Source organism: Blastococcus sp. TF02-09 (assembly GCF_003319105.1).
Lineage (GTDB): Bacteria > Actinomycetota > Actinomycetes > Mycobacteriales > Geodermatophilaceae > Blastococcus.
In genome coordinates, this window is record NZ_QOHH01000009.1 from 111,976 (window position 1) to 167,911 (window position 55,936).

Here is a 55,936-nt window from a genome sequence, read left to right on the forward strand (position 1 = left end):
GCCGGTCGACCAGCCGGACGACGTCGTCGCGCGGGCCGGGGCGGTGGTCATGACGTGACCGTCACGGGAACCTCCATGCCCATCTGGCGGTGGTTGCCGACCGAGCAGTAGAAGACGTAGTCACCTGCCTCCAGGGTGACCTCGAAGGTCGAGCTCTCGCCAGGGCCGATCTGCTCCGATTCCGCGACGTCCTCCCCGTCGCGCTCCACGACCAGGTCGTGGGTGGCGTTGCCGGTGTTGGTCAGCGTGATCTCGTAGGTGCCCGCGGCCAGGTCGCCGTCCGGCAGCTCGAACCCGAAGTCGACCGAGTCGACGGCGAGGGTCTGCGTCTGCCCGGCCGGCGACGACTCGCTCGCCGACGACGAGGGGGAGGACGACGTCGCGGAGCTCTCGCTCGTGGTCGACGTCGCGGTGGACTCGGCGTCGGCGTCGTCGTCCCCGCACGCGGTCAGCGATCCCAGCGCGACGGCCAGGAGCGCGGCAGCGGCCCTGGTGCGTCGACGGCGGGCGAGGGGACGGACGGACGTGGAGCCGGGGTGCACGGGCACGGAAACCTCCAGAAGGTCCGGCGGCCCGCTCACCGGGCGGGTGCGGTGCGCGCCTGCCCGGATGTTCCAACCTTCCAGTACCCCGGGGGAAGGGGTGGCGCCTTCTCCCAGGGAGTTGACAGGTAGGGCCGCCGGCCCGCCGGGGTCAGGCGCGGGCGGCGGCCTTCGCCTCGCGGCGGGCCTGCTTCGCGGCCCGCTTCGCCTGCTTGGCGGCCTTCTTGACGGTCACGCGGGGGCGGCGCTCGACGAGCCCCCGGGTCATCAGCCCGATGCCGATGCCGACCAGCCAGCTGTCCTTGGCGACGGCGAGCCCCTGCTCGGTGGGGGCCAGGCTGCCCGGCTTCCGCATGCCCGGCGTCTTCAGGTACAGCCCGAGCAGGCCGCCGGAGAAGGCGGTCAGCACGGCGCCCGCGGTGAACGTGGGCACGATCGGGGCCAGCAGCGCGGCACCGACGGCGATCTCGGCGGTCGACAGGCCCTGCACGAACTGCTGCGGCGGCACCTTCTGGAGGAACGGGTAGGTGCCCGACGCGAAGCCGTGCAGGCCCGCCGCCGTCTGCTCGTCGGCAGCGCGCTTGCTGAGCCCGCTGTTGAGGATGAACGCCCCGGCACTGATGCGGGGGGCGATCTCGGGCAGGGTGATGGGCAGCTTGAGCATGACGTCCTCGGCTTTCGAGCAGGTCGCGCGGCGAGTTCTGACCGCGCAGGTTCGGCGGGACCTGTGCCCACCTCCGCCCCGGTCAACCCTGGAGCGCCGCCCCGCCGCCCGGCCTGCCCGCTGGGATCAGGTCACCTGATCCCAGAGCGTCCTCCCTCGCGGTGGGCGGTGAGGGAGGACGCGCGGCGGTGAGGGAGGACGTCGACCGCCCGGGTCAGCGGCCCCGACGCGAGCGGGCGCTGAACGAGGCGGCCGACGTCGTGCCGGCCCGGGCCGCGAGTTCGGCGCGGGTGCGCGCCGGTCCGGTCGGGCGGCCACCACCCGAGCCACCCGAACGACCCCCGGACGACGCCGGCTTGGCCGCCGATCCGCCCGAGCCCGAACCGCCGCCGCGCCGACGACGTCCGCCGCCGGTGCCCTGGGGCTGCGGCTCCGGCGCGGGCGCCGGCTCGACGTGGGGCGCCGGCGGGCCCGCGAGCTCGGCGATTAGCTCGGCGCCCGGCCGGATCTGGCTGACGACCGGGCTGATGCCGGCCTGACGGGTGAGCGTGCGCACCTCGCCGACCATGTCCGGCGTCGTGACGGTGACGACGGTGCCGCCGGCGCCCGCACGCGCGGTGCGGCCCGAGCGGTGCAGGTAGGCCTTGTGCTCGGTCGGCGGGTCGACGTGCACGACCAGCGCGACGTCGTCGACGTGGATGCCGCGGGCGGCGATGTCGGTCGCGCACATGACCCGGCTGGTGCCGTTGCTGAACGCCTCGAGGTTGCGCTCGCGGGCGTTCTGGCTGAGGTTGCCGTGCAGGTCGACGGCCGGGATGCCCGACGCGGTGAGCTGCTTGGCGAGCTTCTTGGCCTGGTGCTTGGTGCGGGTGAACAGCACGCTGCGGCCCAGGCCCGAGGCGAGCTGGCGCACGACCTCGGCCTTGTCGGCGGTCTGCACGTGGAAGACGTGGTGGGTCATCGTGCTGACCGGGGCGACGGCCGGGTCCACCGAGTGGGTGACCGGGTCGCTCAGGTAGCGCTTGACCAGCACGTCGACGCCGTTGTCCAGGGTCGCGGAGAACAGCAGCCGCTGGCCGGTCTTCGGGGTGCGGTCCATCAGCCGCTTGACGCCGGGCAGGAAGCCCAGGTCGGCCATGTGGTCGGCCTCGTCGAGGATGGTGATCTCGACGGCGCCGAGGTCGCAGTGGCCCTGGCCGATGAGGTCCTCGAGCCGGCCGGGGCAGGCGATGACGACGTCGAGACCACCGGCGAGCGCCTGCACCTGCGGGTTCTGGCCGACGCCGCCGAAGATCGTCGCCATCTTCATGCCGAGGGCGCGGGCCATCGGGTCGACGACGGCGGCGACCTGGTTGGCCAGCTCGCGGGTGGGGACGAGGATCAGCGAGCGCGGGCGCTTGGGCAGCCGCTTGCTGTCCGACGCGGCCAGGCGCGCGACCAGCGGGATGGAGAAAGCGAGGGTTTTGCCCGAGCCGGTGCGGCCGCGGCCGAGCACGTCGCGCCCGCCGAGGCTGTCGGGCAGCGTCGCCACCTGGATCGGGAACGGCGCGGTGATGCCGCTGCCGGACAGCACCTCGACGATCGGCGCGGGAACGCCGAGGGCGGCGAAGGTCGTGTCGGTCGGCAGCACGGTGGCGTCGGCGCCCACGGGGACGACGGCCGGCGCGGGAACGGCGGCGGTGGGGGTGGTCTGCGGCTGGCCGGGTCGGCCGCCGCGGCCGCGTCCGCCCCGGCGGCGGCGGGCGCCGCCGTCCGGGGAGGAGGACGCGGGGGAGTTGCTGATGGGGGTCACGGGAGCCCTTCGGCGATTCGGTGGCCGCACGAGCACCTCGGCGCGCGCGAGCGCCGGCGCCACTGCACGGGGCAGGGCGGGCTCGCATCGTCGGCGAGACGTCGGTCAGCCGGGCGCGCCTCGGTGGCGCAGCCTCAGCCCGACGTCGATTCCTGCCGCTCCGGATGAGCGAGGGCGGCGCCGGTACGGACCACATAACCAGAGAGGACGGCCGTGTGGTCCCACCGCGGGCGAGTCGCCGGTCACATCGGGTGAGCCACCGGCCCGCGGTAGGTGCGCCGGTAGGCCAGCGGGGCGACGCCGATCGCGGCGTGCAGGTGCTGCCGCAGCGACGCCGTGGTGCCGAAGCCGGCCTGCTCGGCGACCCGCTCCACCGGGACGTCGGTCGACTCCAGCAGCCGGCGCGCCAGGGCCACCCGCTGCTGCACCAGCCAGCGCGCGGCCGACAGCCCCGTCTCCTCGCGGAAGCGGCGGGTGAAGGTGCGGACGCTCATCCGGGCGTGCGCGGCGAGGTCGGCGAGGGTGAGCGGGTCGCCCAGGTGCTCCAGCGCCCAGGCGCGGGTGGCCGCCGTCCCGGCGTCGCCCGGGTCGGGCACCGGCCGTTCGACGAACTGCGACTGGCCGCCGTCCCGCCACGGGGCGACGACGTTCCGCCGGGCGACCCGGTTGGCCACCTCGCTGCCGTGGTCCCGCCGCACCAGGTGCAGCAGCAGGTCGATGCCGGCCGCCACGCCGGCGGAGGTCAGCACGTCGCCGTCGTCGACGAACAGGACGTCGGGGTCCAGCCGCACGGACGGGAAGTTCGCACGGAACGCGTCCACGTCCCGCCAGTGGGTGGCCGCGGGGCGCCCGTCCAGCAGGCCGGCCGCGGCGAGGACGGAGGACCCGGTGCAGATGGAGACCAGGCGGGCGTGCCGGGCCGCGTCGCGCAGCGCGTCGCCGAGCTCCGGCGGGATGCGGCCCTCGCGCACCACCGGGCCACCCATGATCCCGGGGACGACGACCGTGCCGGCGGTCTCGAGCACCGAACCGTCGTGCTCGGGCTGCACGGAGAAGCCGTCCGCCGTCCGGACCGGCCGCCCGTCCAGCGTCGCGACGCGCACCCGGTAGAGCGGCCGGCCGTCCGCGTCCTCGGCCAGGCCCAGCAGCCGGTACGGCAGGCCGAGCTCGAAACCGACGACGCGGTCGACGGCGAGGACCACCACCTCGTGCGGCTGGCTCATGGCCGGATCTTTGCACAGGGTGGCTCCCGGGCCACTGGTTCGACGGCGGGTGGTCCGCCATGCTCTCTGCCGTGACCGTCCCCGCCCCACCGCGCGCGCATCGGATCCACCCCGCCTGGTGGGTGGCCGCGGTGACCTTCCTGGCGCTGGTCGGGGCGGCCGCCTTCCGCGCGGTGCCCGGCGTGCTCATCGACCCGCTGCGCGAGGAGTTCGGCTGGTCGGTCTCCACGATCTCGGCCGCGGTCGCGGTGAACATGGCGCTCTACGGCCTCACCGCACCCTTCGCGGCGGCGCTGATGGAACGGTTCGGCATCCGCCGCGTCGTCATGTGCGCGCTGCTCGTGGTCGCCGTCGGCAGCGGGCTCACGGTGTTCATGACCGCGAGCTGGCAGCTGGTGATGCTGTGGGGCGTCCTGGTGGGGCTGGGCACCGGCTCGATGGCGCTATCCCTGGTCGCGACGGTCACCAACCGGTGGTTCGTGGCCCGGCGCGGCCTGGTCTCGGGCATCCTCACCGCCGGCGGCGCGGCCGGTCAGCTCGTGTTCCTGCCGCTGGTGGCCTGGATCGACTCCGAGCACGGCTGGCGCGCCGCCTCGCTGGGGACGACGGCCGCCGCGCTCGCCGTCGTCCCGCTGGTGTGGTGGTTCCTGCGCGACCGGCCGCGCGACCTCGGCGTCGTCCCCTACGGCGGCAGCGCGGCCGACGACGTCGACCCGGTGCGGGTGGGCGCGGGGCGCGCCGCGCTGCAGGGCCTGACCCTCGCCGCCCGCGCCCGGCCGTTCTGGCTGCTGGCCGCAGGGTTCTTCATCTGCGGCTTGTCGACCAACGGGCTGGTGCAGCCGCACTTCATCCCGGCCGCACACGACCACGGCATGCCGGTGACCACGGCGGCCTCGCTGCTCGCCGTCGTCGGCGTCTTCGACATCGTCGGCACGATCTTCTCCGGCTGGCTCACCGACCGGGTCGACCCGCGGCTGCTGCTGCTCGGCTATTACGGCCTGCGCGGGTTCTCGCTGTTCCTGCTGCCGCCGCTGTTCGGGCCCGAGCCGCAGCTCTCCATGGTCGTGTTCATCGTCTTCTACGGCCTGGACTGGGTGGCCACGGTGCCGCCCACGCTGGCGCTGTGCCGGGAGCACTTCGGCGCCCGCGCGCCGGTGGTGTTCGGCTGGGTGTTCGCCTCGCACCAGCTGGGGTCGGCGTTCGCCGCGTTCGGGGGCGGCGTCATCCGCGACGTCACCGGCTCCTACGACCTGGCCTGGTTCCTCGCCGGCGCGCTGTGCATGGCCGCGGCGGTCATGTCGGTCTCGATCCGCCGGAACCTGCCGCCGGCCGCGCCGCCTCCCGACCCGCAGCAGGCCGCCGCCGCCCAGGCCCACGGCTGACGCCCCCTGCTTTTCCGCGGAAAAGCAGACCGCTTTTCCGCGGAAAAGCAGGGGGGTCAGCGGGCGTGGTGGGTGGCGAATGCGCGCGGTGTCATGCCGGTGACGGCGGAGAAGTCGCGGCTGAAGTGCGGCTGGTCGGCGTACCCGAGCGCAGCGGCGACGTCGGCCAGGGAGGTGTCGGAGGTGCGCAGCCGCTCGGCGGCCTCCTGCAGACGACGGCGCTGGATCAGCCACTTCGGGGTCAGCCCGATGCGCCGGTGCACCAGCCGCTGCAGCGCCCGCTCGGAGAGCCCGAACTCCGCGCACACCTGGGCGACACGGGTGACGTCGCTGCGGGACTCGACGAACGCGACCAGCCGGTTGACCAGTTCGCCCTCGGCGTCGACCGGGAGGTAGGGGAGGAGCGCGTCGGTGAACGCCGCCGTCGCCCGGGCGTGCGCCTCCGGTGCGTACGGGTCGCCGGACATCGCCGTCCGCACCCGGTCGGTGAGCACGCACCCCGCGTCGCCCAACACCTCCGCCACGTCGACGGCGCGGTCGGTGAACGCGGCCATGGGTGAGCCGGTGAGCAGGTATCCAGCCGCGGGGGTGCACGCGACGCCCACCGCCCAGCCCTCGCCGGTCAGCGTCGTCGTCGACAGCCCGGCGGTGACGCCGTAGAAGCGGGCGTAGTCGTGCGCGACGACGAGCAGCGAGTTCGGGTACTGCAGCACCTTCTGCGGGGCCTCCTGCCCCGGCGGCACCGACCACACCGGGAACCAGAACCACCGCACCAGCCCGTCGAACTCCGCGGGCGCCTCGTACCGGTGCATCCGATGGGAGGCGTCGCCCGGGTCCTTGAGATGACCACGCGCGATGGCGTCCAGGCGGGGGCTGTCGGATTTCATCAAGACCCAGGGTGCCGCACCGGGCCAGGGTCACGGGCATGAACGCCACCGCGTCGTCCTTCGAGACCGCCGACCTCGCCCTCACCGCCGTCCTGGACTCGCTGTCCGCCGCGGCCTGGGGCGAGCCGTCACCGTGCGAGGGCTGGACCGCCGCCGACGTCGTCGCGCACATGGTCGACACCCAGCGGGACTTCCTCGGCCAGCGCGGCGTGGAGCTCGGTGCCGCGCCCGACGTCGCCGCGGACCCCGCCGCCGCCTGACGGGATCACGCGAAGCGCGTCCGCGAGGCGCTCACCGACGACGTCGTCGCGGCGCCCTACGAGGGCTTCTTCGGTCCCAGCACCGTCGGCGCGACGTTCGAGCAGTTCTACGTCTGGGACATGGTCGTGCACCGCTGGGACGTCGCCCGCACCGCCGGCCTGGACGGCTCGCTGGACGACGCGGAGCTCGACCGCATCGAGCGGGGCATCGAGAGCTTCGGTCCGGTGCTGTACATGGAGGGCATCTGCCGGGACGGGGTCGAGCCGCCGGCTGGGTCCGACCGCGCGGCCCGCCTGCTCGCCCGCCTCGGCCGCCGCAGCTGACCCACCCCGGACTTTCAGTACCGAAAGTCCCTGCTTTTCCGCGGAAAGGCGGGCTGCTTTTCCGCGGAAAAGCAGAGGGGGGACGGCGTCAGCGGGCGGTGGCGAGGGCGGGGTCGACGGTGCGGCCGCGGATCAGGTCGGCCGCCCGCTCGGCGATCATGATCGTCGGTGCGTTCGTGTTGCCGCGGACCAGCGTCGGCATCACCGAGGCGTCGGCCACCCGCAGCCCCGCGATGCCGTGCACCCGCAGCGCGCTGTCGACCACCGCGAGCTCGTCGGTGCCCATCCGGCAGGAGGACACCGGGTGGTAGAGCGACTCGAGGGTCTCCCGCACGGTGGCGCGCAGCGCGTCGCGGCCCGTGACCGCCGCCCCCGGTGACCACTCGTCGGCCAGGTAGGACGCCAGCGGACCGACCGCGGCGATCTCGCGGGCCTGCTCCACCCCGCTCACCAGCGCGTCGAGGTCGCGCTCGTCGGTGAGGTAGCCCGCGTCGATGGACGGCGCCCACGTCGGGTCGGCCGAGCGCAGCCGCACCGCACCGCGCGAGTGCACGTCCACCAGCACGATCGCCGATGTGAACGCGTCGACGTCGGGGTCGACCTCGGCCTGCTTCCAGAACTTCACCGGCAGGAAGTGGAACTGCAGGTCGGGCTCGGCCAGGTCCGGCCGCGAGCGGGTGAACAGCCCCGCCTCGGCCAGGTTCGAGGTCAGCGGCCCGCGCCGGGCGCCGAACCACCGCGCGTAGCCCGACGGGGTCTCCGCGCGGGACAGCGACCGACCCGACCGGGTGTTCCACACGACCGGCACCAGCGGGTGGTCCTGCAGGCCGGCACCCACGCCGGGCAGGTCGTGGACGACGTCGACGCCGACCTCGCGCAGGTGGTCGGCCGGGCCGATGCCCGACAGCATGAGCAGCTGCGGGGTGTTGACCGCGCCGCCGGAGAGCACCACCTCGGCGGCGGCCCGGGCGGTGTGCAGCGCGCCGTTCCACCGGTACTCGACCCCGGTCGCCCGGCCGCCCTCGACCAGCACCCGCGTGGTGAGGGCGCCGGTGCGGACGGTCAGGTTGGGCCGGTCCGCCGCGGGGTGCAGGTAGGCGTCGGCGGACGACCAGCGACGTCCGCGCTTCTGCGTCACCTGGTACTGCCCGACGCCCTCCTGCGTGGCGCCGTTGAAGTCCTCGTTGCGCGGATGGCCGGCCGCCACCGCGGACTCGACGACCGCCTTCGTCCACTCGTGCGGGGAGCGCAGGTCCTCGACCCGCAGCGGGCCGCCCACCCCGTGCCACTCGTCCGCGCCGCGGGCGTTGTCCTCCATGCGCAGGAACAGCGGCAGCACGTGCTCGTAGGACCAGGACCGGTCGCCGGTGAGGTCGGCCCACGCGTCGTAGTCCGCGGCTGCGCCGCGGATGTAGATCATCGCGTTGATCGAGGACGACCCGCCGAGCACCTTGCCGCGCGGCCAGAACAGCTTCCGACCGCCGAGGCCGGGCTGCTCCTCGGTCGTGTAGTTCCAGTCCCGCCGCGTGCGCCACACCTTGTAGAGGGCGGCCGGGATCTGGACCTCGAGCACCTTGTCCGAGCCGCCGGCCTCGAGCAGCAGCACCCGCAGCGCCGGGTCCTCGCTCAGCCGGCCGGCCAGCGCGCACCCGGCCGACCCCGCACCCACGACGACGACGTCGAACTCCTCCGCGGTGCGCATCAGCGGTGCCGCCCGTGCAGCATGCCGACGACCCGGGCGAGTTGGTCGGCCGCGTCGGCCGGCCGGCGGAAGCTCATCAGGTTGGTCGGCAGGGCGAACCGCTGGCGGGTGATCGCCTTGGCGCGGGTGAACTCCTTGAGCCCGTCCTCGCCGTGGATGCGGCCGAAGCCGGAGTCGCCGACGCCGCCGAAGGGCAGCGCGGGCACCGAGGCGAAGGTGAGCACCGAGTTGATCGAGGTCATGCCGCTGCGCATCCGGCGGGCCAGGTCCAGGGCCTTCGCCTTTGAGCCGGAGAAGATCGAGCCGGCCAGGCCGTAGCTGGTGTCGTTGGTCAGCCGTAGCGCCTCCTCCGCGTCGCGCACCCGGGTGATGGTGAGCGTCGGGCCGAAGGTCTCCTCGCGGATCGCCGCGGCGTCCTCGGGGACGTCGAGCAGCACCGTGGGCGCGACGTAGCCCTCGCCGGGGAAGGCGTCGTCGTCCGTGCCGCCGGTGATCACGCGGGCGCCCTTGCCGGTGGCATCCTCGACGTGCCGGTTCACCACCTCGATCTGCGAAGGCATGGTCATCGGGCCGTAGGTCGCCTCGTCGTCCGAACCCGGGCGCAGCGAGCGCACCTGGGCGGTGACCTCGGCGACGAACCGGTCGTAGACCGCCTCGGTGGCGTACACCCGCTCCACCCCGATGCAGGTCTGCCCGCCGTTGCTCATCGCGCCCCAGACGGCGGCGTCGGCGGCGGCCACCACGTCGGCGTCGTCGTCGACGATCATCGCGTCCTTGCCGCCGAGCTCCATGAGCACCGGGGTCAGCGGCTCGGCGCAGGTGGCCATGACCTTCCGGCCGGTCGCGGCCGAGCCGGTGAAGGCGATCTTGCCGACGCCGGCGCGGCAGAGGGCGGCGCCGGTGTCGCCGAACCCCGTGACGACCTGGAAGGCGTCGGCGGCGTCGGGGACGGCGGCCCGCCAGGCCGCGGCCAGCCACGCGCCGATGGCCGGCGTGTACTCCGAGGGCTTGAAGACGACGGCGTTGCCCGCGGCCAGGGCGTAGGCGATCGACCCCATCGGCGTGAACACCGGGTAGTTCCAGGGGCCGATGACGCCGACCACGCCCAACGGCTGGTACTCGAGGTAGGCGGCGTGGTTGGCCGCGAGCATGCCCGCCCGCACCCGGCGCGGGCCGAGTGCCTTGCGCGCGTGCCCGGCCGCCCAGGCCAGGTGGTCGACGGCGAGGCTGATCTCGAGGATCGCGTCGGCGTGCGGCTTGCCGTTCTCGCGGTGCACGAGGTCGGCGAGCTCGTGCAGCCGACGGGCGAGGTAGCCGCGGTAGGCGTCCAGGCGCTGCCGGCGGCCGTCGAAGCCCAGGGCTGCCCAGGCGGTCGCGGCGTCGCGGGCCTGCCCGACGGTCGCGTCGACGGCCTCGGCGTCGTGCACCGGGAAGACCCCGACGACCGCCCCGGTGGCCGGGTCGGTGGAGTCGAACGTGCGGGAGGTGGCGTGCCGGTCGACGCTGCCGGCCGACTCCCTAGTGACCGTGTCTATCTCTTCGGCGAGCGACATGAGACGAAGGTTACGGCGCGTCACCAGGCGCGGCGCAGGGGTCAGGGAGAAGCTTCTGATCGGGTTCCCGAGACCCACCCGGTGCCTGCCTGCGATGCTGCAGCCGTGCCGGGCAGGCGGGTGGTCGTGATCGGGCTGGCGGCGCTCCTCTGCGGCTGCGCGGAGTCGATCGACGACGAATTGGCCCGGACGCTGCAGGACCGCCTCGACTCACGGCACGGCCACTACCTTCAGGATCGCTCCCACGACCCATACAGCACCGGGCGGGAGGCGCTGGAGTCACTCGACCCGTACGGCTACGCGCTGAAGGCGCGGGTCGAGGGCGACAGCGTCGTCTTGGTGGAGGCGATCGGCGTGAGGGTGCAGCGCGGGGGTGGCCTTTCCTACGAGCAGCGCTCTCTGGCGGCCTGCCTGGAGGTCACAGTGGAGCCGGGGGAGGGCGGTCGGGACCGCGGGCACGTGCGCACCGAACCGGTGGACTGCCCGGACGGCGTCGAGGTTCGGGACACCATGTGGGTCGAGGGCTCGGCGCAGGAGCTGACGACCGACCTGGACGGGCGGTCCGACGGTGTACCGGAGCCCGAGCCGGACCGAGCGGTCTGCCACTCCGGCGACGACTGCACGGAGGGTGGTGGCTGACCGACCGAGGCGGTCAGGCCGCGACGATGACGGCCCAGGCGGTCTTGCGCACCCGCCCCACGCTGGTCCACCCGTGCGCGACCGACAGGTCGGCGACCAGGTAGAGGCCGAAGCCCCCCTTGCCCGGATCGCGCCCCTGGGCCGGGGCGGGCGCGACGTCGGCGGCGGAGTCGCTGACCGCGATCAGCCACCGGTCCCCGAGCCGGCTCAGCGCGGCCGCGACCGGGGCGCCGCCGTGGCGCAGCGCGTTGGAGGCCAGCTCGTCGGCGATGAGCACCAGCCGTTCGGACCAGTGGTCCTGCTCGGGATGCGCCACGGTGGCGCTGCCGGTCGTCGTGAACCGCAGCCGCGAGCGCAGCCGGGCCAGCTCGGCGAGCGTGTGCAGGTCCTCGCACCACAGCTCGGCGAAGCCGCGCGGCGGGCGCAGGTACTCCCAGAGCACCACCGACACCGCCTTCCCGAGCTCCCGCGACCGTGCACCGGCCGCCGGTGCACGTCCTGCCCGATCGGTGCCGAGCCGAACCACAGGTCACCCGGAGGGGGCGGGGAGGCGGCCTAGGGTCGCGGGCCATGGGGAGCCCGCTCGTCGCCGATCCCTTCGACACGGCCGGGCTGCGACGCCGCGTCCTGGCCGCCTGGACCGACTCCCCGGCGCGCTTCCGCGAGGACGCGAACGCCGAGGAGGACCTGGTCCGTGGCGGGTACCGCGACCGGCTGCTGGTCGAGCTCGCACAGAACGCCGCCGACGCCGCCGTACGGGCCGGGGCGTCGGGCCGGCTGCGGCTGGAGCTGACCGGTGGGCGCGCGCCGCTGCTGCGGGCCGCGAACACCGGCGCACCGCTGGACGCGGCGGGCGTCCAGGGGCTGGCGACGCTGCGCGCCTCCGCCAAGCGCGAGGACCCGGACGCGGTCGGCCGCTTCGGCGTCGGGTTCGCCGCGGTGCTCGCGGTCACCGACGAGCCGGCGGTCCTGTCGACCACCGGCGGGGTCCGGTTCAGCGCCGCGCGGACCCGGGCAGCGGTCGCGGCGGTGCCGGACCTGGCCGCCGAGCTGGCCGCACGGGACGGCGCCGTTCCCGTGCTGCGGCTCCCGGAGCCCGCCGACGGCGCACCGCCGTACGGCTACGACACCGAGGTCGTCCTCCCGCTGCGGCCGGGCACGCGGGACGACGTCGCCACGGCGCTGACCGGCCTGGGTGCCGACCTGCTGCTGGCGCTCCCCGGGCTGACCCGGATCGAGGTGGTCGCCGACGGCACCCGCCGCGTGCTGGCCCGCGAGGGCACCCCGCCGCTGGTCCGGCTCGCCGACGGCGACGTCGTGACCTCGTGGGCGGTCGCGACCGGGACCGGGGAGCTGTCGGCCGAGCTGCTCGCGGGCCGGCCGGTCGAGGAGCGGGGACGGCGGGCCTGGGCGGTGACCTGGGCGGTGCCGGTCGACGACGACGGCGTGCCCGTACCGCTGCCCGGACGGCAGGTCGTGCACGCGCCCACTCCGAGCGACGAGCCGCTCGGCATCCCGGCGCGGCTGATCGCACCCTTCCCGCTGGGGCCCGACCGGAGGCACGTGCTGCCCGGCCCGGTGACCGACGTGCTCGTGACCGCGGCCGCCGACGTCCTCGCCGCGCTCCTGGCCGACCTGCCGCCCGATCCCGCCCTGCTGGCGCTCGTCCCGCGGCTCCGCCTGGCCGGCGCGGACCTGGACGCCGCCGTGTGCGCCGCGGTGCTGCATCGGCTGCGCGCCACCGCGTGGCTGCCGCAGGCGGGGGAGGGGACCCGGATCGCGCCGCCGCGGGCCACGGTGCTCGACGACGCCACCCCGGAGCGCATCACGGCCCTCACCGGGGTGCTGACAGGGCTGGTGCCGCACGGGTGGTCCGCGCGCGCCGGGGAGGCCGCGCGTTCCGCGCTGGGCGTGCGGCGCACCGGCCTGGCCGCAGCCGTGGAGGCGGTGGGCGGTGTCGACCGGCCGCCGGGCTGGTGGGCGCGCCTCTACGCGGCACTGGACGGCGCCGACCGCGAGGAGCTGGGCGCGCTGCCCGTGCCGCTGGCCGACGGGCGGACCGCGCACGGGCCGGCCGACGTGCTGCTGCCCGCGGAGGGGCTGCCCACGGACCGGCTGTCCGCGCTCGGGCTGCGGCTGGCCGATCCCGGGGCGGTTGCGCTCCCGGCCGCACGGCGATTGCTGGAACGGCTCGGGGCCCGCCCGGCGACCCCGGCGGCCGTGCTCGCCGACCCCGCGGTCCGGGCCGCCGTGGAGCGGTCGCTGGACGCGGTCGAGGACGTCGTCCCCGGCGCGCCCGACCCGGCCGAGCTGGCCGACGCGGTGCTCGCGCTCGTCGCGGCTGCCGGGCCCTCGGCCGACGCCGTCCCCTGGCTGGCCGAGCTCGCCCTGCCCGATGCCGACGGGGGATGGGCCCCCGCCGGCGAGCTGCTGCTCCCGGGGTCGCCGCTGGCCGGCGTCCTCGAGCCCGGCTCCCTCGGCGTCCTGGACCCCGCGTTCGCCGCGACCGTGGACAGCGGGACCCTGCGCCGCGCCGGCGTCCTCGGGACCTTCGCGGTCGTATCGGCCGAGGACCCGGAGGACCTCGACGTCGACGGCGCCGACGACTGGATCGACGCCGTCCTGGACCGGCTGCCCGCCGACGCGCCGCCGCCCGCGTGGCCGGTCGTCACCGCCGTCCGCGACCTGGAGCTGGTCGCCGACTGGCCGGCCGCGCTCCCGCTGCTGACCGACCTGCCGGCCGCCGCCTGGGACGACGTCGTGCTGGGCGGGGTGCCGGCGCCGGGCTACCTGCGCTGGTGGCTGGCCACCCACCCCGTCCTCCACGGAGATCTCCCCGACCGACTGCGCCGCCCCGGACCAGGCCCATTACAGGGACTGTACGAACCGGCCGACGGCGCTCCGGAGCTGCTCGACCGGCTCCGCCCGCCCGCCACCGTGGCCGATGTGATCGCTGACGTGGACGGCGCCCGGGACCTGCTGGAGCGGCTGGGCGACGACCGCCGCACGGTGCGGTGGGCGGTGCTGCGCACGGTCTACGCGGAGCTGGCCGGCGCGCTGGACGGGGTGGACGTCGAGCCCCCGGCCCGTGTGCGGGTGGCCCCCGACCGGGTGTCCAGTGACGCCGTCGTCCTGGACGCGCCGTGGTTGCAGTCACTGGTGCGAACCGACGTCGTCCCCTCTGGCGGCCGGCCCGGCGCGGTCGCCGACCTGCTGGACCTGCCGCTGGCCTCCGAGGTGGTGGCCGGGCGCGGTCCGCGGGTCTCCGGGCCCGCGCGGCGCTGGTCGGAGCTGCCCGGTGCGGAGCTGGCGGCGGCCCGGCTGGACCTGGACGAGCTGACCGGCGAGGTGGCCGTGGACGAGCGGCTCGCCGTCGACGGGACACCGGTGCCCTGGTGGCCGGGTGAGCCGGACCTGGTGGACGGCAGCCCGGCGGCGCTCGGCCGGGCGCTGGCCTGGCGCGCCGGCCGGTGGGAGCTCCGGCAGGCGCTGGCCGAGGCCTTCGCGCACCCCGACCGAGCCCCCGACCTCGCGGCCGAGGACTCGCTCCACTCCTCTCACTGACCCCAGCGGGGGATGGCGGCGGCTCCGGGAGCGTGACCGTGCGTCGACGGGCGGCTCCCGCGCCCGTTCGCCGGCGCCCCGGGTCGCGGCGCCCGAGACGTCCGGGCCCAGCAGTCGAACAGCGAGCGCCACTGCGCACTGGTGAGCGCCGTCGGCCGGGCTGTCGGCGCCAGCCCCTCGTGCCGCAGCCACCGGACCCCGGTGGTGCCGGGCAGCTGGGCGCGCAGCAGCGGCCCCAGCGGCGCCGACGGGGAGGAGAGGACGGCGGAGGCGAGCCGGTCGAAGGCGGCGGTGTCGGACTCGGGCAGGCCGGCGCGGGCGTCGGCGGCCGGGCCGTCGGGGAGGGAGTTCGGGCGTGACAAGGGGAACCTCCGGACGAGGCGGTGCGGGGGTCCGCGGGCAGCAGAGAGCCCGACGGACGGAGAGGGGAGGAGGCGGCGTCGGTCGCCGCGGCCGGACCGGCGGAACCGGGATCCGGCGGAGCGCGAGGGCTCGGAGGGGGCCGTGCGAGGAGCTCGGGGCCCGGATCTCAGGAGGTGCGCAGGCGCACGGAGTACCGCATGCCGGGGAGCCTAGGGAGGGGTGGCGGAGCCGTCGAGCGGTTTACGCGCCGCTGTCCGGGCCGCCCGCCTGCCGGGCCTGGTGCGCCTCCCACTTGCGGCGGTCCCGGGCGCGCGCGGCCGCGTTGCGGTCCCACTTCTCCTGGCGCCGCCGGGCGCGGGCGAGCTCGCGCTCCTCGTACGTGGAGTGCTGGTCCCAGCCGCTGGCCGCCAGGGTGACGCCCAGCGCGGTGACCAGGGCGATCGCGACGGCGGCGGCGATCACGACGTCGAGGGCGGCGAAGGCCCAGGCGACGAGGACGACGGTCACCGCCGTCGCGAGGACCGCGCCGATGACCCGTGCCGCGCTCCTCCGCTTCGTCGTCACGAGGCCAGTATCCGCCGGGTGGGCCGCGGGGCCGGAGGGGTGTCCCCGCCGGCCCCTTGCCAGCAGGGGGCCGTGCTCCTACCGTGGGGCCAGCGGTTCAACAGTCAGCCGTCATCTGCCCTCCGGCTCCTGGCGTGCCGCTCATCGGGCACGTCTGATCGCCGTTCCGGGTTTTCGGTACGAACCGCCCGAGAGGCTCACCATGGCCGCATCATTCGTAGAACCCCCCGTGACCGATCTGGTCCGCATCGACGTCGACACGTTCGACCGCACGGTCCACGTCACCGCCCGGGGCGAGATCGACTCCTCCTCCTCGCCGGTCTTCGAGCGCTCCCTGGACGACGTGCTCGAGGGCCGGGTCGGCGAGCTCGTCATCGACCTGTGCGGCGTCACCTTCCTGGATTCCGCGGGGCTGTGCGTGCTGGCCTCGGCGCACCGCCGGGCCCGCGAGCGGCAGATCCCCGTGCGCCTGCTCGCCTCGACGCGCGCCGTCGTGCGCCCCCTGGAGATCACCGGTCTCTGGCGGCTCCTGGGCGCCGAGCAGGTCCAGGAGGCGCGCGGCGACCAGAGCGTCGCCTGATCCACCCCCGGAAGGGCCGGGGGTGGACCCGGCACCTGCTAGGCCCATGGTGCGCCTGCGCGCACGGTGCGTGGGAGGGTGCCTGCAGGCCCTGATGTGCCGCCGGGCACACTTCGAGCGACGTGCGCCGGCCGCTCGGAGGGCCGCGGACCTACCAGGAGGAATCCCGTGCGAGATGCGGTCATCTGCGAGCCCCTGCGGACCCCGGTCGGCGGCTTCGGCGGCTCGCTGCGCGACGTCCCGGTCCAGGAGCTCGCGGCCACGGTCATCCGTGCGCTGATCGAGCGCACCGGCCTGCCGCCGGAGTCGGTCGAGGACGTCCTGCTCGGTCACTGCTACCCGACCATGGACGCCCCCGCGATCGGCCGCGTCGCCGCGCTCGACGCCGGGCTGCCGGTCACCGCGTCCGGTGCGCAGATCGACCGGCGCTGCGGCTCGGGCCTGCAGGCGGTCGTCAACGCCGCCATGCAGGTGCAGTCGGGGGCGTCGGACCTGGTGCTGGCCGGTGGCGCGGAGTCGATGAGCAACGCGCCGTTCTACTCGACCGCCATGCGCTGGGGCGTGCGGGCCGGCACCGGTGTGCTGCTCGAGGACGGCCTCGTCCGCGGCCGCGTCACCGCCGGCGGCATCAACCACCCGGTGCCCGGGGGCATGCTGGAGACCGCCGAGAACCTGCGCCGCGAGTACAAGATCGGGCGCGAGGAGCAGGACGAGTACGCCGTCCGCAGCCACCAGCGCGCGGCCGCCGCCACCGAGGCCGGCCGGTTCGCCGACGAGATCGTCCCGGTCACCGTGAAGGGCCGGAAGAGCGAGACGGTCGTCGACCGCGACGAGCACATCCGCCCCGACTCGAACGTCGAGACCCTCGCCCGGCTGCGCCCGATCATGGGCCGGGACGACGACGAGGCGACGGTGACCGCCGGCAACGCCAGCGGCCAGAACGACGGTGCCGCCGTCTGCATCGTGACCACGCCCGAGAAGGCCGCCGAGCTGGGGCTGCGTCCCCTGGCGAAGCTGGTCTCGTGGAGCGTGGCCGGGGTGCCGCCGCGGACCATGGGCATCGGCCCGGTGCCGGCCACGGCGAAGGCGCTGGCCATCGCGGGGCTGAGCCTCGCCGACATCGACCTCATCGAGCTCAACGAGGCCTTCGCCAGCCAGGTGCTCGCCGTGTCCCGCGAGTGGGAGTTCACCGAGAAGGACTGGGAGCGGACGAACGTCAACGGCTCCGGCATCTCCCTCGGTCACCCCGTCGGCGCGACCGGTGGCCGGATCCTCGCCACGCTGCTGCGCGAGATGGACCGGCGCGAGGCGCGCTACGGACTGGAGACGATGTGCATCGGCGGCGGGCAGGGCCTGGCCGCGGTGTTCGAGCGCGTCGCCTGACGCAGGAACCCCGAGAAGAGGAGAGCAGCATGAGCAGGGTCGCGATCGTCACCGGCGCCGCACGAGGCATCGGGGCAGCCACCGCCCAGCGGCTGGCGCAGGACGGCTTCGCCGTCGCCGTGCTGGACCTCAAGGCCGAGGACTGCGCCGACACGGTCGCCGCGATCGAGTCCGCGGGCGGCACGGCGCTGGCCGTGGGCGCCGACGTCAGCGACGCGGAGCAGGTGCAGGCCGCCGTCGACCGCGTCGCCGCGGAGCTCGGCCCGCCGGTCGTGCTGGTCAACAACGCCGGCGTCACCCGCGACAACCTGCTGTTCAAGATGAGCGACGCCGACTGGGACGTCGTCATGAACGTGCACCTGCGCGGCTCGTTCCTCATGACCCGCGCCGCCCAGAAGCACATGATCGAGGCGAAGTGGGGCCGGATCGTGAACCTGTCCAGCACCTCGGCGCTGGGCAACCGCGGCCAGGCCAACTACTCGACGGCCAAGGCGGGGCTACAGGGCTTCACCAAGACGCTGGCCATCGAGCTGGGCAAGTTCGGCGTCACCGCCAACGCCATCGCCCCGGGCTTCATCCAGACGGAGATGACCAAGGCGACCGCCGAGCGGATCGGCGAGGAGTGGGAGGCATACGTGGCCAAGCGCGCCGCGGCCATCCCGGTCGCCCGCGCCGGCGTCCCCGAGGACATCGCGCACACCGTCTCGTTCTTCGTCAGCGAGGGCGCGGGCTTCGTCTCCGGCCAGGTCGTCTACGTCGCCGGCGGCCCGCGCAACTGACGGCACCGCACGCTCGGACCCTGCCCACCCCAGTGGGCAGGGTCCGAGCTCGTCGGGGTGCCTCGTCCGGCTGATCGTGCTCGATCATGAGGTGGCCGGCGACGCGCCCCCGGAGCAGACAGGGTGCGCTGATGCGTCGTTCTGCCGCCCGGAATGACGCGTCGGCGCACCGGGTCGGGCGCTCAGGTGCGCTCGGGGTAGCGGGCGCGAACGAGCAGGTAGGCCCCGAAGGCGGCGATCCCCAGGGCCACGAGCGTCAGCAGGAACTGGCCGAACGGCGCGTCGAGGATCGTCCGCAGCGCCCCGTCGAGGCCGCTCGCCTTCTCCGGGTCGAAGGTGACCGCCGCCCAGACGAACAGGCCGCCCACCACGCCCAAGGCGATGCCCTTGCCGGGGTAGCCGACCTGGCCGAGCCGGGTCACCAGCCGGGTGGCCGAGGGCGGTGCCTGCGCCAGGTCGATCTCCTTGAGGAAGTGCTTCGTGACGCCCTTGTAGACGTGGTAGATCCCGACGCCGACCAGGACCAGCCCCGCGACCCCGACCAGCCACCGCCCGGCGGGCCACCCGAACACACCCGCGGTGGTGCTCTGCTGCTGCTGGGAGCTGGACCCGCCGGCCGCCGGTGGCGAAGCGGACGGCCAGCACCGCGAGCGCGGCGTAGACGACGGCCTTCGCCACCGCCTTCACGGACTTCTTCACCGCCGTGGTGCGGGCGTCCCCGGACGCCGACCAGCCGGACCGCCAGCGCAGCACCTCCAGCGCCTGCCAGACGGCGAGCGCGACCATCCCCACCGCGATGATCCACAGCAGCGGCTTCCCGACCGGGGACTCCGCCACCGTGGCCAGCGCGCCCGACTGGTCGGCCGACTCGCTGGTGGAGCCCCATGCCAGCTGGAGCGCCAGCCACGCCACCAGGAGGTGCACGACCCCGTAGGACACGAGACCCACCCGGGCCAGGTTCTCCAGGCCGTCGCCGTCCGCGGCCCTCAGCGCTCCACCGGTCGAACGCTGCTCGCTCATGGCCCACCTCGATCGGAGAAGGAGATCAACGCCTCAGCGTGGCACGCGCAGCGCTCCGGTGCCTGCCGCCGTGCCCCGGCGGGTGAGGGACACTGGTGGCGTGTCGAGCGCCGGAACCGTCCTGACCGCCCAGCCGACCCGCGAGGTCGCCCGACGCGCGTGGCCGCAGTGGCTCGCGCTGGGCGTGGGGATGCTCGCCGTCGCCGGGGTGTCGATCGCCTGGTCCGCCGGCGGCGCAGGGCTGCTGCTCGGCGCGCTGGGGCTCTTCCTCGCCGTCCGCGGTGCGGTGCTGCTGCGCACGGCGCCGGGTCTGGACGGCGAGCTGGCCGGCCGCGCCCGTACCCTCGGGTGGGTGGCCGCCCTCGCCGGCGCGGCGGCGCTCGTCGTCGCCCTGGTCTCCGCGTCGGCCGCCGCCCGCGTGCTGCTGGTCGGGGTGCCGGTGCTGCTCCTGGGCGGTGCGCTGGCGCTGCTCACCCGCACCGGGACCGCCCGCCGGGGTGGCCAGGCGCTGCTCGTGTGGGGCGTGCTGGTCACCGGCCTCCTGGTGGTCGTCGGTGTGGCCGACGACTGGGCTCGCGCGGCCGACGCCGCCACGGTGGTGGCCGCCGTCGCCGTCGCCGTCCTGGCCGTGCCCGTGCTGGTCAGCGCCCTCAACCTGCGCGCCGTCGCCGCCCGGCCGGCACCGGCGCCGACCGGTGGCGGGTGCGGCGGCTGCGCCTGCGGGGCCGGCGGCTGCGGCGCCTGAGCGCGATTGCCCTGCCGGCCGGCGGGGCACCGGCCCTGGCATGGCGCGACTGGAGAACGGCCTGCAGCTGCTGACCCGGGGCTACGGCTGGCTGCCGGACAAGCGGCGGCAGCTGGGCCGGCGTACGGTCCCGACCCGGCTGGGCGGCCTCAAGGTGCTCGCCATCGAGGGCCCGGAGGCGGCGCGCTTCCTCTACGACGAGGAGCACGTCCGCCGGGCGCGGGCGATCCCTGAGCCGGTGCAGGCCACGCTCTTCGGCAAGGGCGCGGTGCACACGCTGGACGGCGAGATGCACCGCGTCCGCAAGGCGATGTTCGTCGCGCTGCTCATGCGGGAGGACGGCATCGCCGCGCTGGTGGAGCACGCCACCGGAGCCTGGGACGACGCCGCCGCGGGCTGGCGCGGCCACCGCATCGTGCTGCTCGACGAGTCCGCGCAGGTCATCGCGGGCAGCGTCTGCCGCTGGGCCGGCGTCCCGGTCGACGACGACGAGCTGCCGGCGCTGGCCCGCGACCTGGTCTCGATGGTCGACGGCTTCGCCACCGGCGGCCCCCGGCACTGGCGGGCGCGCAAGGCCCGGGCGCGACGGGAGGCCTGGCTGTCGCAGCTGGTCACCGACGTCCGCAGCGGTGCGGTCACCGTGCCCGCGGGATCCGCCGTCGACGTCGTCGCCCGGCACACCGACGCCGGGGGTGAGCAGCTGGACCCCCGCGTGGCCGCCGTCGAGCTGCTCAACATCATCCGGCCGACCACCGCCGTCGCCTGGTTCCTGGCCTTCTCGGGCCACGCGCTGATCCGCTGGCCGGAGTACCGCGACCGGCTGGCCTCCGGCGACCCGACGTTCGCCGAGGCGTGGGCGCACGAGGTGCGCCGCTACTACCCGTTCGCCCCGTTCATCGGCGGCCGGGCGCCCGAGGAGACGTCCTACGACGGCGAGCGCATCCCGAAGAACTCCATGGTGCTGCTGGACCTCTACGGCCAGAACCACGACGCCGAACTGTGGCCCGATCCCTACGAGTTCCGCCCCGAGCGCTTCCTCGACCGGGAGATCGGCGAGTTCGAGCTCGTGCCGCAGGGCGGAGGAGATCCGCGCACCAACCACCGCTGCCCGGGGGAGCAGCTGACGGTGTCGCTGCTGTCCGCGCTCGCCGTCCGGCTGGCCCGCGTGGAGTTCGACGCACCGGAGCAGGACCTCGGCATCGCGCTGCACCGCATCCCGGCCCGGCCGGACAGCGGCGTCCTGCTCGACGTCCGCTAGGAGCGCTGCTCCAGCCCGGACAGCTCGGCCGGCAGGCCGCCGGGGTGCAGGACGCCGAGCCGCTGCGTGGCGCGGGTGAGCACGACGTAGAGGTCGTTCCAGCCGCGCACGCCCTCGGCCACGATCGCCGCGGGGTCGACCACGAGCACCGAGTCGAACTCCAGGCCCTTGGCGCCCTCGGGCGGCAGCACGACCGGGGCGTCGGCGCGGTCGGGGTCGCCCGGGAGTCGGGCGGTGACCGCGGCGCTCACCGCGTCCAGCCGGCTGTGCGGCACCAGCACGCCGAGCGTGCCCTCCTCCTTGTCCAGTTCGAGGGCGGCCTCGGCGGCGGCGCCGGCGAGGGCGTCCTCGCCGACCCGCTGCGCCCAGGGCTGCACCCCGGTCGAGCGGACCGACGTCGCCGCGGAGGCGGGCGCCCCGGTCGCGGCGAGCACCTCGGCGGCCACCGCCATGATCTCGGCCGGGGTGCGGTAGTTGACGGTGAGCTCCTCCAGCTGCCAGGCGCGGCCCAGGTGCGGCTCGAGCACCTCCGCCCAGCTGGTCGCCCCGGCCAGCGTGCTGGTCTGCGCGACGTCGCCGACGACGGTCATCGAGCGGGTGGGGCAGCGGCGCAGGAGCAGCCGCCACGCCATCGCGGAGAGCTCCTGCGCCTCGTCGACGATGATGTGCCCGTAGGTCCAGGTGCGGTCGGCGGCCGCGCGCTCGGCGGTGCTGCGGTGGTCGGCCTCCTCCTGCCGCTGCGCCAGACCTTCGGCGTCGAGCAGGTCGCCGGCCAGCAGCTCCTCGGACTCGTCCTCGGTCTCGGCGTCCATCGACCGGGACCCGTGCAGCATGTCGAGGGTCTCCTGCGCGTCGCGGAGCCGGCGCTGCCGCTGGCGCTCCTCGGCCCGGCGCGCCGCGGACTCGTCGATGCCGAGCAGCTCGTCGACCTCCTCGAGCAACGGCACGTCGGCCGGCGTCCACGGGGCGGACGGCGGGCGGTGCAGCAGCTCCCGCTCGGCCTCGGTCAGCCCGGTGGCGACGGCGTCGAGCTGCGCGCGGGAGGCGAACAGGTCGCGCAGCACCCGCTCGGCGGTCAGCCGCGGCCACAGCCGGTCGACCAGCGCGTGCACCGCGGGCTCGGCGGCGACCTCGCGGCGGAGCGCGGCGACGTCCTCCCGGTCGAGCAGGTTGGCCCCGCCCAGGACGTTCTCACCGAGCTTGTCGGCGTACTTGCGGGCGACCAGCTCGATCACCGTCCGCGCGGCGGCGGGCCGGGCCTCGTTGTGCACCCGCGAGGCCGCCCGGGCGCGGCTGCGCACACGGGCGGCGTCGGCCTTGGTGAACCGCACCGGGATGCCGTCGATGGTGAGCTCGGCCGGGCGGTCGAGCACCGCCTGGCGCCGCTTCACCACCGCGGCGACGACGTCGGCCATCGCCAGCCGGCCCTTGACCTCGGCCACCTCCGGCGCCTCCCACGCGTGCGCCTGCAGGCCCGGGCGCAGTCCGCCCAGGTGGGCCAGCACCACCCCGGTCTCGCCGAGGGAGGGCAGCACGTCGGCGATGTAGGTGAGGAACGTGGGGGAGGGGCCGACGACGAGCAGCCCGCTGCGGGCCAGCCGCTCGCGGTGGGTGTAGAGCAGGTAGGCCGCGCGGTGCAGCGCGACGGCGGTCTTCCCGGTGCCGGGCCCGCCCTGCACGACCAGCACGCCGCGGACGTCGGCGCGGATGATCCGGTCCTGCTCGGCCTGGATGGTGCGGACGATGTCGGTCATCCGGCCGGTGCGCGAGGCGTTGAGCGCAGCCAGGAGCACCGACTCCCCGGCCAGCCCGCCGCGCTCGGTGCCGCCCTCGGCCGCCGCCGCGCTGATGTCCAGCGTCTCGTCGGCGACGCTCACCACGGTGCGGCCGCGGGTGCGGATGTGCCGGCGCCGCCGCACGCCCTGGTCGTGCAGCGCGGTCGCCGTGTAGAAGGGCTGAGCGGCCGGAGCGCGCCAGTCGACCAGCAGCGGCTCGTCGGCGCCGTCGGCGAACAGCCCGATCCGGCCGATGTACCGCGGCGTCCCGGCGTCGTGCCGGTCCAGCCGCCCGAAGACCAGGCCGCTCTCGGCGGCGTCCAGGGCGACGATCCGCCGGCTGTGCAGCTCGACGGCGGCCTCCCGCTCGCCCACCGCCTGCGGGTTGTGCGGCACCAGGGCGAGGGCGTCGGCCAGCCGGCCCACGCTGCGGGCGCGGACCTCGTCCAGCCGGTGGAACAGCGCGGTCACGTAGGGCTGCTCCGCGGCGATCCCGGAGTCAGGGGCGCCCGCGGGCGGAGCTGTCGACAAGTCGTGCCGCTTTCGGTCGGACGTGCACTACCTCCCGGGTGGGAGCGGCCGACCATTATGCGCGCGCGAGGTCACCCGGGGAGGTAGGCGATCAGCCGCTCGGCGAGCTCGACCGGCCGGCTCAGCGCGACCAGGTGCCCGCCCGGCACCTCGTCGACGGGGAGCCCCAGCCGGTCGGCGGCCACCCGGCGCTGGAACTCCACCGGGAAGAACCGGTCGTCGCGGCCGGCCAGCACCCGGGTGGGCACGTCGGGCCAGCGGTCCAGGGGCCACGGGTCCTCGAACGGGCGGCCGGTCTGCTCGAACGGCTCGGCCTGCACCGCGGCCGCGACGTCGGCGGGCACGTCGTGGAAGAAGGCCTCGGTCGGGTCGCCCGGATCGGCGTGCCCGGTGGCCGCCCACCACGCGCCGCCCGTCTCGCCCGGGCACGGCACCATCGCGTTGAGCAGCACCAGCAGGCGCACGGGCAGCCGATCGGACACCAGCGGCGCGGTGAGGCCGCCCATCGACTGGGCGACCAGCACGAGGGGCTCCGGATCCTCGCCCAGAGCCGTCGTCACGGTGCCGACGACGGTGTCGGCGTAGGCGGCCAGCCCGGCCGAGGGGTCCGCGGCCGGGAGGTCGACCGCGAGGGCCCGGTGCCCGCGGCGCTCGAGCTCGGGCACCAGCCGCTGCCAGTAGGAGGCGCTGCCGCCGGCCCCGGGAACCAGCACGAAAGTCGTCACGGTGCAGGAGACCACGCCGGGTGAGCCAACTCATCGGCCCACAGGAAAGTCGCAACTCCGGGGACACCTTCCCGACACAGCGGCTGCCTAGCGTCGGAGGCGTCCGCTAGGGGGAGGAGAACCACCCATGACCACCAGCACGCTCGAGCGACCCGCCGTCCGCACCGCTCCTGACGGGTCCGCGCCCGCCGACACCTGGACCTGCGAGAACTGCCGGACCGAGACCAACGCCGTCCGCAAGCGCTGCACCGACTGCGGCACGTCCCGGTACTGACCGCTCCGGTCTACACAGCTGGGGGCTCACCCCGCAGCCGCACGACGGCCCGCCGGTAGCGGCGGACCCCGGTCAGCCGCCACGCCCACCGCTGCTGCCGGCGCAGGCCGTCCAGCAGGCGGGCCCGGTCGCCGGCGCAGGAGTCCTCGAGCACCAGCCCGAGGACCAGCCGCCGCTCCCGGCCGGTCAGCCGGCAGGAGCCCGCGGCGGCGACCCGTGCCCAGCGGCGGCTGTCCAGGTACGCGTCCAGCAGGGGCACGAGGTCGCGCTCCTCGGCCGCGGTGTGCGCGTCGACCGCGTCGGCCAGCGCCCGGCAGGCGCGCGCCACGACGTCCCGGGCAGCGGGGGTGCCCGCCACCGCCCACTGCCGCGCCGCGGTGCCCAGGTCGCGCACCTGCGCGTCGATGCGGGCCGACCGCGCCGACCAGTCGGCCACGGCCGCCCGCGCCGGGGCGGCCTGCCCGTCCGGCACGGCGGCCACCAGCGCCGGCCACAGCTCCTCGCGCTCCAGCCGGTGGTGCGCCAGCAGCAGCCGGCCGACGAGGTCGGCGTGGACGGTCAGCGCGCGGGTGCGGGCGGGCTCGTCGGCCGGCGCCCAGCACAGCAGGTCGGCGAGCACGCGCAGCTCGCGGCGGACCCTGCCGTGCAGCACCCGCTGGTAGGAGCCGGCGCGGCTGCCCGGCGGGCGCGGTGCGGGCAGGACGTCGTCGACGGCCCGTCTCGGCACCGGCAGCACGCGGGTGGCCGTACCGGCCTGGGCAGTGGTCATGGTGCACCTCGCTCGGCGTCCCAGGGGTCCGGGCGGCTCCGGAGCGGGACGACGCGGCGAGGGTAGGACGGGGCGGCCTCCGCGGGACAGCGCGTTCCGGAAGAAGCCCTCGGCCCGGGTCCCGCGCGCCGACGGCGACGCCCTTGCGTGCCCGGGAGCTGACACGCCGTGACCGGGTTGCGGGTCGCGGGGCGCAGACAGGCCCCCGGACCCTGCCCTAGGGTGCCCGACGTGGAGCGCGTCCTGCAGCGGAACTGCGTGCGCCTCGCCGGCTCGCCGGAGAGCAGGCCGCTGATGTTCGCGCACGGGTTCGGCTGCGATCAGCAGATGTGGCGCTTCGTCGTCCCGGAGTTCGAGGCCGACCACCGGATCGTGCTCTTCGACCACGTGGGGGCCGGCCGGTCGGACCTGAGCGCCTACGACCGGGAGAGGTACAACTCGCTGCGCGGGTACGCCGCCGACGTCGTCGAGATCTGCCGCGCGTTGGAGCTGACCGACGTGGTCTTCGTCGGCCACTCGGTGAGCGCGATGATCGGCGTGCTGGCCCTCCAGGCCGCCCCCGACGTGTTCGGCGCGCTGGTCATGATCGGTCCCAGCCCCCGGTACGTCGACGACGCCGACTACGTGGGCGGGTTCAGCCGCACCGACATCGCCGGGCTGCTCGACGTCCTGGACGCCAACCACCTCGGCTGGTCCGCGCAGATGGCGCCGGTAATCATGGGCACCCCCGACCGGCCGGAGCAGGCCGCGGAGCTCACGAACAGCTTCTGCCGCACCGACCCGGACATCATCCGGCACTTCGCCCGCGTGACGTTCCTGTCGGACAACCGCGCCGACCTCGCGACGGTGCAGGTCCCCACGCTGGTGCTCCAGTGCAGCGACGACGTCATCGCGCCGGAGGTGGTCGGGCGGTACGTGCACGAGCACATCCCCGGCAGCGTGTTCACCCAGCTGGCGGCCACCGGCCACTGCCCGCACCTGAGCGCCCCGGAGGAGACGGCGGCGGCCCTGCGAGCCTTCCTGACGGGGTGACCGTGACCAGGCTGCAGGACTCCGGCGGCCCGGACCGCCGGCTCGAGCACCTGCTCGAGGACGATCCCGCCGACCTCTACGAGAACGCGCCCATGGGCTACTTCTCGACGCTGCCCGACGGCCGGATCGTCAAGGTCAACCGCACGTTCTGCGAGTGGATCGGCCGGCCCGCCGACCAGGTCCTGGGGTCGCGGTTCCAGGACCTGCTGAGCATGGGCGGGCGGGTCTACTACGAGACCCACCTGATCCCGCTGCTGCGCATGCAGGGCGCCGTGCGGGAGATCGCGCTGGACCTGGTGCGGGCCGACGGCACCGACCTGGCGTGCCTGGCCAACGCGGTGGAGATCCGCGACGACGACGGCGCCCCGCTGCTCATGCGGGCCACGGTCTTCGAGGCCACGGCGCGGCGGCGCTACGAGCGGGGCATGCTGGCCGCCCAGCGCCGGGCCGAGGAGTCCGAGCGCCGGTCACGGACGCTGCAGATGGTGGTCTCGGACCTGGCCGCCGCCCTCTCCGTGGAGGACGTCGCCTCGGTCATCGTGGAGCGCAGCCGCGAGCCGCTGCACGCCCGGGGGGCGGCGCTGGTCCTGGTCGAGACCGACCCCCACGACCCCGATGCCGCACCCGCCCTGCAGCCGGTGCGTGCCGACGGCCTCCCCGACCAGCTGCTCCGGGAGCTGCGCCACGCGGCCGGCAGCCAGCTCGCCTCGGAACTGGCCCGCGGCGTGCGGTCGATCGTCCTGGACGACCGGCTGCGCGGCCTGCAGCCGGGGCTGTCCGCCGCCATGGCCGACGGCTCCCTCACCGAGCTGGTGGTCGTGCCGGTGACCGCCGACGGCCGGCGGCTCGGGGTGCTGGTGCTCGCGCTGGGGCGCGGCCCCGACGACCTCATCGACCTCGACCGGCCGGGCGGCACGGCCTCGCTCACCACCGCCGACGTCGACCTGCTGTGGACCATCGGCCGCCAGGCCGGTCAGGCGCTCGAGCGGGCCCGGCTGCACGAGCAGACGGCGCGCCAGGCGGAGCGGGCGTCGTTCCTGCTCGAGGCGGCCCGGCTGCTGGCGGGGGCGGCCGACGTCGAGGAGACGGTGGACCGGCTGGCCGGCCTGGTCGTGCACCGGCTGGCCGACGTCTGCATGGTCGACCTGGAGAGCGACGAGGGCCTGATCCGGCAGGCGGTGCGCCACCGCGACCCGGCGCGCGCCGCCCTGGCCGAGCAGCTGCGGACCCGCCATCTCTCGCGCCGGACGATCTCGCACCCCGGCGTACGGGCCCTGCAGAGCGGCGGCACCCAGTGGGTGCGCACGGTCGACGACGCGGTCCTGCGGGCGGTCGCGATGGACGAGGAGCACCTGGCGGTCATGCGGGCGCTGGACCTCACCGCGGTGGTCGCCGTGCCGCTCACGGGGGAGGGCCGGCAGCTGGGCGTGCTGACGATCGCGGCCGATGCCCGGCGCGGCCCGTTCACCGTCGCCGACGTCGAGGTGGCCGAGCAGCTCGCCCTCCAGCTGGGCCTGGTGGTGGCCCGCGCCCAGCGCTTCGACCTCGCCGTCAGCACCTCGCACGCGCTGCAGGACAACCTGCTGCCGCCGGCACCCCCGTCGCTGGAGGGCCTGGCCATCGCGGTGCGGTACCTCCCCGCGACCCACGGCATCGACGTGGGCGGCGACTTCTACGACGTCGTCCGGCTGCCCGGCGAGGAGATCGGCCTCGCGGTCGGGGACGTGGTCGGCCACGACATCACCGCGGCGGCGACGATGGGCCAGCTGCGCAGCGTCCACCGGGCGCTGCTGGCCGACGGGCCCGCCCCCGGCGCGGTCGTCGACCGGCTGCAGGCCGGCTGGCCGCTGCTGGGCCTGCGCCGGATGGCGACGGCGCTGTTCGCCTCCCTGGACCCGGTCTCGGGGCGGCTGCGGATCGCCTCGGCCGGGCATCCGCCGCCGCTGCTGCTCGAGGCCGGCCGCGCCCGGTACCTGCCGGTGCGGCCCAGCCGGATGCTCGGCGCGCCGCCGTCCCCGGCGGTCGAGTGGACCGGCGTCCTGCCGCGCGGGGCCGCCCTCGTGCTGTTCACCGACGGGCTGGTGGAGAGCCGCTCGGCCGACATCGACGAGGGGCTCGACCGGCTGCTCGCCGTGGCGTCGGCGGCGGGCACGTCGGACCCCGAGGCGCTCTGCGCCCGCCTGCTGTCCGAGCTGACCGGCGCCCAGCGCGCCGACGACGTCGCCCTGCTGGTGCTGACCCGCCGCTGACCCGCGGGCGGCAGGGCGCCCGGGCACCCTGTAGAACCGAGCAGGACAGTCCACCTGGAGCTGGGAGTCGCATGAGCAACCCGTTGACACTGGCGCCCGCACCGCGGTCCGAGGCCGCCGAGCGGGTGCGGGCCGAGGTCCGGGACTTCCTCGCCGAGGAGCTGGCCGCGGGTTCCTTCCGCACCCACGTGGACACCTGGCTGTCCGGCGTCGACCCGGAGTTCTCCCGCAAGCTCGGCGAGCGCGGCTGGCTGGGCATGACCTGGCCGAAGGAGTACGGCGGCCACGAGCGCTCGGCGATGGAGCGCTACGCCGTCACCGAGGAGCTGCTGGCCGCCGGCGCGCCGGTCGCGGCGCACTGGATCGCCGACCGGCAGTCCGGCCCGAACCTGCTGCAGTACGGCACGGAGAAGCAGCGGCAGGAGATCCTGCCGCGCATCGCCCGCGGCGAGTGCTACTTCGTCATCGGGATGAGCGAGCCGGACTCCGGGTCGGACCTCGCCTCGATCCGCACGCGGGCGACGCGCAACGAGGCCGGCGACTTCGTGGTCAACGGCGCCAAGGTGTGGACGTCGAACGCGCACGTCTCCCACTACGGCATCGTGCTGGTGCGCACCGCGCCCGTGGACACGAGCAACCGGCACGCGGGCATGTCGCAGCTGCTCGTCGACCTCTCGCTGCCCGGCATCACGATCAACCCGATCCGCATCCTCGACGGCGGGCACCACTTCAACGAGGTCGTGTTCAAGGACGTCGTCGTCCCCGCCGACATGCTGCTCGGCGAGGAGGGCAACGGCTGGCACCAGGTGACCGCGGAGCTGGCCTTCGAGCGGTCCGGGCCGGAGCGGTTCCTGTCGACCTATCCACTGATCGCCGAGTTCGGCCGGCGGGTGGCGGAGACGCAGGACCCCGCCGGACTCGCGGCACTCGGCCGGCTGTCGGCGCGGGTGCTCGCGCTGCGCCAGATGTCGCTGCGCATCGCGGCGGCGCTGGACCGCGGCGAGCTGCCCAACATCCCCGCGGCCCTGGTCAAGGACGTGGGGACGACGTTCGAGGCCGACGTCATCGAGGAGGTCCGGAAGGTGGTCGACGTGCTGCCCTCGCTAGAGTCGCCGGACCCGCTGGCGCGGGCGCTGGCCGAGGCGCAGCTGCACCAGCCGGGCTTCACGCTGCGCGGCGGCACCAACGAGATCCTGCGCGGGATCGTGGCACGAGGATTGGGCCTGCGATGAGTGATCAGGACCTGGTGGTCGAGACCGTCCGCGGTCTGCTGGCGAAGCACGAGCCGTTCGACCCGACGCCCGAGCGCCGGTGGGACGCCCCGCTGTGGACCGCGCTGGCCGAGAACGGGCTGACCGGGGTCGGTCTGCCCGAAGAGGCCGGGGGCTCCGGGGGCGACCTGGCCGACGCCGTGGCGATCGTCCGGACGCTGACCGCGGGGGCCGGTGCGGTGCCGGTGGCCGAGCACCTCCTGTTCGCCGGCCCGGCCGTGGTGGCCGCGGACCTCGACCTCCCGCCGGTCGAGGAGCCGATGACCTTCGCCCTCGGTCCGGCGGTCACCGCGCACGCGTCGGACGACGGCGACGGGCCCGGGCGGTTCACCCTCAGCGGCACGGTCACCGACGTGGCGTGGAGCGGCGCGGCCCGGCACCTCGTCGTCCTGGCCGCCGGGGCCGCGGGGCCGGTGCTGGCGCTCGTCGACGTCGCGGGCTCCGAGGCGACGGACGCGGCGAACCTCGCGGGGGAGCCGCGCGGCTCCCTGGTGCTGGACGACGTGGCGGCCTCGGGTGCGCTGCTGACCTCGGCGCAGGTGGACGAGCTGAAGGCCCGCTTCGCGCTGACGCGGTCGGTGCAGCTGGCGGCGGCGCTGGAGCAGGTGCTGGCCTGGACGGTGCAGTACGCGGGGGAGCGGCAGCAGTTCGGCCGGGCCCTGGCGAAGTTCCAGGCCATCCAGATGGAGCTCGCCGAGATGGCGGGCGAGGTGACGGCGGTGACCGCGCTGACCGACGCCGCGGTGCAGGCGCTGGCCCACGGCGACGCCACCTTCCCCCTCGCTGCGGCGGCGGCCAAGGTGCGCGCCGGGGCGGCGGTGGAGGTCGTCGCCCGGCTGGCCCACCAGGTGCACGGGGCCATCGGGTTCACCCAGGAGCACAAGCTGCACCACCTGACCAAGCGGCTGTGGTCGTGGCGGGACGAGGCCGGCAGCGAGCTGTACTGGTCGCGCGTGCTGGCCGAGGGGCTGCTGGCCGAGGGGCCGGACGGTCTCTGGCCGGCGCTCACGCGGGCGGTCTGACCGCCTGCTCCTCTTGCTCAACAAGGGCTGGTCGCTCAGCCGGCGAGCTCCCGGGGAACGCACGCGGGCGGGGCGAGCCCGGCGCCGGCGCACCACTGCTGGACGGCGGCCTCGTCGGGGAACCCCTGCGCGGCGACGGTGAGCCACCAGCCGTCGTCCAGCTCGTCCGCGATGACGTCGTCGCCCCGGAGGAGCAGCACCGGCAGCACCCCGGCCCGGTCGCGGTGCCGCGCCGAGTAGCCGGTGGCCGCCGCGTCGTCGGCGATCTCGGCGGCGTCCAGCTGCGGCACCCAGCGCCCGGCGAGGTCGTCGGCCGCGGCGGCGTCGTCGGCCCGGATGCTGAGCAGGCCCGCGACGTCCTGCGGCGGACCGGCCGGCCCCAGCCCCTCGGCCTGCACGTGGGCGACGGTCGCGCCGCCGACGAGCAGCACCACGGCCAGCACCGCCCCGCCGAGCGCGGTGCTCGCCGCACCGCCGGCGCCGGAGCCCGCGTCGCCGTCCCCGTCGGGGGCGCGCGACTGGGCGGTGCCGGCGACCGCCAGACCGAACGCGAGCAGGCAGACGATCACCACCGGCAGCAGGTCCCAGAGCCGGCCGTTGACGACGTCGAGGGTGGCCCACGCCGCTCGCGCGGTGGTCACCGCCAGCACCAGTCCGAGGGCGCCGACGACGAGGCCGGGCAGCCGGACGCCGACGACGGCCACGACCACGAGCACCAGGGCCACGACGCCGGCGAGCAGCGCCACCCACGACGGCCAGAACCACGGCTCGCCGCCGCCGGGCCAGGTGGTGGCGGCGCTGCGGGCGGCTGCCGCGGCCCGGCGGGGGACGTCGTAGTCGAGCCGGTCGAGGACGGCGGGAGCGAGGAACAGGCCGAGCAGCAGCCCGGCGGCCAGGAGCAGCTGGCCGCCGGCGCGGTGCCGGCCCAGCGGGTACCCGGCTCGCAGGGCGAAGCGCCGCCGCTTCGTCGCCGCGGGCGCCTCGTCCACCGTGGTCGCCGTGGCTCCCTCGCCGGTGGGCTCGGTCGGCCGGTCCGGTTGGTCGGTGGTCGGCGCGGGCTCCGGTGCCGGTGCGGCGTTCCGGTCGGGGGTCTGGGGCTCGCCCGTGCTCATACCGTCTCGGGGACGCGCAGGTGGGCGAGGACCAGGTCGAACGTCGCCTCGTCGGTGACCTCGCCGCCGTGCTGCCGGCCGAGCTCCTCGAGCAGCGGGTTCAGCTGCGTCCTCGCCGCGTCCAGGCCGGCGTCGTCGGTGAAGGTCACCGCGGTGGCGCTGGTGCCCTGGGCGAGGTCGGCCATGACGCTGACGCTGCAGAACCCGGGCACATCGGTCAGGCGCGGCACGATGCTCTCGGCGTAGGCGTCCAGCGTGGCGTGCAGGCGGGACGGGTCGGTGCGGCACCAGGTGACCCGGCTGCGGGCGCCCTCGGGTGCGCTCCGCTCCCGGTGCAGCAGGCTGATCCGCCACTCCGCGGGCGCGGCCGGGCTCTGCAGGACGTCGGCGATCCGGGCGCGGATGCCGCGCATCTCCGAGCCGCTGCGGCGCAGCGCGGTGAGGTCCTCGAAGGAGCTGGTGATGATCGACCGGCCCGAGGCGCGGTCGGCGAGCATCGAGATGCCGACGAAGCCGTCCATGCCCATGAGGGCCGGCATGGCCCGGTCGCGGACGTAGCGGACGGCGTCGTCGATCCGGTGCGGATCGCCGTGGAAGCTGGTCGAGCGTGCATACATGCGCAGTCCCCCCTCGGACACCGGCGAGAACGCGGAAGGCCCCCGCCGCCGCGCACACTGTGACGCAGCACACCCCTCGGGGGCCAGTCGAGCGAGTGCGGTCAGACGGCCCGGACGTTGGCGACCGCGACGGCCATGCTGTACCCGATGGGCCCCTCGGTGTCGTGCATCGTGCAGTGCCCCACCGCCACGCCGTCGTCGCTGGCGTGGCCGCCGGACTCCAGACCGATGTGGACGCCCACCGGGTCGCGGCCGAGGACCAGCGTGTAGTCGGCGTTGATGAACTCGAGCTCGTCGTGGCTGCGGTGCGCCAGCGGGCTGGCCATGTCGGCGGCGAGCACCACGCGGACGAACGGGGACAACGTCTCGCCGTCCACCAGCGGGCTCTTCTCCTGCACCCACATCCGGCGGCGGGACGGGTCGTCGCCGAACTCGGTGACCGAGCGGCGCATGGTGTCGGGGTCGGGTGCGTCCCAGGCCGGCGTCCGGGTCGGGACCGGGCTCGGCGGCTGCTGGCCGCGGCGCAGCTGCACCGCGCTCGCCCGGGCGACCGCCCCGACGCTGCTGGTGACGGTCGCCTCGGTGACGCGGATCCGGCGCCCGTCCCGGACGACGACGCTGCTCACCTGCACCGGCTCGAACGGGGCGTTGCGGAACATGTCGACGGTGACCCGGCTGAACTGGAACCCGGGGTCGCCGTACGCCATCTCGAGCTCGCGGGCCAGCAGACCGCCCAGCAGGCGGCCGTGGATCATGCCCGGCACCCACCAGCTCCGGGCGGTCTCGCCGGGGACGAAGCCCTCGTCGGTCGGCGTGAAGTAGGCCGGCCGCATCAGACCGTCCGCACGTTGGCGACGGCGATGGTCATGCTGAAGCCGATCGGCCCCTTCACGTCGTGCATCGTCGCGTGCCCCACCGCGACGCCGTCCTCGCTGACGTGGCCGCCGGCGGCCAGGCCGATGTGCTCGCCGACCGGATCGCGGCTCAGCGCGAGCGTGTAGTCGGCGTTGATGAACTCGAGCTCGCTCTCGCCGCGGTGGGCCACCGGGCTGCCCTCGTCGGCGGCGAGCGCGGCGCGGACGAAGGGGGTGAGCTCTTCGCCGGCCACCAGCGGGCGGTCCGCGCGGATCCACATGCCCCGGCGGGAGTGGTCGCCGTCGGGGGCGAAGCCGAAGTACGGATCGGTGATGCCCGTGGGGTCGGGGGCGTCCCAGGCCGGCGTGCGCGTGGGCACCTCGCCGGGTGGCTGCTCGCCCCGGCGCAGCTGCACCGCGCTGGCCCGGGCGACGACGCCGACGCTGGTCAGCACCGACGCCTCGGTGACCCGGATGCGACGACCCTCGCGGATCACCTGGGTGCTGAGCTCGACCGGCTCGAACGGGGCGTTGCGGAACAGGTCGACGGTCAGCCGGGTGAACTGGAACTCGGGCGAGCCGAACGCGGTGTCCAGCGCGCGGGCCAGCAGGCCGCCGAGCAGCGGGCCGCTGAGCATGCCGGGCGTCCACCAGCTGCGGGCGTCCTCGTCGGGGACGAAGCGGCCGTCGGTCAGCGTGAAGAAGGCGGGCCGCACGAGCAGGCTCCTCAGGGTGGTGCGAGGACCGGGTCGGGCCCTCCGGGAGACGGGATCGCCGGTGCTCGACGTCCCGGGCGACTCTACCTGCGCCCGTCCGCGGCCCCGGCGTCCCGATCCCGTCCGGGCTCAGCGGTGCGGGATGCCCCCGGGGCCGTGGTCGGCGGGCACCCGCTCGCCCTCCGGCGTCGGCCCCGGCGGGGTGCCGTCGCCGAACGGGGAGCCGCCGAGCTCCTCGCGGCCGTGCGGCGTCAGCCAGACCGAGGTGTCGGGGCCCGCCGGGATGATCTGCGTCGGGTTGATGTCGGCGTGGACGACGTAGTAGTGCTCCTTGATCTGCGGGAAGTCTGTCGTGTCGCCGAAGCCGGGGGTCTGGAACAGGTCGCGCGCGTAGCCCCACAGCGCGCGGAACTCGGTCAGCTTCTGCCGGTTGGTCTTGAAGTGGCCGTGGTAGACGGCGTCGAAGCGGGCCAGCGTGGTGAACAGCCGGACGTCGGCCTCGGTGATCGTGTCGCCCATGAGATAGCGGCGGTCGGTCAGCCGCTCCTCGAGCCAGTCCAGCGCGGTGAACAGCCGCTGGTAGGCCTTGTCGTAGGCGCGCTGCGAGCCGGAGAAGCCGCAGCGGTACACCCCGTTGTTGACCTCGGTGTAGACGCGCTGCATGACCTCGCCCATCTCGTCGCGCAGCTTCTCGGGGTAGAGGTCGGGGGCGCCGTCGCGGTGGAACTGCGGCCACTCGGTGGAGAAGTCCAGGGTGATCTGCGGGAAGTCGTTGGTGACGACGGCCTTGCTCGGGATGTCGACGACGGCGGGCACCGTGATGCCCTTCGGGTACTCGGGATCGCGGGCGAAGTAGGCCTCCTGCAGCCGCTCGTAGCCCAGCACCGGGTCGCGGCCGCCGGGGTCGAGGTCGAAGGTCCAGCTGCGCTCGTCGTGCGTCGGGCCGCACAGCCCCATCGAGATCGCGGACTCCAGGCCGAGCAGCCGCCGCACGATGATCGTCCGGTTGGCCCACGGGCAGGCGCGGGCGGCGATCAGCCGGTAGCGGCCCGCCTCCACCGGCCAGCCGTCGCGCCCGTCGGCGGTGATCCGGTCGCTGATGTAGGTCGTGTCCCGCTTGAACTCCTGCTCGACGTAACCCGATCCGCTGGTGCTCTGCTCGCTCACGTCCTCATGCTCCCCGACCTGCGTCGACGGTGCAGTCCGGTGGTCGGTGCAGCCGTTACCGGGGTCCTCGGCCCGGATGGTTGACCCGCCGTCCTCCCTGGCCCAGGCTGTCGCCGCGCGGCGGGACGGACCGCCAGCGGACGGAGGTTCCCCGCCTTGACCAGCGAGTTCGGCCCTCCGTCGTCCGGTCCGCCCCAGGGGTGGGGCCCGCCCGGGTACGGGCCGCCCGGCGGGCCCTGGTACCCGCAGCCGTACAGCGGTCCGCCGTCGCCGCCGCAGGACCCGCCGAGCCGGCGTACGACCGTCCTCGTCACCGCCTTCTTCGGCCTCTTCGGCCTGATCCCGGCGACGCGGCACAGTAGGCAGGCAGAACAGCTCGGGGTCTCCGGCAGCCGGTACTACACCGCGTTCGCTCTCACCCTGGCCGCCAGCGCGCTGACGTGGACGCTCGTCGCCGCTCTCCTGGTCACGGTGGTCCGGGTCGGAGCGCCGGCCGAGTCACTCGCTGCTCCCACGGACGACGTCGACCTGGACAAGGCCAAGGGCCAGCAGGTCGAGGGGGAGTGGACGGTCGAGGGGCTGGCGTGGGTGCTCGAAGGGTTCGCCGACGACGAGTACGGCGGGGACGGCGTCGACTACGGGTTCGACGACACCGTGGGAGCCCTGATGCCGTGCGGCGGCTACGGGCAGGAGCTGGCGCCGGACCTCCTCGACACGACCCTGGGCGGCTACAGCTCGATCGCCTCCGCGCAGATCCTCCCCGACGCCCGGGCCGCCGAGCGCGAGCTCGCGCGGCAGGCCGAGATCGTCCAAGGTTGCACGGGCGGATACGAGCTGTTCGGCGAGGACGGCGCCACTGTCGACTGCTCGGCGTCGATCGAGACCCTGACGCCCGACGTCCGGTACCGGGTGGACTGCGACGACGGGGCCGGCACGTACTTCTACGCGATCTTCCGCTCCGACAACGCGGTGGTCACCGTCGCCGTCCCCGAGCGGGTGATGTTGGACATGATGCTGCCCCCGCTCATGAGCGAGCTCGACGTCGACTGACTGTGAGGCTGGCCGGGTCGGCCGAGCGCGTGGGCGGAAGGTCTTTCCGGTCGGTCGACCGGGTCGAGGGCGGGCGACGACGTCAGGCCGGGTTGCCCAGCGGTGGGTGCTCCAGCACGCGTGGCTTGTACTCGACCAGCTGGATGCCGCCCTCGAAGGTGCGGTGGTCGATCATCTCCAGGGCGACGTCCGGATAGCCGTCGTAGATGCGTTCCTCTCCCGTGGCCCCGGTGATCACCGGGAAGATCCCGACTCGGAAGCGGTCGACGAGTCCGGCTCGCAGCAAGGACCGGCACAGGCTGAGGCTGCCGATCGTGCTGAGGAGCCCTGAGTCGTTCTCCTTCATCGCCCGCACCGCCTCGACGGCGTCGCCGCGGACGAGTGTGCAGTTGGCCCACGCCGGCGGCTCGTCGAGCGAGGAGGAAAACACCACCTTGGCCGCGTGCGTGAGTCCGTCGACGGACGCCTCCTCCTCGGGCCTGAATTCGTCAGTGCCATCCGGCATCTCGCCCGCCGCGAAGCCCGACATCAGGCGGTAGGTGTGCGCCCCCATCAGGTAGGTGACCTCGGGCTGTTCCCCCAGCCATGCGAGGTAGTCCGGGCTCTCCAGGCCCCAGAACCCGGGCCAGCCCTTCCCCGACGCGCAGCTGTCGAGGGAGGTGATGAAGTCGATGAGAAGTTCGGCCATGGTGATCCTTCCCTGGTCGTCAGGGGGTGGGACCAGTCGAGCCCCACGAAGTCATCGGTTGCTCTCGCCGGTCCAGCCGAGGTCGGTGCACGGCCCGGCCGGCGCCGAGGGCCACCAGAACCTCGGCCCGGGTGGTTGACCCACCGTCCTCGCTGCTCCAGGCTGTCGCCGCACGGCGGGCGGACCCGCCAGCGGACGGAGGTCCCCCGCCTTGACCAGCGAGTTCGGCCAGCCGCCGTCCGATGCGCCCTCTGGCCCGGTGCCCGGCCTCGCGCAGGCCGGCAGTCCCTGGTTCTCGGAGCCGGACGGTCCGAGGCGGCACGCGCCGGACCTCCCGAGCAGGCGCACGACCGTCCTCGTCACCGCCTTCTTCGGCCTCTTCGGCCTGATCCCGGCGTCGCGGCACAGCAGGCAGGCAGAACAGCTCGGGGTCTCCGGCAGCCGGTACTACACCGCGTTCGCTCTCACCCTCGCCGCCGGCGCGCTGACGTGGACGCTCGTCGCCGCTCTCCTGGTCACGCTCGGCGGGAACGCGAGCCCGACGGAGCCCACTGGAGCGACCGCGGCAACGAGCGCGGCGGGCGAGCGGGCTGACGAGCAGGAGAAGTACAAGGCCCGGGGGGTCGGCGGGCTCTGGACGGTCGAGCGGCTCGTGCCGGCGCTCGAGTGGTTCGCCGACGACGAGTACCCCGGGGACAACGAGTTCACCGGCGTCTACGGGGCACTGATCCCGTGCGGCGGTCAGCACGTGCACGGCCTGGCGCCCGACGTCATGACGACGACCCTCGGGGGCTACGGCTATGTCGCCTCCGCACAGGTCCTCCCCGACCCCGCTGCCGCCGAGCGCGAGCTCGACCGTCAGACCGAGCTCCTGCGGAACTGCACCGCCGGGTACGAGCTGGAGCAGGAGGGCGGGGGCGTCGCGACCTGCATGCCCTCGGTCCAGGCATTCACCCCCGTCGTCCGGTACCAGGACACCTGCACGGACGGGAGTCCGCCGTACACCGCCGCGATCTTCCGCACGGACAACGCCGTGGTCACCGTCCTGACGACGGCCGATTCGGAGTTGGACTGGATGCTGAACTCCCTCATGCTCAGCCTCGAGTGACCGGGTCCGGGTGCCGGGCCGCGCTGGGCCGGGCGCAGAATGCCCGACGCGGGCGCCGCGGGGTGCCGGGAGCGGAGGAGCACGTGGTCGACAGCCCGTTCGACACCAGCGGCATCGAGGTCGGCGCGGACGGCATCCGCCGCTACACCACCGTCTCCGGCACCGTCGTCGACATGCTGCGCAGCACCGTGGAGCGCCACGCGGAGCGGACGGCGGTCGTCGAGCTCGGCGGCCCGTCGGCCACGTACGGCGAACTGTGGGAGCGGGCGCTGCGGGTCGCCGGCGGGCTGCGCGACGCCGGGGTCGGTCCGGGGGACCGGGTGGCGATCCGGCTGGGCAACGGCCTGGACTGGGTTCTGGCGTTCTGGGGCGGGCACCTCGCCGGCGCCGTCGTCGTCCCGATGAACACCCGGCTGGCGGAGCCGGAGGCCGAGTACATCCTCGCCGACTGCGGAGCGGCTTACGTCGTCCTCCCGGACACGCCGCTGCCGGACGGCGAGCCCGGCGAGGTGCCGCAGCGGGAGCACCGCGACGTCGCGGCGCTGTTCTACACGTCGGGCACGACCGGCCGCCCCAAGGGCGCGATGGTCACCCACGAGAACTTCCTGTCCTCGGTGGAGAGCGTCATCCGCTGCCGGACCATGGAGCGCGGGCCGGAGCACGTCTCGCTGATCTCGGTGCCGCTGTTCCACGTCACCGGCTGCTGCTCGCAGTTCATGACCCAGTGCGCCCTCGGCGGGGAGTCGGTCGTGATGCCGGCGTTCACGCCCGCGGCCTTCCTCGCCGCCATCGAGGAGCACCGCATCTCGCTGATCACCAGCGTGCCCACCATCTACGAGCTGACCCTGCGCCACCCCGACCTCGCGACGACGGACGTCTCCTCGGTGCGCACGCTGAGCTACGGCGGGGCGCCGATGGCCCCGGAGCTGGTGCGCCGGCTGCAGGTCGCCTTCCCGCAGGCGCGGCTGGGCAACGGGTTCGGGCTGTCGGAGACCTCGGCGCTGGCCACCTTCCTGCCGCACGAGTACGCCGTGGAGCACGCCGAGTCGGTCGGGTTCCCGACGCCGGTGTGCGAGGTGCGCATCGACCGACCCGACCCCGTGACCGGGGTGGGGGAGCTGCTGGTGCGCGGGCCCAACGTGGTGGCCGGGTACTGGGGCGACCCGGCGCGGACGGCGGAGACCTTCGTCGACGGGTGGCTGCACACCGGCGACGTCGCCGCGATCACCGACGGCATGGTGCGGATCGTCGACCGCGCCAAGGACATGATCAACCGCGGCGGCGAGAACGTGTACTCCGTCGAGGTGGAGAACGTGCTGGCCGAGCACCCGGACGTGCTCGAGGTCGCCGTCGTCGGGGTCGCGGACCCGGTGATGGGGGAGAAGGTGGGCGCCGTCGTCCTACCCCGGGAGGGCGCGGTGGACCTGGTGCCCTCGCTGATCGCCTTCGCCCGGGAGCGGCTGGCCGACTACAAGGTCCCCCAGTTCGTGCGGGTGATCGACGACGGCCTGCCACGCAACGCCGGCGGCAAGGTGCTGAAGACGACGCTGCGGGTTGCCGAGGACTGGATCCCGATCCTGCGCGCCCGGTAGCCCGCCGACGCCGTCACCACCGGACGCGGGACCCGACCGGCACCGCGCCGACGGGCGCACCCGCCGCGTCCAGGGCGGTGACCCGGGGCGGCCGGCGGGTCCAGACGACGACCGCGCAGCCGTGGCCGGCGACCGGCAGCAGGCGGGTGCCCACGCGCAGGGCGGCCACCTCCTGGGCGGCCCGCACCCCGGCGTAGGAGATCCAGCTCCCGCTGCGCGAGGGGAGCAGTCCCCGGTCCGACCGCCGGACCCCGCCGCCGTCGGAACTCACCGCCGCGGCGCCCAGTTCGGCCAGCGACGGCCGCGCCCGGAGGACGTCGTCGCCGGCGCCGCCACCGCCGCCCAGCACCCGCCAGCCACCGGACGTCCGCTCCAGGACGTGCACGTCCAGCTGCGCGGCGCCGCTGACGCCCCGGCGCAGCCACAGGGTGACGGCGACGTCGCCGTCCCGGTCGACGGCCAGCGGCAGGTGCCGGACGCGCCGGCTCAGCCGCGCGGTGTCCGCGGGAGGGGCGCCGTCGAGCAGCCGCACGCTGCCGGCCAGGGCGTCGTAGGTCACCCCGGGACGCTAGAGGCGACCGGTCGTGGCGTCGTCCTCGTTTCCGCCGAAGTACCGGTCGAGGACGGCGCGGAACAGCGGCTCGTCCGGGGCCGTGTGCGCGAAGAGGGTCATCGACGAGCGGAGCTTCTGCGCGTCGATCGACCCGAGGACGGCGACAGGGTCGGATCCGCCCAGCTCGACCAGCGCCCGCGTCGACTCGACCAGCCGCGGCCCCAGCACCGGGTGGGCGAAGTAGGCGCGCGCCTCGTCGGGTCCGCTGATGGCGAAGTGCTGGGCGGTCGCGCTGCGGCCGAGCCCCGCGATCTGCGGGAACACGAACCACATCCAGTGGCTCCGCTTGGCGCCGGCGCTGAGCTCGGCCAGCGCGGTGTCGTAGGTGTCGCGCTGGGCGTCGACGAAGCGCTGCAGGTCGAAGGGGTCGCTCACGTCTGCGCACGCTGCCCGCGACCGGCCGGCGCGGCAAGCGGAGAGAGCGATGTCCCTGGACCGGCCGTTCCCCACCGGGGAACGGCCGCCTCAAGGACATCGCTGGGCGGCGGCGGGGGAGACTCGGGCCCATGACCGTCTGCGACGCCGAGGGCTGCACCCGCCGCGCCACCCAGGTCGGCGAGGTGCCGCTGCCGATCGAGCCGCTCGAGCTGCGCCTGTGCGACGAGCACGTCGAGGCCCTGCGCGCCGGAAAGGCGCGCGGGCTGAGCCAGCGAACCGGGTGGCGGAACGACGGCGCCCGCCCGCAGGTGACCTTCGCCGACGAGCCGCACCGATGAGGAGCGGCTAGTTGCGCCGTCCTCCCTGCATGGAGACGACGACGTTCGACCTGGCCCCTGCGGCCGCGGAGCTCCGGCGGGTGCTGGCCGGGGTGCGCGACGAGCAGTTGGGCGACCCGACGCCGTGCGGGGACACCCCGGTGGCCGGGCTGCTCGACCACCTCGTCGGGCTGACCGCGGCCTTCACGCGGGCTGCCGCGAAGGCGCCCGGCGGTACGGCCAGCGCGGACCCGGCCGCGTTGCCCGACGACTGGCGCACCCGCCTCCCGGCCCAGCTCGACGCACTGGTCGAGGCCTGGCGGCCGCCGGACGCGTGGGAGAGCGTGGCCGAGGCCGGGGGAGTCGAAATGCCCGCATCCGGGATTGCCGTGGTGGCCCTGGACGAACTCGTGGTGCACGGCTGGGACCTCGCCGTCGCCACGGGGCAGGAGTACCGCGGCGACGAGGAGTCGGCCCGGCGGTCGCTGGGGTTCGCCGCGTCGGTCGGGGACGATCCCGAGGCGCGCGCCGGGCTCTACGGCCCCGCCGTCCCCGTGCCCGACGACGCTCCGGTGCTGCACCGGCTGCTCGGGGCTACCGGCCGCGACCCGGCGTGGCGGGCGCGCTGAACCCCGACCCGACCTGCACGGCGTACTCGAACCGGAGCGTGGTGCGCAGCCACAGCAGCACGTCGTGCAGCCGCAGCCGGGTGAGGGCGACGCCCTCGGCGTGCAGCGCGGACGCGAGCCCGGCGAAGGCCTCCGCCGAGTCGAGCAGCTCCCGGTGGATCACCGCCTCCAGCCCGCTGTCGCCCTCCCGGCCGTGGGGGAGCAGCGCCCAGCGGGTGGCCGTGTGCAGCAGCGGGAACAGGTCGGGGTGCCGGTGGTGGAGCACCGCGGTGACGTGCCGGCGGCTCACCCCCGCCGACCCGCACAGCTCGCCGATCGAGCGGAGCAGCGCGCCGACCGTGCCGGGCTCGGTGAGGACGGAGAACTCGTCCTCGGGCAGCTCCCAGAACGCCCGGCCCGCGGCCCGCGCGACGACGTCGTCGGCCAGCGCCTGGACGGCCGCCAGCGCGGCGGTCGTCGCCGTCCACTCGTCCCGGCCAAGCCGGCCGTGCAGGCCCTCGGCGGTCAGGACGTCGGCCTCGCCGAGCGGGCCGTCCAACGCCGGCCGCCGGTCGAAGCGGTCGTAGCCGAAGGCCGGGACCTCCGCCCAGCGCCCGGTGCGCGCGTTCGGCGCCCGGTAGAACAGCGGCCGTCGCGCGGTGGCGTACCCGAGGACGGCAGCCACCGCGGCGCCGGCCGGGATCGGCTCCGGGCCGGCGCTGGGCAGGTTCAGCGGGAACGACACCTCGGGGCTCTCCTCCCGGTCGGTGCCAGCATGCCCCCGGGCGCACGCGCGCGGGGCGGTTGAGGCCTCACTCACGTCCCGGACCTGCCCGGACGGTCCGTTCGGGCACCCAACCCGCCGATAGGTACACCGAAGGTGGCGGAGCTCCTCGATCCCGTCACCCGAGGGGGCTGCGGGATGGCACGACGACGTGGACGGTTGGGCGACGGACTGGCGGTGCTGTCCGGCGCCCGGCCCGACGTGCTCGAAGCGGTGCCGGGCGCCCGCGCGAAGTTCGTCGCCCTGGGCGGGGTGCTGCTGTCCACCGGCGGGCTGGCGGTGCTCTCCGCCGCGTTCGCCGTGCACATGGCGCTGGGCGTGTGGTGGCCGTTCGCGCTGCTGCTCGGCATCGGCTGGGGCTTCGTGATCGTGAACCTCGACCGCATGCTGCTGGTCGGGATGGCGCACGACTCCTCGCTGAAGCGGAATCTGCTCATGGCGGTGCCGCGCGTCGGGCTGGCCCTGGTGCTGGGCATCGTGATCTCCACGCCCCTGACGCTGCAGATCTTCCACAAGGAGATCGACACCCAGGTCGTCGCGCTGCAGGCCGAGGCCTCGGACGAGTTCAACCAGGGCCTCGACGACGACGCGCGCTTCGCCGGCCTGCCCGAGCTGCGCGAGAAGGTGGCCACCGAGCAGGCCGTCGTCGCCAGTGGGGGCACGTCGGCCGCGGACCTCGCGCCGCTGCAGGGCGAGCTGGCCGCCGCGCAGGCGGCCTACGACGCCGCGCTGGCCACCCAGCGGGAGCTGTCGGCCCGGGCCCAGTGCGAGCTGGACGGCACCTGCGGCACCGGGGACGCCGGCACGGGCCAGGCCTACATCGAGGCGCGGGCCGCGGCCGACGCGCACGCCGGCCTGGTCGACGCCGCCAAGGCCGAGCTGGACGCCGCGACCGTCGCCATCACCGCCGGGGCGTCGCGCAGCATGCAGCAGGCGACCGCCGACCTGGAGACCGACCAGGCCGAGCTCGCCCGGCTGACCGAGCAGCAGACGGCGCTGCAGGCCGCCTTCGACGAGACCAACGCCGACAACACCGGCATCCTCATCCGGCTGCAGGCGCTGTCGGCGCTCAGCGAGTCCAACGCCACGATGGCGATCGCGCACTACATGCTCGCGCTGCTGTTCATCTGCATCGAGCTGCTGCCGGTGCTCATGAAGATGCTGCTCAACTTCGGCCCGCGCAGCACCTACGACCGGCTCTCCGACCTGCGCGACGACGGCGACCTCGAGGTCGAGCAGCTGCAGCAGTCGGCGCGGGTGGAGGTCGAGCAGGCGGTGCAAGACCTGCTGGTGCTCGCGGAGAAGGAGCGCGTGGACCGGCAGAAGGAGCAGGTGCTGGCCCGCCGCCGGGCGCGGCTGGCCGCTGCCGTGGCCGCGCAGGAGACCCCCGACGTCCCGGCGCCGCGCACCGAGACGGTGCCGGAGGACGCCGGCCGCCGCATGTGGGACACCGGCCCGATCATCGGGCTGGCCCGCGAGGCGGCGTCCCGGACCGTGCGCACCATGCGCCGCCGCCCCGACGTCCGCGAGGTCGAGACCGTCTGAGCGGCCGGCGCGAGCGCTGTGACGATGACGACACGCTGAGCATGTGCTGGGCACTCGGCGCGCGATGCGGCGTACGGCGCCTCCGCGTGTCAAGGTGCTCGCTCCGATACCGCACGACGTGAGGCCGAACTCGATGAGCACCGACGACAGCCAGCTGACCGGCGCCGCTCCCACCGCGACCCAGCCGGTGCCCGGCAACCCCGGCGCGCCCTACTTCGGCGGTGCGGACGCCCCGGCCGGGGAGCCGTTCACCGGCCCCGAGAACGACTCCGAACCGGGCTGGTTCGAGCGCAACGCCACGCTGGTCATCAGCGTCTCGGTGGCCGTCATCGCCGTCGCGGCCGCGCTGGTCACGCTGTTCTTCTACCGGGAGTCGGTGGACGACCAGAACGCCGACACCGAGGAGGCGGTGACCGAGTTCATCGAGGAGCAGGGCCAGCAGGTCCAGAGCGTCCGGTGCGACGACGGCTCGTGCTCGGCCATCGTCGACGGCGCCGCCTACTCGGTCCTGGTGCACGAGGACGAGGACGGCGACCAGACCTTCGGCGTCGCCAACTACAACGGCAACTGACCCGCGCGTCCGCCCCGTGCGCGATGCGGCGGCGCGGCGTCGGCTAGACAGAGCACATGACTGAGGTGACGAACTCCGACGCGGGCTGGCTCTCCCGGGAGGACATGGACCTGGCCCGCGAGCGGCTGCCGATCCTCTACGTCGACGTCGTGCCGGTGCGCGTGGACGCCCAGGGCACGGCGATCGCCGTCGGCCTGCTGCTTAGGGCGGGCGAGGACGGGCAGATCAAGCGGGCCCTGGTGTCCGGTCGGGTGCTGTACCACGAGCGGGTCCGCGCGGCCCTGCTCCGGCACATCGAGAAGGACCTCGGGCCGCTGGCGCTGCCGCGGGTGCCGCCGGCGCCGCAGCCGTTCACCGTCGCCGAGTACTTCCCGACGCCGGGCGTGACGCCGTTCCACGACCCGCGCCAGCACGCCGTGTCGCTGGCCTACGTCGTGCCGGTCGAGGGGGACTGCGCCCCGCAGCAGGACGCGCTGGAGCTCACCTGGTTCAGCCCCGAGGAGGCACGCGACCCCGGCGTGCTGGCGGAGCTGATGAACGGGCAGAGCACCCTGCTGCTGCAGGCGCTGGCGTACCTGGGCGTCTGAGCGCCGCCAGGGTCAGACCAGCTCGGGCACCCGGAGGCTGTGCAGCACGACCTCGAACTCGGCCTCCTCGGTGACCATCACGCCCCGCGCGCCGGCGAACTCGTCTCGCATGGCCGAGATGGTGTCGCGGGTCGCGTCCAGGGCGGCGCGGTCGGCGTAGACGGTGGTGACCGAGCCGTGGCCGGTCCGCCGGTCGACGAGCAGGCTCAGGCTGCAGAAGCCGGGGAGGTCGTCCATGCGCGGGACGATCTCGCGGCGGAACGCGTCCAGCGTCTCGTCGAGCACGGTCGGGTCGGTGCGGCTCCACAGGACGCGGGCGCACGAGTCGTCGGTCGCGGAGTGCAGCCGGTGCATCGTGGCGATCTCCCACTCCTGCACCTGGGTGTCGCGGGTGCCGAACCGGTCCGCGGCGCGGCGCCGCATCTCCGTCACCTTCTCGCGGCTGCCCGCCAGCGCCTCCGCGGTCGTCCAGCCGGTGGTGACGATGCACCGGCCGGAGGTGCGGTCGACGAGCAGGGACAGGCCGGTGTAGCCGTCCATCCCGGCCACGGCGGGCATGACGTGGTCGCGCACGTCGGCGATGCCCTCGTGCATGCGCTTCGGCTCGGCGGTGATCGTGGTGGTCCGGGCGTACATGACGCCCCCTTCCCGGGACAGGCGCGGCGCCCCTGCGGCGTCGCCGCAGGCGTCATCGTTCTCAGCTGGCCGAACGTGGTCCACGGACCAAGGTCACCGGTCGCGCGGTCTCGACGCTCAGCGGCTCGGGACCCCGATCGCCGCGGTCGCGGGCAGCAGTTCCGACCGGGCGCTCGTGACGAACTGGTCGCGGGCGGTATAGAACCGTTGCTGGGCCGCTTCCGCCTTCTGCGAGGTCTTGGTCGTCACCCTCTCGACTGCGTCGCTGTACTCGATCAGCGCATCGAACAGTTCGCGGCCCTGCTCGCTCAACGCGGCAGTAGCGCGCAACTGGAAAGTCGTGACTTCAGCGAAGACGTCTCGCCAGGTCGCGAGATAGGTGGAGCGGGTGGCCTCGAGCTCCGCGTCCGCCTTGTCCGCCAGCAGAACCCAGTAGGTGCGGCACGCCTCCGCATGAGCTGCGACGAGCCGGAGGAACGTCTCTGCTGCGGCGCGCCGGGTCTCCATCCACGCATCGCTTTCACGGTCGAACCGTGCCTGGCCTTCCGCGTCTCGCTCGCGCTCCCACTGGCGCTCCTCCGCCGCCGCCTTGGCCTCACGATCCTGGCGCGCCAGCTTGCTTTGGTGCCGGTAGGTCAACACAGAGCCGAGAGTCGTCCCGGCGAGGGCGAGCACGCCACTTGCAATGATCGCGAACATGCTCGGTCCATCGGCATCACAGCGACGTTCATCGAGTGTCGCCCGACGCACGCCACTCCCAGGGATGAGCGCGTGGCCGAGGCAGCGCGCGCGAGGGCCGGCTTTCGGGAGGAGACATGGCGCTCGGTGATCTGCGCGGCGACGTCGTCGGCGTCCAGCAGGCGCGGGGGGCGGTGCCGGCGCAGCCGGGGCTCTACGCGTGGTGGGCACGACCGGGCGCGCTCTCGGGAATCACCGGCCCGGCTCACCCCGTCGGCGAGCGCGAACTGCTCTACGTCGGACTGGCCCGGAGTGCGCCGTCGTCACGGGCCACCTTGCACAGCCGGGTCGTGGGCAACCACATCCGCGGGACGACCGGGCAGTCGACCCTGCGGCGGACGCTCGCCTCGCTGCTGGTCGAGCAGGAGGGCTGGCGCAGCCGCTTCACCGACCGCCCTCTGCTGGTGCCCGAGGACGAGCAGCGACTCACCGCATGGATGGAGCAGCACCTGGCGCTGAGCTGGGCGGTGCACGAGCAACCCTGGACGGTGGAGGCGCGGGTCATCACGGAGCTGGCACCGCCGCTCAACCAGTCGGCCAACTCCGCTCATCCGCTGTACCCGCACGTGCGCGAGGCCCGGCGCAGGTGGCGGGAGGCGGCACGACATGCACCGACTGAGCAGCGCGGCTAGGGCGGGCGGACGCGTAGCCGTGGCCGTGGGAGGCCACCTACCTCGGTGAGCGGTCAGGCGAGCAGGGCCGGAGTGCCCACCGCCGGGTCGAACAGCGTGGCGACGTCGGCCAGCGGCGCGGGCCTGCCGTAGAGCCAGCCCTGGCCGAAGCTGCAGCCGATGGCGCGCAGCTGGGCGTCCTGCTCCGCCGTCTCCACGCCTTCCGCGACGACGTCCAGACCCAGGACGTGGGCCATGCCGACGATGCTGCGCAGCAGCGTCGCGCGCCTCGGCGAGGTGTTGATCGTCGCGATGAACGACGAGTCCAGCTTGAGGATCACGACGGGCAGGGTGTCGAGGCGGCTGAGCGAGGAGTAGCCGGTGCCGAAGTCGTCGATGGCGATGCCACAGCCCAATGCCCGCAGCTTGTCCAGGGCGGCGACCGCGGTCGAGGACTCGGCCTCCACCAGGCTCTCGGTCACCTCGATCACCGTCTCGCTGGCCGGCCAGCCCGTCTCGGCGAGCACCGCGCGCACCCGCGCGAGGTAGCCGGGGTCGGACAGCTCGGACCCGGAGACGTTGACCCCCAGCCGCAGGCGGCGTCCGGTGGTGGCGTGCAGCTCGGCCAGCTGGGCGCACGCCGACCGGAACACGTGCTCGCCGAGGCGCGGCATGAGCCCGTGCCGCTCGGCGGCGGCGACGAACACCTCGGGCGACACCTCGCCGCGCTCGGGGTGGGTCCAGCGGGCCAGCGCCTCAACGCCGACGATCGCGTCGGTGCGCATGTCGAGGATCGGCTGGAAGTGCACCGCCACCTCGCCGGCGTCGAGCGCGGCCCGGAGGTCGGAGACGAGGTCGGCGGAGTTGGGGCCGGCGCTGAGCGCGCACCGGCCGCGGCCGGCCGCCTTGGCGGTGTAGAGCGCGAGGTCGGCGTGGCGCATGAGCTGGGCGGCGCTCTCCCCGGGCTGGTGCTCGGCCACGCCGCACGACGTGCCGATCTCGGGGTGCCGGGCCCGCAGCTGCTCGACGAGGGTCAGCGCGGCGGGACCGCGCAGCCCGGGGAGCAGCAGGGCGAACTCGTCGCCGCCGTGCCGGGCCAGCGTCGCCGTCGGCGGCAGCGCCCGGCCCCACAGCTCGGCGACCTGGCGGAGGACCCGGTCGCCGGCGTCGTGACCCTGCCGGTCGTTGATCTCCTTGAAGTGGTCGAGGTCCAGCAGCGCCGCCGACATCGGCTCGCCGGTGCGGGCCACGCCCCGCATCAGCTCGTGCAGCGCCTGGTCGAAGCCACGCCGGTTGACCAGCCCGGTGAGCGGATCCCGGTTGGCGCTGGAGGCGCGCAGCACGAGCCCGCGGGTGACCACGCTCAGGCCCAGCACCATCGCGTCGAGCGACAGGGCGATGGGCACGGCGACGTCGCCGCGCACCAGCAGGCCGGCGGTGAGCCCGCTGAGCGCGAGCGCCGTGTGGCCGATGGCGAGCGGCAGGCTGAAGAAGAAGCAGGCGGCCATGGCGAGGAAGCTGGTGAGCGCCCCGATCGCGAGCGCCGTCGGCACGTCGGGACAGAGGACGACCCCGGCGACGACGACGACCGTGGCCTGCAGGACCGCGATGTGGAAGGCCGGCCGCGGCCAGCGGCTGCCGAACCGGAGGACGACGCCACCGGCGGCGAGTGCGGACACCGCCAGGCTGCTGACCAGCGCCCGCTCGGCCCACGGTGCGTCCGCGCCCAGGAGGGCGAGCAGGGTGGCGCACCCGCCGAACAGGTACAGGGTCCCCAGCGCCTGGGTCATCACGCGCGGGGTGGCGACCTCGGGAACTGCCGACCACTTCATCCCCAGGTGATCGGTCGGGTCGACGGAGTCGTTGATGACGCCTCCCTCAGAGGGGTGGTGCGGCGCGGCCTGTGCTTGACCGCAGGCATCCAGGGTCTGCCCGCCGCGAGAGCTCCGCACGCGGAAGCGTTGGGCGCCACAGAACTCAGCTGTGGGACGCCGCCAGCCGGGGGACCAGCTCCGCTCCGGCGGCCCCGGTGAGCGCGGAGCCGAGCACCACCGACCACGACAACGGGTCCAGCGGCGTGCACCCGAAGAACCGGCTCAGACCGGGCGTCTGCACGATGGCGACGAGCACGGCCAGGGAGCCGGCGACCGTGGCGAGCACCAGCGGGCTGCGCCGGCCCATCCACGCCGTCTGCGCCAGCTGGGTGGCGATCAGCGCGGCCAGCCCCATGGTCCCGGCCCGTCCGGGGAACACCGGTGTCGCCTTGCCGATCGCCCACGCTCCGGTGGCGCCGGCGGTGGTCGCCGCCCCGCGGACGACGACCATGCGCCGCACCGCGTCGGTGAAGCCGCGGTGCGGGCCGGCACGCAGCACCGCGGCGAGCGGGTGCCCGGTGAGCGGACCGTCGTCGTCGGTATCGGTGACCTGCCGGGGCGCGGCCACGGCGACGGCCAGCGCGGGGAACATGTCCGTGAGCAGGTTGACCAGCAGCAGCTGCCGGGTGCCCAGCGGGGAGCGGCCGCCGACGGCGGTGCCGAGCACGGTGAACGCCACCTCGCCCGCGTTGCCGCCGACCAGGATGGACACCGCGTCGCGGACCCGGCCCCACATCGCCCGGCCCTCGGCGATCGCGTCGACCAGGCGGGTGAGGTCGAGGTCGGTGAGCACCAGGTCAGCAGCGGTGCGCGCGGCCGGGGACTCCGCGCCCTCGACGCCGACCCCGACGTCGGCCAGCCGGATCGCCGCGGCGTCGTTCACGCCGTCGCCGGTCATCGCCAGCGTCGCGCCGGCCCGCCGCAGCGCCGCCACCAGGGTCACCTTCTGCTCGGGGGAGAGCCGGGCGAACACGGCGGTGCCGGCGACCATCCGCGCCCGCTCGGTGTCCGACGCGCGGGCCAGCTGGCTGCCGGTGACCACTCGGTCGGCGTCCGGGATGCCGGCCTCGGCGGCGATGGCGGCGGCGGTCTCGGGGTGGTCGCCGGTGGCGACGACGACCCGGACACCGGCGGCGCGCAGCTGCTCGACCGCCCGCACCGACGACTCCCGCAGCGTGTCGGCCATCCCGACCAGCCCGCGGAAGGTCAGCCCGTCGGCCGCCGCGTCGCAGTCGGTCGGGACGCCGTCGACTGCGCGGTCGGCGACGGCGAGCACCCGCAGCCCGGTGCCGGCCAGCTCCTTGACCCGGTCGCGCACGTCCGGGGCGTCGGTGCAGCGGCGGAGCACGACCTCGGGCGCCCCCTTGACGACCAGGCGACCGTCCCGGACGGCGACGGAGAACCCGCGGCCGGCCGCGAAGGCCAGGCTCGCGTCGGGGGCGCCGTCCCACGCGTCGCCGGCCGCCTCCAGGACGGCGCGGTCGGTCTCGTGCGCGCCGTCGTCCCCGTTGCCCATGCCGGCGGCTGCCAGTCGGAGCAGCTCGTCCTCCGACCCGTCCTCGGGCAGCAGCCGGGTCACCCGCAGCCGGTTCTCGGTGAGGGTGCCGGTCTTGTCGAAGCAGACGGTGTCGACCCGGCCGAGGGCCTCGAGCACCCGCGCGCTGCGCACCACCGCGCCGCGCCGCGACAACCGGCGGGCCGCGGCCTGCTGGGCGACCGTCGCAACCAGCGGCAGCCCCTCGGGGACGGCGGCGACGGCGATGGCCACCCCCGAGGCCACCAACTCGCGCAGCGGCCGGCCCCACAGCACGCCGAGCAGGGTGACCGCCCCGCCGCCGGCGAGGGTGAGCGGCAGGACGGAGCGGGTGAGCTCGGCCAGCCGGGCCTGTACACCGGCCGGGGGAGCGGCGCCCCCGGCGGCCCGCGCGGCCCGGCCGGCCTGGGTCGCCTGCCCGACGGCGACGACGACGGCCCGCCCGCGCCCGGCGACGACCGTGGTGCCGTCGAAGAGCATGCAGCTGCGGTCGGCGACCTCGGCGCCCGGCGTCGGGGGCAGCGACTTGGCTACCGACAGCGACTCGCCGGTCAGGCCGGACTCGTCGACCTCCAGGTCGTCGACCTCGAGCAGCCGGGCGTCCGCGGTGACGACGTCGCCGGCCTCGACCAGGACGACGTCCCCGATCCGGACGGCCGACGCGGGCACCTCCTCGGAGAAGCCGTCGGTCTCGCGGCGCACGGGGCTGTCCTGCTCGAGCAGCAGGCCCTCCAGCACCGTCTCGGCGCGCAGCCGCTGCAGGCCGCTGACGAGCGCGTTGATGACGGTGACGCTGCCGACCAGGATCGCGTCGGTGGCGTCGCCCAGCACGGCGGTCGCCGCCGCCCCCGTGGCGAGGACCGGAGTGAGCGGGTCGGCGAGCTCGGCGGTGACCGTGCGGGCGAACCGCGCCGGCCCGGAGACGACGGGGTGGGCGCGGACGGTGGCGACGGCGGCGGCCGCGCGGCCGGTGCGCCGCTCACCTCCTGCGGGCAGGTCGGCCAGCCGGCGCAGGACGTCGTCGGGCTCCAGCGCGTGCCACGGGGTGTGCACGGTGGGCGCCGGCACGGGGCGGCGGGCGATGCGGGCGCCGATCCAGGCACCGGTGGCCATCGTGGTGGCGGTCGCCCACTTGCCCGGCGTCGTCGCCTTGCGCTGGCCGAAGCGCGCGCTGCCCACCGTGGCGAGCAGCCCGCCCAGGACGTTCCCGGTCAGGGCGGCGCCCGCCGCGCGGCGGCTGAACGCGCGGGCCTGCCGTGCCGCGGCGACGACCCGGCACGCGTCGGCGAGACCGGAGGAGGTGACCAGGTCGGCACCCCAGGCCGGCGCCCGGCCGTCGAGGACCGGCGCCACCGCGACGTCGGCGGCGAGCAGCGCCGGGCCGTCGACGGCGGAGACGACCAGGACGCCGTGCCCGTCCTCCTGCAGCCGCCGGACCGTCGCGACGAGCGGCTCGTCGGCGGGGGCGACGTCGTCAGCCAGCCCGGCGATCTCGCCGGCGCCCACGTGCGCCGAGAGGACCAGCCGCAGCCCGGCGTCGCCGGCCGCGGTGAGCAGCGCCTCGGCGTACGGGTCGAGCTCGGGTGCGACGGTGACGGTGCCGACGCGGCGGCGGCCCTGGAGCAGGGAGCGGACCTCGCCGCCGGGGACGTGCGCCGTCGTGCGCGGGGGACCGAGCCGGACGCCGTCCTCGCCGGCGCTGCCGAGGAGGTGCGCGGCGGCGGTCCAGACGGCGGCGTCGTCCCAGCCGTCCGCCGACGCCGTGGCCTCCACGACCACGGGCGGACCGGTGCACAGCGCCGCGCCGTCGACGAGCACGGTGTCGACGCGGTCGAGCCTGCGGTAGGCCGAGCCGTCGAGGGGGAGGATGCCGCGGCGGGCGAGCAGCAGGCCGAGCGCGGCGGCGAAGGACTCCCGGCCCAGAACGGCGGCCTTCGGGGTGAGCGCCTTGAGCAGGTCCGCGGAGCGCCCAGGGCGGCGGGTGAGGGCGAGCACGCCCAGCGCCCCGGCGAGCTCGGTGGGCTCCAGGCGGGCGCGGTAGGTCTCGACCGGACCGCGCGGCAGCGGGCCGGGGCGCGGACCGGGCGGCTGCTCGGGCTCGGCGGTGCCGGCGTCGGGCTCGGGCAGGCAGAGCTCGCGCTCGCGGCGGCGCCACACCTGGCGGCGGGCCCGGATCTCGACGGCCTGCTCGATGGCGGCGACGGCGTTGAGCGCCGGCACGGTGGGGCTCTGGGTCAGGGACTGCAGCAGCGCGCCGGTGCCCTCGAAGAGGAGCTCGGTGCCGACCGGGCCGATGCGGTCCGACACCGCCTGCTTGAGCCAGTGCTGGGTGTCGATCAGCGCCATGAGCAGGGTGGCGTGCCGGGTGAGCGGGGGGATCGGCAACGCCCTGCCGAGGACGGCCACCCCGACGGCGGCGGTGTCGACGGCGGCGGCCGCGACCGCGGCCAGGAGCGGCTCGAGGTCGGCGGGGTGGTCGGGCCGCTGCGGGAACACGCCGGTGCCGCCGCGCGCCTGCTCGATCTCGGTGACCACGCCGACGACGTCGTCGACACCGACCTGCCTCGAGTCGACGGCGACCAGCACCCGGCCGAGGGCGTCGTTGACCGTGGCCCAGTGGACGCCCTCGAGCCGTTCGAGGTGGCGGCGGATCGCGGCCGTGGCGCCCGGTGTCCCGTCGTCGGCGGCGAGCTCGATCTGCAGGTGGTCCTTGTCGCGGTAGACCCGCCGGGTCGAGCGGGCGCTCGGCGGCTGAACCATGCCCTTGGCCGTGTGGACCAGCTCGTGCAGGTGCCCGCCGGGGATCGGGTCGGCGCCGGTGACCAGCGTGCCGACCGCTCGCGTGGTGTGCACCGCCGCGCCGTGTGCCAGGTACCGGGAGCCGTCGATCCCGGCGCGGGCGACGCTGCGGGTGAGCGACGCCGTCCCCCCGAGCAGGCTCACGCCGGCCGCCATCGGGACGGCGGCCAGTGCCGCGGTGGCGCCCACCAGACCGGCCGCCTCGCGGGCGGCGTTGCCGGCCGACGCGATGCGGCGGAGCAGGGCCATGGCACCCCCGGTGGAACGACGGTCACCTTGAACGGTACGTCGTCGGCCGGTCATCGGCAGCGGCTCCCGGCGCGCACCCGGTGCGCGCCGGCCGCCGTCGGTCAGGCCATCTCGGGAACGCGCAGGTGATGGATGGCCAGCTCCATCTCGGCCACCTCGGTGACGTCCATGCCGGTCTGCCGGCTGAACTGCTCGCGCATGCCCCGGACCGCCTCGGCGGAGCCGTCGAGGGACCCGCGGCTGTCGTAGGTGGCGGTCAGGACCCCCATGCCGGTCTGCCGGTCGACCATCAGGCTGACGCTGCAGAAGCCGGCGATGTCGTCCAGCCGCGGCACGATCCCCGTGCGGAAGGTCTCGACCATCTCGTCCAGGCGGGCGGGGTCACCGCGGGTCCAGGTGACGCGGCAGCACGCGCCCTCGGGTGCCTGGTGCGCGCGGTGCAGGAGCGCGATCTCCCATTCCTGGACGTCGAAGCTGCCGCCCAGCGCGTCGGCGGCCTGCTGGCGCATGGCACGGACGGCGTCCCTGCTGGCGCCCATCGTCTCGGCGGAGTCCCAGCTGGTGGTGACGATGCAGCGGCCGGAGTCGCGGTCGCAGAGCATGGACAGGCCCATGCACCCGGGCATGCTCTGCACGGTCGGCATGACCTCGTCGCGGACGTGGGCGATGCCGTCGTCGATGCGCTGCGGGTCGGCCTGGACGGTGGTGGATCGGGCGTACATGCCGCCCTCCTCTCGGAATGGCGCGGCGGTGCCCCGGCGGCGTCGCCGCGCCCGCCATGCTGCTCGCGTCGGCGGCCCGCCGACAGACCCCTGTGCGCGACCGGCTCAGCCCAGCTGGAACGGGTCGCGGGTGGCGCCGGTCAGCTCGACCCACACCGACTTGGTCTCGGTGTACTCGTCGACCGCCTGCAGCCCGTTCTCCCGGCCGACCCCGCTGCGCCCGAACCCGCCGAACGGCATGTTGGGTGCGACCACCCGGTAGGCGTTGATCCACACGGTGCCCGCCCGCAGGCGCGCGGCCACCCGGTGCGCGCGGTGCACGTCCGTGGTCCACACCGAGCCGGCCAGCCCGTAGGGGGTGTCGTTGGCCAGTTGCAGGGCCTCGTCCTCGGTGGTGAACGGCAGCGCGGCGAGCACCGGCCCGAACACCTCCTCGCGGACGACGGTGCTCGCCGGACCCACGCCGGTCACCACGGTCGGTCGGACGAACAGCCCGCCCAGCGCGTCGTCCGGACCGCCGCCGCAGGCGAAGCTGCCGCCCTCCTCCCGCGCGCTGCGCAGGTAGCCGAGCACCTTGTCGTACTGCGGCCGGTTGGCGACCGGGCCCATCTCGGTGTCCGCCGCGGTCGGGTCGCCGAGCCGGATCGTCCGCGCGCGCTCGGCCACCTTCGCGACGAGGGCGTCGTGCACGTCGGCGTGCACGATGAGCCGCGAGCCGGCCATGCAGGTCTGCCCGGTGGCCGCGAACACCCCGGCCACCAGTCCGTTCGCCGCGGCGTCGAGGTCGGTGTCCGGGAACACGATCTGCGGGCTCTTCCCGCCCAGCTCCAGGGTCACCCCGTTGACGTTGGCCGCGGCCGCCTGCGCCACCCGCACGCCGGTCGCCGTCGACCCGGTGAACGCGACCTTGTCCACGCCCGGGTGCCCGGCCAGCGCCGCGCCGGTCGCCCGGTCCCAGGCGGTGACGACGTTGAGCACGCCCGCCGGGAGGCCGGCGTCGGCCAGCACCTCGGCGAAGGCGACGGTCGAGGCGGGGGAGTGCTCCGACGGCTTGACGACGACGGTGCAGCCCGCGGCCAGCGCCGGCGCGAGTTTCCAGGTGAGCAGCAGCAGCGGCGAGTTCCACGGCGTGATGGCCGCGACCACCCCGACCGGCTCGCGGCGGGTGTAGCCGAAGTAGTTCGGGTTGACCGGCGGGATCGTGCGGCCCTCGAGCTTGTCGGCCAGCCCGGAGAAGTAGAAGAACCACTGCGGCAGCGCCGCCATCTGGCCGCGCATCTCGCGCAGCAGCTTTCCCGAGTCCTGCACCTCGAGCAGGGCGAGCCGCTCGGCGTGGGCGGTCAGGGCCTCGGCGCAGGCGCGCAGGACCGCGGCGCGCTGGAAACCGGTCATCGCGCCCCACTCGCCGTCCAGTGCGCTGCGGGCGGCGGCGACCGCGACGTCGACGTCCTCCGGGCCGCCGTCGGCGATCCGCGCCCAGGGCCGGCCCAAATACGGGTTCTGCGACTCGAACGTCCGGCCCGACTTCGCGTCGACCCGCCGTCCGTCGACGAAGAGCGGGAACTCCTCCAGCCGGACCGGTGCGACCGTGGCG

Annotated in this window: 54 protein-coding genes and 1 pseudogene (2 of these 55 running past the window's edge); 24 read left to right on the forward strand and 31 right to left on the reverse strand. The window is 75.0% G+C overall.

The genetic code is table 11. From position 1 onward, the window contains the following. The 5 genes from DQ239_RS14635 to DQ239_RS14655 all read right to left on the reverse strand — a co-directional run. Positions 1–51, reverse strand: the 5' end (the start) of a protein-coding gene (locus DQ239_RS14635; protein ID WP_113835157.1) for a hypothetical protein. The gene continues 396 nt to the left of window position 1, outside the view; 51 of the gene's 447 nt are visible here — the first part of the coding sequence; its start codon is at positions 49–51; its stop codon lies beyond the left edge, outside the window. Continuing rightward, positions 48–548, reverse strand: coding sequence for a cupredoxin domain-containing protein (locus tag DQ239_RS14640; protein WP_158544847.1), 501 nt, complete (start codon positions 546–548; stop codon positions 48–50). The genes DQ239_RS14635 and DQ239_RS14640 overlap by 4 nt, the downstream gene beginning before the upstream one ends. 145 nt (positions 549–693) lie before the next feature. Further along, on the reverse strand, positions 694–1,206 hold the full coding sequence (locus DQ239_RS14645) for a hypothetical protein (RefSeq protein ID WP_113835159.1): 513 nt from the start codon (positions 1,204–1,206) through the stop codon (positions 694–696). A 214-nt stretch (positions 1,207–1,420) separates the two neighbouring features. Beyond that, a complete protein-coding gene (locus tag DQ239_RS14650) occupies positions 1,421–2,998 on the reverse strand; it encodes a DEAD/DEAH box helicase (protein ID WP_233489253.1) in 1,578 nt (525 codons plus the stop codon). Between the two features lie 242 nt (positions 2,999–3,240). Then, complete coding sequence (locus DQ239_RS14655; protein ID WP_199583031.1) at positions 3,241–4,221, reverse strand: helix-turn-helix domain-containing protein; 981 nt, start codon at positions 4,219–4,221, stop codon at positions 3,241–3,243. Between the two features lie 71 nt (positions 4,222–4,292). Here DQ239_RS14655 and DQ239_RS14660 point away from each other — a divergent pair, with 71 nt between their 5' ends. After that, the gene (locus DQ239_RS14660; protein ID WP_233489255.1) at positions 4,293–5,603 is read left to right on the forward strand and encodes an MFS transporter; all 1,311 of its coding nucleotides are present in this window, start codon (positions 4,293–4,295) and stop codon (positions 5,601–5,603) included. A 56-nt stretch (positions 5,604–5,659) separates the two neighbouring features. Here DQ239_RS14660 and DQ239_RS14665 read toward each other — a convergent pair whose 3' ends face one another. Beyond that, positions 5,660–6,490: a helix-turn-helix transcriptional regulator gene (locus DQ239_RS14665; protein ID WP_113835161.1), complete on the reverse strand. Its 831-nt coding sequence runs from the start codon at positions 6,488–6,490 to the stop codon at positions 5,660–5,662. Between the two features lie 38 nt (positions 6,491–6,528). On the opposite strand from DQ239_RS14665, the gene DQ239_RS20670 reads away from it, so the two are divergent. Further along, positions 6,529–6,750, forward strand: coding sequence for a maleylpyruvate isomerase family mycothiol-dependent enzyme (locus tag DQ239_RS20670; protein ID WP_199583032.1), 222 nt, complete (start codon positions 6,529–6,531; stop codon positions 6,748–6,750). 120 nt (positions 6,751–6,870) lie between these two features. Next, the gene (locus tag DQ239_RS20675) at positions 6,871–7,074 is read left to right on the forward strand and encodes a hypothetical protein (RefSeq protein ID WP_199583033.1); all 204 of its coding nucleotides are present in this window, start codon (positions 6,871–6,873) and stop codon (positions 7,072–7,074) included. Between the two features lie 88 nt (positions 7,075–7,162). Here the strand turns inward: DQ239_RS20675 and DQ239_RS14675 are convergent, their stop codons facing one another. Together DQ239_RS14675 and DQ239_RS14680 are read right to left on the reverse strand one after the other, a co-directional pair. After that, a complete protein-coding gene (locus DQ239_RS14675) occupies positions 7,163–8,776 on the reverse strand; it encodes a choline dehydrogenase (RefSeq protein ID WP_113835162.1) in 1,614 nt (537 codons plus the stop codon). Further along, on the reverse strand, positions 8,776–10,329 hold the full coding sequence (locus tag DQ239_RS14680) for an aldehyde dehydrogenase family protein (protein ID WP_113835163.1): 1,554 nt from the start codon (positions 10,327–10,329) through the stop codon (positions 8,776–8,778). The genes DQ239_RS14675 and DQ239_RS14680 overlap by 1 nt, the downstream gene beginning before the upstream one ends. A gap of 105 nt (positions 10,330–10,434) precedes the next feature. On the opposite strand from DQ239_RS14680, the gene DQ239_RS14685 reads away from it, so the two are divergent. After that, positions 10,435–10,968: a hypothetical protein gene (locus DQ239_RS14685; protein WP_113835164.1), complete on the forward strand. Its 534-nt coding sequence runs from the start codon at positions 10,435–10,437 to the stop codon at positions 10,966–10,968. A 13-nt stretch (positions 10,969–10,981) separates the two neighbouring features. Here DQ239_RS14685 and DQ239_RS14690 read toward each other — a convergent pair whose 3' ends face one another. Then, on the reverse strand, positions 10,982–11,413 hold the full coding sequence (locus DQ239_RS14690; RefSeq protein WP_147252133.1) for an ATP-binding protein: 432 nt from the start codon (positions 11,411–11,413) through the stop codon (positions 10,982–10,984). A gap of 125 nt (positions 11,414–11,538) precedes the next feature. Here DQ239_RS14690 and DQ239_RS14695 point away from each other — a divergent pair, with 125 nt between their 5' ends. Then, positions 11,539–14,532, forward strand: a complete 2,994-nt coding sequence (locus tag DQ239_RS14695; RefSeq protein ID WP_113835166.1) for a hypothetical protein — start codon at positions 11,539–11,541, stop codon at positions 14,530–14,532. Here DQ239_RS14695 and DQ239_RS14700 read toward each other — a convergent pair. Further along, the gene (locus DQ239_RS14700; RefSeq protein ID WP_113835167.1) at positions 14,526–14,894 is read right to left on the reverse strand and encodes a hypothetical protein; all 369 of its coding nucleotides are present in this window, start codon (positions 14,892–14,894) and stop codon (positions 14,526–14,528) included. The two genes, DQ239_RS14695 and DQ239_RS14700, sit on opposite strands and share 7 nt — an antisense overlap. 241 nt (positions 14,895–15,135) lie before the next feature. Further along, positions 15,136–15,459, reverse strand: coding sequence for a hypothetical protein (locus tag DQ239_RS14705; protein ID WP_113835168.1), 324 nt, complete (start codon positions 15,457–15,459; stop codon positions 15,136–15,138). Between the two features lie 229 nt (positions 15,460–15,688). Between DQ239_RS14705 and DQ239_RS20400 the strand changes: the two genes are divergently transcribed. The 3 genes from DQ239_RS20400 (at position 15,689) to fabG (ending at position 18,201) form a co-directional block, all read left to right on the forward strand. Beyond that, the gene (locus DQ239_RS20400) at positions 15,689–16,039 is read left to right on the forward strand and encodes an STAS domain-containing protein (RefSeq protein WP_158544848.1); all 351 of its coding nucleotides are present in this window, start codon (positions 15,689–15,691) and stop codon (positions 16,037–16,039) included. 168 nt (positions 16,040–16,207) lie between these two features. Beyond that, positions 16,208–17,422 (forward strand): acetyl-CoA C-acetyltransferase, encoded by a 1,215-nt coding sequence (locus DQ239_RS14715; protein WP_113835170.1) that lies wholly within the window; start codon positions 16,208–16,210, stop codon positions 17,420–17,422. A 29-nt stretch (positions 17,423–17,451) separates the two neighbouring features. After that, positions 17,452–18,201 (forward strand): 3-oxoacyl-ACP reductase FabG, encoded by a 750-nt coding sequence (gene fabG, locus DQ239_RS14720; protein ID WP_113835171.1) that lies wholly within the window; start codon positions 17,452–17,454, stop codon positions 18,199–18,201. A 182-nt stretch (positions 18,202–18,383) separates the two neighbouring features. Here fabG and DQ239_RS20990 read toward each other — a convergent pair whose 3' ends face one another. Both DQ239_RS20990 and DQ239_RS21315 read right to left on the reverse strand, forming a co-directional pair. After that, the gene (locus tag DQ239_RS20990; protein ID WP_233489258.1) at positions 18,384–18,773 is read right to left on the reverse strand and encodes a DUF1206 domain-containing protein; all 390 of its coding nucleotides are present in this window, start codon (positions 18,771–18,773) and stop codon (positions 18,384–18,386) included. A 241-nt stretch (positions 18,774–19,014) separates the two neighbouring features. Further along, a pseudogene (locus tag DQ239_RS21315) lies at positions 19,015–19,221 on the reverse strand (DUF1206 domain-containing protein); the annotation flags it as partial. A gap of 100 nt (positions 19,222–19,321) precedes the next feature. Between DQ239_RS21315 and DQ239_RS14730 the strand changes: the two are divergent. Together DQ239_RS14730 and DQ239_RS14735 are read left to right on the forward strand one after the other, a co-directional pair. Next, positions 19,322–19,966, forward strand: coding sequence for a hypothetical protein (locus DQ239_RS14730; RefSeq protein ID WP_113835172.1), 645 nt, complete (start codon positions 19,322–19,324; stop codon positions 19,964–19,966). Between the two features lie 40 nt (positions 19,967–20,006). Continuing rightward, positions 20,007–21,224 (forward strand): cytochrome P450, encoded by a 1,218-nt coding sequence (locus tag DQ239_RS14735; protein ID WP_113835173.1) that lies wholly within the window; start codon positions 20,007–20,009, stop codon positions 21,222–21,224. Here the strand turns inward: DQ239_RS14735 and DQ239_RS14740 are convergent. After that, a complete protein-coding gene (locus DQ239_RS14740) occupies positions 21,221–23,470 on the reverse strand; it encodes a helicase (protein WP_233489259.1) in 2,250 nt (749 codons plus the stop codon). The two genes, DQ239_RS14735 and DQ239_RS14740, sit on opposite strands and share 4 nt — an antisense overlap. A 131-nt stretch (positions 23,471–23,601) precedes the next feature. Continuing rightward, positions 23,602–24,255, reverse strand: a complete 654-nt coding sequence (locus DQ239_RS14745) for an alpha/beta hydrolase (protein ID WP_113835226.1) — start codon at positions 24,253–24,255, stop codon at positions 23,602–23,604. A gap of 127 nt (positions 24,256–24,382) precedes the next feature. Here DQ239_RS14745 and DQ239_RS20405 point away from each other — a divergent pair, with 127 nt between their 5' ends. After that, positions 24,383–24,529, forward strand: coding sequence for a hypothetical protein (locus tag DQ239_RS20405; RefSeq protein WP_158544849.1), 147 nt, complete (start codon positions 24,383–24,385; stop codon positions 24,527–24,529). Positions 24,530–24,539: 10 nt separating this feature from the next. On the opposite strand, the gene DQ239_RS14750 is transcribed toward DQ239_RS20405, so the two are convergent. Then, positions 24,540–25,298, reverse strand: coding sequence for a hemerythrin domain-containing protein (locus DQ239_RS14750; protein WP_113835174.1), 759 nt, complete (start codon positions 25,296–25,298; stop codon positions 24,540–24,542). A gap of 231 nt (positions 25,299–25,529) precedes the next feature. Here DQ239_RS14750 and DQ239_RS14755 point away from each other — a divergent pair, with 231 nt between their 5' ends. The 4 genes from DQ239_RS14755 (at position 25,530) to DQ239_RS14770 (ending at position 30,872) form a co-directional block, all read left to right on the forward strand. Continuing rightward, a complete protein-coding gene (locus DQ239_RS14755) occupies positions 25,530–26,330 on the forward strand; it encodes an alpha/beta hydrolase (RefSeq protein ID WP_233489262.1) in 801 nt (266 codons plus the stop codon). Positions 26,331–26,332: 2 nt separating this feature from the next. Next, positions 26,333–28,579 carry a SpoIIE family protein phosphatase gene (locus tag DQ239_RS14760; protein ID WP_233489265.1) on the forward strand — a complete coding sequence of 749 codons (2,247 nt, stop codon included), beginning with the start codon at positions 26,333–26,335 and terminating at the stop codon, positions 28,577–28,579. Positions 28,580–28,650: 71 nt separating this feature from the next. Beyond that, positions 28,651–29,811: an acyl-CoA dehydrogenase family protein gene (locus DQ239_RS14765; protein ID WP_113835175.1), complete on the forward strand. Its 1,161-nt coding sequence runs from the start codon at positions 28,651–28,653 to the stop codon at positions 29,809–29,811. Then, on the forward strand, positions 29,808–30,872 hold the full coding sequence (locus DQ239_RS14770; protein ID WP_113835176.1) for an acyl-CoA dehydrogenase family protein: 1,065 nt from the start codon (positions 29,808–29,810) through the stop codon (positions 30,870–30,872). The genes DQ239_RS14765 and DQ239_RS14770 overlap by 4 nt, the downstream gene beginning before the upstream one ends. A gap of 35 nt (positions 30,873–30,907) precedes the next feature. Here the strand turns inward: DQ239_RS14770 and DQ239_RS14775 are convergent, their stop codons facing one another. From DQ239_RS14775 to DQ239_RS14795, 5 genes are all read right to left on the reverse strand, one after another. Continuing rightward, the gene (locus tag DQ239_RS14775; protein ID WP_113835177.1) at positions 30,908–31,984 is read right to left on the reverse strand and encodes a hypothetical protein; all 1,077 of its coding nucleotides are present in this window, start codon (positions 31,982–31,984) and stop codon (positions 30,908–30,910) included. After that, positions 31,981–32,601, reverse strand: coding sequence for a hypothetical protein (locus DQ239_RS14780; protein ID WP_113835178.1), 621 nt, complete (start codon positions 32,599–32,601; stop codon positions 31,981–31,983). The genes DQ239_RS14775 and DQ239_RS14780 overlap by 4 nt, the downstream gene beginning before the upstream one ends. Positions 32,602–32,702: 101 nt before the next feature. Then, a complete protein-coding gene (locus tag DQ239_RS14785) occupies positions 32,703–33,434 on the reverse strand; it encodes an acyl-CoA thioesterase domain-containing protein (RefSeq protein WP_113835179.1) in 732 nt (243 codons plus the stop codon). After that, positions 33,434–34,171, reverse strand: coding sequence for an acyl-CoA thioesterase domain-containing protein (locus tag DQ239_RS14790; protein ID WP_199583034.1), 738 nt, complete (start codon positions 34,169–34,171; stop codon positions 33,434–33,436). Before DQ239_RS14790 ends, DQ239_RS14785 begins: the two co-directional genes overlap by 1 nt. Before the next feature lie 129 nt (positions 34,172–34,300). Continuing rightward, positions 34,301–35,338, reverse strand: coding sequence for a glutathione S-transferase C-terminal domain-containing protein (locus DQ239_RS14795; protein ID WP_113835180.1), 1,038 nt, complete (start codon positions 35,336–35,338; stop codon positions 34,301–34,303). A gap of 156 nt (positions 35,339–35,494) precedes the next feature. Here DQ239_RS14795 and DQ239_RS14800 point away from each other — a divergent pair, with 156 nt between their 5' ends. After that, complete coding sequence (locus DQ239_RS14800; protein WP_113835181.1) at positions 35,495–36,388, forward strand: hypothetical protein; 894 nt, start codon at positions 35,495–35,497, stop codon at positions 36,386–36,388. An 82-nt stretch (positions 36,389–36,470) separates the two neighbouring features. On the opposite strand, the gene DQ239_RS14805 is transcribed toward DQ239_RS14800, so the two are convergent. After that, a complete protein-coding gene (locus tag DQ239_RS14805; RefSeq protein ID WP_113835182.1) occupies positions 36,471–37,076 on the reverse strand; it encodes a dihydrofolate reductase family protein in 606 nt (201 codons plus the stop codon). A 211-nt stretch (positions 37,077–37,287) separates the two neighbouring features. On the opposite strand from DQ239_RS14805, the gene DQ239_RS14810 reads away from it, so the two are divergent. Both DQ239_RS14810 and DQ239_RS14815 read left to right on the forward strand, forming a co-directional pair. Then, a complete protein-coding gene (locus DQ239_RS14810) occupies positions 37,288–38,184 on the forward strand; it encodes a hypothetical protein (protein ID WP_113835183.1) in 897 nt (298 codons plus the stop codon). Between the two features lie 83 nt (positions 38,185–38,267). Next, positions 38,268–39,776, forward strand: coding sequence for an AMP-binding protein (locus DQ239_RS14815; protein WP_233489268.1), 1,509 nt, complete (start codon positions 38,268–38,270; stop codon positions 39,774–39,776). Positions 39,777–39,789: 13 nt separating this feature from the next. Here the strand turns inward: DQ239_RS14815 and DQ239_RS14820 are convergent, their stop codons facing one another. Both DQ239_RS14820 and DQ239_RS14825 read right to left on the reverse strand, forming a co-directional pair. After that, positions 39,790–40,335, reverse strand: a complete 546-nt coding sequence (locus tag DQ239_RS14820; RefSeq protein ID WP_113835184.1) for a hypothetical protein — start codon at positions 40,333–40,335, stop codon at positions 39,790–39,792. A 9-nt stretch (positions 40,336–40,344) separates the two neighbouring features. Continuing rightward, positions 40,345–40,764, reverse strand: a complete 420-nt coding sequence (locus tag DQ239_RS14825; RefSeq protein ID WP_113835185.1) for a DUF1810 domain-containing protein — start codon at positions 40,762–40,764, stop codon at positions 40,345–40,347. A gap of 131 nt (positions 40,765–40,895) precedes the next feature. Between DQ239_RS14825 and DQ239_RS14830 the strand changes: the two genes are divergently transcribed. Together DQ239_RS14830 and DQ239_RS14835 are read left to right on the forward strand one after the other, a co-directional pair. Further along, positions 40,896–41,105, forward strand: a complete 210-nt coding sequence (locus DQ239_RS14830) for a hypothetical protein (protein ID WP_113835186.1) — start codon at positions 40,896–40,898, stop codon at positions 41,103–41,105. 11 nt (positions 41,106–41,116) lie between these two features. Further along, on the forward strand, positions 41,117–41,713 hold the full coding sequence (locus DQ239_RS14835) for a TIGR03086 family metal-binding protein (RefSeq protein WP_233489272.1): 597 nt from the start codon (positions 41,117–41,119) through the stop codon (positions 41,711–41,713). Here the strand turns inward: DQ239_RS14835 and DQ239_RS14840 are convergent. Next, a complete protein-coding gene (locus DQ239_RS14840; protein ID WP_113835188.1) occupies positions 41,679–42,437 on the reverse strand; it encodes a hypothetical protein in 759 nt (252 codons plus the stop codon). The two genes, DQ239_RS14835 and DQ239_RS14840, sit on opposite strands and share 35 nt — an antisense overlap. Before the next feature lie 198 nt (positions 42,438–42,635). Between DQ239_RS14840 and DQ239_RS14845 the strand changes: the two genes are divergently transcribed. From DQ239_RS14845 to DQ239_RS14855, 3 genes are all read left to right on the forward strand, one after another. Continuing rightward, positions 42,636–44,021 (forward strand): DUF4407 domain-containing protein, encoded by a 1,386-nt coding sequence (locus tag DQ239_RS14845; RefSeq protein WP_233489275.1) that lies wholly within the window; start codon positions 42,636–42,638, stop codon positions 44,019–44,021. A 133-nt stretch (positions 44,022–44,154) separates the two neighbouring features. After that, entirely contained in the window at positions 44,155–44,592 is a 438-nt protein-coding gene (locus DQ239_RS14850) for a hypothetical protein (RefSeq protein ID WP_113835190.1), read from the forward strand. Between the two features lie 56 nt (positions 44,593–44,648). Then, positions 44,649–45,179, forward strand: coding sequence for an NUDIX hydrolase family protein (locus tag DQ239_RS14855; protein ID WP_113835191.1), 531 nt, complete (start codon positions 44,649–44,651; stop codon positions 45,177–45,179). 12 nt (positions 45,180–45,191) lie between these two features. Here DQ239_RS14855 and DQ239_RS14860 read toward each other — a convergent pair whose 3' ends face one another. Together DQ239_RS14860 and DQ239_RS14865 are read right to left on the reverse strand one after the other, a co-directional pair. Further along, entirely contained in the window at positions 45,192–45,815 is a 624-nt protein-coding gene (locus tag DQ239_RS14860; RefSeq protein ID WP_113835192.1) for a hypothetical protein, read from the reverse strand. Between the two features lie 117 nt (positions 45,816–45,932). Further along, positions 45,933–46,514: a hypothetical protein gene (locus DQ239_RS14865; RefSeq protein ID WP_113835193.1), complete on the reverse strand. Its 582-nt coding sequence runs from the start codon at positions 46,512–46,514 to the stop codon at positions 45,933–45,935. A gap of 116 nt (positions 46,515–46,630) precedes the next feature. Here DQ239_RS14865 and DQ239_RS14870 point away from each other — a divergent pair, with 116 nt between their 5' ends. Next, positions 46,631–47,185: a GIY-YIG nuclease family protein gene (locus DQ239_RS14870; RefSeq protein ID WP_113835194.1), complete on the forward strand. Its 555-nt coding sequence runs from the start codon at positions 46,631–46,633 to the stop codon at positions 47,183–47,185. Between the two features lie 53 nt (positions 47,186–47,238). Here DQ239_RS14870 and DQ239_RS14875 read toward each other — a convergent pair whose 3' ends face one another. The 4 genes from DQ239_RS14875 to DQ239_RS14890 form a co-directional block, all read right to left on the reverse strand. Further along, positions 47,239–48,996 carry a bifunctional diguanylate cyclase/phosphodiesterase gene (locus tag DQ239_RS14875; protein WP_113835195.1) on the reverse strand — a complete coding sequence of 586 codons (1,758 nt, stop codon included), beginning with the start codon at positions 48,994–48,996 and terminating at the stop codon, positions 47,239–47,241. 145 nt (positions 48,997–49,141) lie between these two features. Beyond that, complete coding sequence (locus tag DQ239_RS14880) at positions 49,142–53,620, reverse strand: cation-translocating P-type ATPase (RefSeq protein ID WP_113835196.1); 4,479 nt, start codon at positions 53,618–53,620, stop codon at positions 49,142–49,144. Positions 53,621–53,721: 101 nt separating this feature from the next. Next, positions 53,722–54,342: an antibiotic biosynthesis monooxygenase gene (locus DQ239_RS14885; RefSeq protein WP_113835197.1), complete on the reverse strand. Its 621-nt coding sequence runs from the start codon at positions 54,340–54,342 to the stop codon at positions 53,722–53,724. 105 nt (positions 54,343–54,447) lie between these two features. Next, positions 54,448–55,936, reverse strand: partial view of an aldehyde dehydrogenase gene (locus DQ239_RS14890; RefSeq protein WP_113835198.1) — the 3' portion only. 5 nt of this gene lie beyond the right edge of the window; only the last 1,489 of its 1,494 coding nucleotides appear in the window; its start codon lies off the right edge, out of view; it ends in the stop codon at positions 54,448–54,450.

Coding starts and splice junctions, on each gene's coding strand:
- DQ239_RS14645 (WP_113835159.1), bottom strand. CDS start 1,206: ATGCTCAAGCTGCCCATCACCCTGCCCGAGATCGCCCCCCGCATCAGT.
- DQ239_RS14655 (WP_199583031.1), bottom strand. CDS start 4,221: ATGAGCCAGCCGCACGAGGTGGTGGTCCTCGCCGTCGACCGCGTCGTC.
- DQ239_RS14665 (WP_113835161.1), bottom strand. CDS start 6,490: ATGAAATCCGACAGCCCCCGCCTGGACGCCATCGCGCGTGGTCATCTC.
- DQ239_RS20670 (WP_199583032.1), top strand. CDS start 6,529: ATGAACGCCACCGCGTCGTCCTTCGAGACCGCCGACCTCGCCCTCACC.
- DQ239_RS20675 (WP_199583033.1), top strand. CDS start 6,871: ATGGTCGTGCACCGCTGGGACGTCGCCCGCACCGCCGGCCTGGACGGC.
- DQ239_RS14675 (WP_113835162.1), bottom strand. CDS start 8,776: ATGCGCACCGCGGAGGAGTTCGACGTCGTCGTCGTGGGTGCGGGGTCG.
- DQ239_RS14680 (WP_113835163.1), bottom strand. CDS start 10,329: ATGTCGCTCGCCGAAGAGATAGACACGGTCACTAGGGAGTCGGCCGGC.
- DQ239_RS14695 (WP_113835166.1), top strand. CDS start 11,539: ATGGGGAGCCCGCTCGTCGCCGATCCCTTCGACACGGCCGGGCTGCGA.
- fabG (WP_113835171.1), top strand. CDS start 17,452: ATGAGCAGGGTCGCGATCGTCACCGGCGCCGCACGAGGCATCGGGGCA.
- DQ239_RS14735 (WP_113835173.1), top strand. CDS start 20,007: ATGGCGCGACTGGAGAACGGCCTGCAGCTGCTGACCCGGGGCTACGGC.
- DQ239_RS20405 (WP_158544849.1), top strand. CDS start 24,383: ATGACCACCAGCACGCTCGAGCGACCCGCCGTCCGCACCGCTCCTGAC.
- DQ239_RS14750 (WP_113835174.1), bottom strand. CDS start 25,298: ATGACCACTGCCCAGGCCGGTACGGCCACCCGCGTGCTGCCGGTGCCG.
- DQ239_RS14765 (WP_113835175.1), top strand. CDS start 28,651: ATGAGCAACCCGTTGACACTGGCGCCCGCACCGCGGTCCGAGGCCGCC.
- DQ239_RS14770 (WP_113835176.1), top strand. CDS start 29,808: ATGAGTGATCAGGACCTGGTGGTCGAGACCGTCCGCGGTCTGCTGGCG.
- DQ239_RS14775 (WP_113835177.1), bottom strand. CDS start 31,984: ATGAGCACGGGCGAGCCCCAGACCCCCGACCGGAACGCCGCACCGGCA.
- DQ239_RS14780 (WP_113835178.1), bottom strand. CDS start 32,601: ATGTATGCACGCTCGACCAGCTTCCACGGCGATCCGCACCGGATCGAC.
- DQ239_RS14785 (WP_113835179.1), bottom strand. CDS start 33,434: ATGCGGCCGGCCTACTTCACGCCGACCGACGAGGGCTTCGTCCCCGGC.
- DQ239_RS14805 (WP_113835182.1), bottom strand. CDS start 37,076: ATGGCCGAACTTCTCATCGACTTCATCACCTCCCTCGACAGCTGCGCG.
- DQ239_RS14830 (WP_113835186.1), top strand. CDS start 40,896: ATGACCGTCTGCGACGCCGAGGGCTGCACCCGCCGCGCCACCCAGGTC.
- DQ239_RS14850 (WP_113835190.1), top strand. CDS start 44,155: ATGAGCACCGACGACAGCCAGCTGACCGGCGCCGCTCCCACCGCGACC.
- DQ239_RS14855 (WP_113835191.1), top strand. CDS start 44,649: ATGACTGAGGTGACGAACTCCGACGCGGGCTGGCTCTCCCGGGAGGAC.
- DQ239_RS14860 (WP_113835192.1), bottom strand. CDS start 45,815: ATGTACGCCCGGACCACCACGATCACCGCCGAGCCGAAGCGCATGCAC.
- DQ239_RS14865 (WP_113835193.1), bottom strand. CDS start 46,514: ATGTTCGCGATCATTGCAAGTGGCGTGCTCGCCCTCGCCGGGACGACT.
- DQ239_RS14870 (WP_113835194.1), top strand. CDS start 46,631: ATGGCGCTCGGTGATCTGCGCGGCGACGTCGTCGGCGTCCAGCAGGCG.
- DQ239_RS14875 (WP_113835195.1), bottom strand. CDS start 48,996: ATGAAGTGGTCGGCAGTTCCCGAGGTCGCCACCCCGCGCGTGATGACC.
- DQ239_RS14880 (WP_113835196.1), bottom strand. CDS start 53,620: ATGGCCCTGCTCCGCCGCATCGCGTCGGCCGGCAACGCCGCCCGCGAG.
- DQ239_RS14885 (WP_113835197.1), bottom strand. CDS start 54,342: ATGTACGCCCGATCCACCACCGTCCAGGCCGACCCGCAGCGCATCGAC.